Source organism: Lacisediminihabitans changchengi, from assembly GCF_016634425.1.
Classification (GTDB): Bacteria; Actinomycetota; Actinomycetes; order Actinomycetales; family Microbacteriaceae; genus Lacisediminihabitans; species Lacisediminihabitans changchengi.
Map to the genome: position 1 here is coordinate 151,398 of NZ_JAEPES010000006.1, position 57,671 is coordinate 209,068.

52 protein-coding genes and 1 tRNA gene (1 of these 53 only partly in view) are annotated in these 57,671 nt (G+C 66.9%); 36 read left to right on the forward strand and 17 right to left on the reverse strand.

Features of this window, described 5'->3' with window-relative positions; genetic code table 11:
• Positions 1-145: 145 nt before the first annotated feature.
• The 3 genes from IV501_RS15730 to IV501_RS15740 form a co-directional block, all read right to left on the reverse strand.
• Positions 146-550: a putative endonuclease domain-containing protein gene (locus IV501_RS15730; protein WP_200557270.1), complete on the reverse strand. Its 405-nt coding sequence runs from the start codon at positions 548-550 to the stop codon at positions 146-148.
• 674 nt (positions 551-1,224) lie between these two features.
• A complete protein-coding gene (locus IV501_RS15735) occupies positions 1,225-1,509 on the reverse strand; it encodes a hypothetical protein (RefSeq protein ID WP_200557271.1) in 285 nt (94 codons plus the stop codon).
• The gene (locus IV501_RS15740) at positions 1,509-3,020 is read right to left on the reverse strand and encodes a PspC domain-containing protein (protein WP_200557272.1); all 1,512 of its coding nucleotides are present in this window, start codon (positions 3,018-3,020) and stop codon (positions 1,509-1,511) included. The genes IV501_RS15735 and IV501_RS15740 overlap by 1 nt, the downstream gene beginning before the upstream one ends.
• A gap of 114 nt (positions 3,021-3,134) precedes the next feature.
• On the opposite strand from IV501_RS15740, the gene IV501_RS15745 reads away from it, so the two are divergent.
• The 3 genes from IV501_RS15745 to IV501_RS16640 all read left to right on the forward strand — a co-directional run bounded on the left by IV501_RS15745 (position 3,135) and on the right by IV501_RS16640 (position 6,239).
• Entirely contained in the window at positions 3,135-4,286 is a 1,152-nt protein-coding gene (locus IV501_RS15745) for an ATP-binding protein (protein WP_200557273.1), read from the forward strand.
• Positions 4,283-4,930, forward strand: coding sequence for a LuxR C-terminal-related transcriptional regulator (locus IV501_RS15750; RefSeq protein ID WP_200557274.1), 648 nt, complete (start codon positions 4,283-4,285; stop codon positions 4,928-4,930). The genes IV501_RS15745 and IV501_RS15750 overlap by 4 nt, the downstream gene beginning before the upstream one ends.
• 79 nt (positions 4,931-5,009) lie before the next feature.
• A complete protein-coding gene (locus IV501_RS16640) occupies positions 5,010-6,239 on the forward strand; it encodes an MFS transporter (RefSeq protein ID WP_200557275.1) in 1,230 nt (409 codons plus the stop codon).
• Between the two features lie 110 nt (positions 6,240-6,349).
• Here the strand turns inward: IV501_RS16640 and IV501_RS15760 are convergent, their stop codons facing one another.
• On the reverse strand, positions 6,350-8,380 hold the full coding sequence (locus tag IV501_RS15760) for a choice-of-anchor G family protein (RefSeq protein ID WP_200557276.1): 2,031 nt from the start codon (positions 8,378-8,380) through the stop codon (positions 6,350-6,352).
• Between the two features lie 420 nt (positions 8,381-8,800).
• On the opposite strand from IV501_RS15760, the gene IV501_RS15765 reads away from it, so the two are divergent.
• The 6 genes from IV501_RS15765 (at position 8,801) to IV501_RS15790 (ending at position 12,730) form a co-directional block, all read left to right on the forward strand.
• Positions 8,801-8,873: transfer RNA gene (locus IV501_RS15765), tRNA-Trp, on the forward strand.
• A 93-nt stretch (positions 8,874-8,966) separates the two neighbouring features.
• Positions 8,967-9,239 (forward strand): preprotein translocase subunit SecE, encoded by a 273-nt coding sequence (gene secE, locus IV501_RS15770; RefSeq protein ID WP_200557277.1) that lies wholly within the window; start codon positions 8,967-8,969, stop codon positions 9,237-9,239.
• A gap of 108 nt (positions 9,240-9,347) precedes the next feature.
• Complete coding sequence (nusG, locus tag IV501_RS15775) at positions 9,348-10,403, forward strand: transcription termination/antitermination protein NusG (protein WP_200557278.1); 1,056 nt, start codon at positions 9,348-9,350, stop codon at positions 10,401-10,403.
• 564 nt (positions 10,404-10,967) lie between these two features.
• On the forward strand, positions 10,968-11,399 hold the full coding sequence (gene rplK, locus IV501_RS15780; RefSeq protein WP_200557279.1) for a 50S ribosomal protein L11: 432 nt from the start codon (positions 10,968-10,970) through the stop codon (positions 11,397-11,399).
• On the forward strand, positions 11,399-12,085 hold the full coding sequence (rplA, locus tag IV501_RS15785) for a 50S ribosomal protein L1 (RefSeq protein WP_200557280.1): 687 nt from the start codon (positions 11,399-11,401) through the stop codon (positions 12,083-12,085). Before rplK ends, rplA begins: the two co-directional genes overlap by 1 nt.
• Before the next feature lie 69 nt (positions 12,086-12,154).
• Entirely contained in the window at positions 12,155-12,730 is a 576-nt protein-coding gene (locus IV501_RS15790; RefSeq protein ID WP_200557281.1) for a GNAT family N-acetyltransferase, read from the forward strand.
• A 5-nt stretch (positions 12,731-12,735) separates the two neighbouring features.
• Here the strand turns inward: IV501_RS15790 and IV501_RS15795 are convergent, their stop codons facing one another.
• On the reverse strand, positions 12,736-13,701 hold the full coding sequence (locus tag IV501_RS15795) for an NADP-dependent oxidoreductase (protein ID WP_372430767.1): 966 nt from the start codon (positions 13,699-13,701) through the stop codon (positions 12,736-12,738).
• A 113-nt stretch (positions 13,702-13,814) separates the two neighbouring features.
• Between IV501_RS15795 and IV501_RS15800 the strand changes: the two genes are divergently transcribed.
• Positions 13,815-14,549, forward strand: coding sequence for a DUF998 domain-containing protein (locus IV501_RS15800; RefSeq protein ID WP_200557282.1), 735 nt, complete (start codon positions 13,815-13,817; stop codon positions 14,547-14,549).
• Here the strand turns inward: IV501_RS15800 and IV501_RS15805 are convergent.
• Entirely contained in the window at positions 14,473-15,753 is a 1,281-nt protein-coding gene (locus IV501_RS15805; RefSeq protein WP_234698681.1) for an ROK family transcriptional regulator, read from the reverse strand. The two genes, IV501_RS15800 and IV501_RS15805, sit on opposite strands and share 77 nt — an antisense overlap.
• Before the next feature lie 117 nt (positions 15,754-15,870).
• Between IV501_RS15805 and IV501_RS15810 the strand changes: the two genes are divergently transcribed.
• From IV501_RS15810 to IV501_RS15825, 4 genes are read left to right on the forward strand one after another with little or no spacing between them, the layout of a single operon-like run.
• Positions 15,871-16,638, forward strand: a complete 768-nt coding sequence (locus tag IV501_RS15810) for a sugar phosphate isomerase/epimerase family protein (protein ID WP_200557283.1) — start codon at positions 15,871-15,873, stop codon at positions 16,636-16,638.
• Complete coding sequence (locus IV501_RS15815; protein WP_200557284.1) at positions 16,635-17,741, forward strand: Gfo/Idh/MocA family protein; 1,107 nt, start codon at positions 16,635-16,637, stop codon at positions 17,739-17,741. The genes IV501_RS15810 and IV501_RS15815 overlap by 4 nt, the downstream gene beginning before the upstream one ends.
• 8 nt (positions 17,742-17,749) lie before the next feature.
• Positions 17,750-18,910 (forward strand): Gfo/Idh/MocA family protein, encoded by a 1,161-nt coding sequence (locus IV501_RS15820; protein WP_200557285.1) that lies wholly within the window; start codon positions 17,750-17,752, stop codon positions 18,908-18,910.
• On the forward strand, positions 18,907-19,926 hold the full coding sequence (locus tag IV501_RS15825; protein WP_200557286.1) for a sugar phosphate isomerase/epimerase family protein: 1,020 nt from the start codon (positions 18,907-18,909) through the stop codon (positions 19,924-19,926). The genes IV501_RS15820 and IV501_RS15825 overlap by 4 nt, the downstream gene beginning before the upstream one ends.
• 9 nt (positions 19,927-19,935) lie before the next feature.
• Here the strand turns inward: IV501_RS15825 and IV501_RS15830 are convergent, their stop codons facing one another.
• The 7 genes from IV501_RS15830 to IV501_RS16460 form a co-directional block, all read right to left on the reverse strand.
• Complete coding sequence (locus tag IV501_RS15830; protein ID WP_200557287.1) at positions 19,936-20,559, reverse strand: YqaJ viral recombinase family protein; 624 nt, start codon at positions 20,557-20,559, stop codon at positions 19,936-19,938.
• A 109-nt stretch (positions 20,560-20,668) separates the two neighbouring features.
• A complete protein-coding gene (locus IV501_RS15835) occupies positions 20,669-21,262 on the reverse strand; it encodes a DUF5666 domain-containing protein (protein WP_200557288.1) in 594 nt (197 codons plus the stop codon).
• A 78-nt stretch (positions 21,263-21,340) separates the two neighbouring features.
• Positions 21,341-22,828, reverse strand: a complete 1,488-nt coding sequence (locus tag IV501_RS15840; RefSeq protein ID WP_200557289.1) for an efflux RND transporter periplasmic adaptor subunit — start codon at positions 22,826-22,828, stop codon at positions 21,341-21,343.
• Positions 22,829-22,910: 82 nt separating this feature from the next.
• Entirely contained in the window at positions 22,911-23,426 is a 516-nt protein-coding gene (locus IV501_RS15845) for a DUF5666 domain-containing protein (RefSeq protein ID WP_200557290.1), read from the reverse strand.
• Positions 23,427-23,455: 29 nt separating this feature from the next.
• Positions 23,456-24,691 (reverse strand): ABC transporter permease, encoded by a 1,236-nt coding sequence (locus IV501_RS15850; protein WP_200557291.1) that lies wholly within the window; start codon positions 24,689-24,691, stop codon positions 23,456-23,458.
• Positions 24,688-25,407 (reverse strand): ABC transporter ATP-binding protein, encoded by a 720-nt coding sequence (locus IV501_RS15855; protein WP_200557292.1) that lies wholly within the window; start codon positions 25,405-25,407, stop codon positions 24,688-24,690. Before IV501_RS15855 ends, IV501_RS15850 begins: the two co-directional genes overlap by 4 nt.
• On the reverse strand, positions 25,407-26,717 hold the full coding sequence (locus IV501_RS16460; RefSeq protein WP_200557293.1) for an efflux RND transporter periplasmic adaptor subunit: 1,311 nt from the start codon (positions 26,715-26,717) through the stop codon (positions 25,407-25,409). The genes IV501_RS15855 and IV501_RS16460 overlap by 1 nt, the downstream gene beginning before the upstream one ends.
• A 155-nt stretch (positions 26,718-26,872) precedes the next feature.
• Between IV501_RS16460 and IV501_RS15865 the strand changes: the two genes are divergently transcribed.
• The 8 genes from IV501_RS15865 to IV501_RS15900 all read left to right on the forward strand — a co-directional run bounded on the left by IV501_RS15865 (position 26,873) and on the right by IV501_RS15900 (position 34,989).
• A complete protein-coding gene (locus IV501_RS15865) occupies positions 26,873-27,619 on the forward strand; it encodes a response regulator transcription factor (protein ID WP_307812357.1) in 747 nt (248 codons plus the stop codon).
• Positions 27,616-29,091 (forward strand): sensor histidine kinase, encoded by a 1,476-nt coding sequence (locus tag IV501_RS15870; protein ID WP_200557294.1) that lies wholly within the window; start codon positions 27,616-27,618, stop codon positions 29,089-29,091. The genes IV501_RS15865 and IV501_RS15870 overlap by 4 nt, the downstream gene beginning before the upstream one ends.
• 82 nt (positions 29,092-29,173) lie before the next feature.
• Complete coding sequence (locus tag IV501_RS15875; protein ID WP_200557295.1) at positions 29,174-30,019, forward strand: NAD-dependent epimerase/dehydratase family protein; 846 nt, start codon at positions 29,174-29,176, stop codon at positions 30,017-30,019.
• Complete coding sequence (locus tag IV501_RS15880; protein ID WP_200557296.1) at positions 30,012-30,884, forward strand: hypothetical protein; 873 nt, start codon at positions 30,012-30,014, stop codon at positions 30,882-30,884. Before IV501_RS15875 ends, IV501_RS15880 begins: the two co-directional genes overlap by 8 nt.
• Positions 30,885-31,144: 260 nt before the next feature.
• Positions 31,145-31,660 (forward strand): 50S ribosomal protein L10, encoded by a 516-nt coding sequence (rplJ, locus tag IV501_RS15885; RefSeq protein ID WP_200557297.1) that lies wholly within the window; start codon positions 31,145-31,147, stop codon positions 31,658-31,660.
• Positions 31,661-31,710: 50 nt separating this feature from the next.
• Entirely contained in the window at positions 31,711-32,094 is a 384-nt protein-coding gene (gene rplL, locus IV501_RS15890; protein ID WP_200557298.1) for a 50S ribosomal protein L7/L12, read from the forward strand.
• A 122-nt stretch (positions 32,095-32,216) separates the two neighbouring features.
• Complete coding sequence (locus IV501_RS15895) at positions 32,217-33,059, forward strand: HpcH/HpaI aldolase/citrate lyase family protein (protein ID WP_200557299.1); 843 nt, start codon at positions 32,217-32,219, stop codon at positions 33,057-33,059.
• Positions 33,060-33,129: 70 nt separating this feature from the next.
• Positions 33,130-34,989, forward strand: a complete 1,860-nt coding sequence (locus IV501_RS15900) for an ABC transporter ATP-binding protein (RefSeq protein ID WP_307812358.1) — start codon at positions 33,130-33,132, stop codon at positions 34,987-34,989.
• An 83-nt stretch (positions 34,990-35,072) separates the two neighbouring features.
• Here IV501_RS15900 and IV501_RS15905 read toward each other — a convergent pair whose 3' ends face one another.
• Complete coding sequence (locus tag IV501_RS15905) at positions 35,073-35,909, reverse strand: alpha/beta fold hydrolase (protein ID WP_200557301.1); 837 nt, start codon at positions 35,907-35,909, stop codon at positions 35,073-35,075.
• A 227-nt stretch (positions 35,910-36,136) separates the two neighbouring features.
• On the opposite strand from IV501_RS15905, the gene IV501_RS15910 reads away from it, so the two are divergent.
• The 3 genes from IV501_RS15910 to IV501_RS16645 all read left to right on the forward strand — a co-directional run bounded on the left by IV501_RS15910 (position 36,137) and on the right by IV501_RS16645 (position 39,809).
• Complete coding sequence (locus tag IV501_RS15910; protein WP_200557302.1) at positions 36,137-37,501, forward strand: cystathionine beta-synthase; 1,365 nt, start codon at positions 36,137-36,139, stop codon at positions 37,499-37,501.
• 75 nt (positions 37,502-37,576) lie between these two features.
• A complete protein-coding gene (locus IV501_RS15915; protein WP_200557303.1) occupies positions 37,577-38,728 on the forward strand; it encodes a cystathionine gamma-synthase in 1,152 nt (383 codons plus the stop codon).
• Between the two features lie 541 nt (positions 38,729-39,269).
• Positions 39,270-39,809: a DUF559 domain-containing protein gene (locus IV501_RS16645; RefSeq protein WP_200557304.1), complete on the forward strand. Its 540-nt coding sequence runs from the start codon at positions 39,270-39,272 to the stop codon at positions 39,807-39,809.
• Positions 39,810-39,904: 95 nt separating this feature from the next.
• On the opposite strand, the gene IV501_RS15925 is transcribed toward IV501_RS16645, so the two are convergent.
• Genes IV501_RS15925 through IV501_RS15930 form a run of 3 tightly spaced genes read right to left on the reverse strand, consistent with a single transcriptional unit; the run spans position 39,905 to position 42,718 of the window.
• Positions 39,905-40,723: an ABC transporter permease gene (locus tag IV501_RS15925; RefSeq protein ID WP_234698682.1), complete on the reverse strand. Its 819-nt coding sequence runs from the start codon at positions 40,721-40,723 to the stop codon at positions 39,905-39,907.
• Complete coding sequence (locus IV501_RS16305; protein ID WP_307812359.1) at positions 40,713-41,663, reverse strand: ABC transporter ATP-binding protein; 951 nt, start codon at positions 41,661-41,663, stop codon at positions 40,713-40,715. Before IV501_RS16305 ends, IV501_RS15925 begins: the two co-directional genes overlap by 11 nt.
• Positions 41,660-42,718, reverse strand: coding sequence for a LolA family protein (locus IV501_RS15930; RefSeq protein ID WP_200557306.1), 1,059 nt, complete (start codon positions 42,716-42,718; stop codon positions 41,660-41,662). The genes IV501_RS16305 and IV501_RS15930 overlap by 4 nt, the downstream gene beginning before the upstream one ends.
• Positions 42,719-42,972: 254 nt before the next feature.
• Here IV501_RS15930 and IV501_RS15935 point away from each other — a divergent pair, with 254 nt between their 5' ends.
• The 11 genes from IV501_RS15935 to chvE all read left to right on the forward strand — a co-directional run.
• Positions 42,973-44,193: a bifunctional glycosyltransferase family 2/GtrA family protein gene (locus IV501_RS15935; protein ID WP_200557307.1), complete on the forward strand. Its 1,221-nt coding sequence runs from the start codon at positions 42,973-42,975 to the stop codon at positions 44,191-44,193.
• Positions 44,190-46,175 carry a glycosyltransferase family 39 protein gene (locus IV501_RS15940; protein WP_200557308.1) on the forward strand — a complete coding sequence of 662 codons (1,986 nt, stop codon included), beginning with the start codon at positions 44,190-44,192 and terminating at the stop codon, positions 46,173-46,175. Before IV501_RS15935 ends, IV501_RS15940 begins: the two co-directional genes overlap by 4 nt.
• Before the next feature lie 89 nt (positions 46,176-46,264).
• Positions 46,265-47,278: a LacI family DNA-binding transcriptional regulator gene (locus tag IV501_RS15945; RefSeq protein WP_200557309.1), complete on the forward strand. Its 1,014-nt coding sequence runs from the start codon at positions 46,265-46,267 to the stop codon at positions 47,276-47,278.
• Positions 47,279-47,369: 91 nt separating this feature from the next.
• Positions 47,370-48,554: an ROK family transcriptional regulator gene (locus IV501_RS15950; protein ID WP_200557310.1), complete on the forward strand. Its 1,185-nt coding sequence runs from the start codon at positions 47,370-47,372 to the stop codon at positions 48,552-48,554.
• A gap of 335 nt (positions 48,555-48,889) precedes the next feature.
• A complete protein-coding gene (gene mmsA, locus IV501_RS15955) occupies positions 48,890-50,476 on the forward strand; it encodes a multiple monosaccharide ABC transporter ATP-binding protein (protein WP_200557311.1) in 1,587 nt (528 codons plus the stop codon).
• Positions 50,473-51,852 (forward strand): multiple monosaccharide ABC transporter permease, encoded by a 1,380-nt coding sequence (mmsB, locus tag IV501_RS15960; protein WP_200557312.1) that lies wholly within the window; start codon positions 50,473-50,475, stop codon positions 51,850-51,852. Before mmsA ends, mmsB begins: the two co-directional genes overlap by 4 nt.
• Positions 51,853-51,934: 82 nt before the next feature.
• The gene (locus tag IV501_RS15965) at positions 51,935-53,044 is read left to right on the forward strand and encodes a substrate-binding domain-containing protein (protein WP_200557313.1); all 1,110 of its coding nucleotides are present in this window, start codon (positions 51,935-51,937) and stop codon (positions 53,042-53,044) included.
• Positions 53,045-53,359: 315 nt separating this feature from the next.
• Positions 53,360-55,105 (forward strand): ribulokinase, encoded by a 1,746-nt coding sequence (araB, locus tag IV501_RS15970; RefSeq protein ID WP_200557314.1) that lies wholly within the window; start codon positions 53,360-53,362, stop codon positions 55,103-55,105.
• On the forward strand, positions 55,102-55,803 hold the full coding sequence (locus tag IV501_RS15975) for an L-ribulose-5-phosphate 4-epimerase (RefSeq protein ID WP_200557315.1): 702 nt from the start codon (positions 55,102-55,104) through the stop codon (positions 55,801-55,803). The genes araB and IV501_RS15975 overlap by 4 nt, the downstream gene beginning before the upstream one ends.
• A complete protein-coding gene (gene araA, locus IV501_RS15980; RefSeq protein WP_200557316.1) occupies positions 55,800-57,323 on the forward strand; it encodes an L-arabinose isomerase in 1,524 nt (507 codons plus the stop codon). The genes IV501_RS15975 and araA overlap by 4 nt, the downstream gene beginning before the upstream one ends.
• Positions 57,324-57,419: 96 nt before the next feature.
• Positions 57,420-57,671, forward strand: the 5' end (the start) of a protein-coding gene (gene chvE, locus IV501_RS15985; protein WP_307812361.1) for a multiple monosaccharide ABC transporter substrate-binding protein. It continues 870 nt past the right edge of the window; the window shows 252 of its 1,122 coding nt (coding positions 1-252); its start codon is at positions 57,420-57,422; its stop codon lies off the right edge, out of view.

Sequence of the window (57,671 nt, forward strand, 5' to 3'; positions counted from 1 at the left end):
CGCCCCCGGCGCCCCCCCCGCCCCCCCCCCCCCCCCCCCCCCCCCCCCCCCCCCCCCCCCCCCCCCCCCCCCCCCCCCCCCCCCCCCCCCGTGAGTTGCATGTTTTGGCTGTTTTCAGCGCTTGAGAACAGCCAAAACATGCAACTCACGACATTCGGCGGGCCAAGATTCGACGGATGCGGGTGCACAGTTCAGCGGGATCGTTCAGATCATCTGCGGAGACTTCGACCCCGAACCAGTCGTCTGCCTGAAGTCGAGAACTGCGGGTCAGGTCCTGGCGTCGAGTGCCGGAATGAAATTGGTCACTCTGGTACTCGATGAAGACCTTCTGCGCCGGGATGGCAATGTCGACGCGGTAGCGGAAGCCTCCGGAGGTTCTGACGGGCAGGTTGGGAACCATTCCCGCGATTCCTCCGACGGTGAGGATCACGCGCAGCCGAGACTCCTGCGGTGACTCGGCCTGGTCGCTCAGGAGGGGAAGAGCGGCTTCGAGAGACCGTCGTCCACGCCGCCCGGGCCATCCGTCCACCGCATTGCGAAGGTTGGACATCGTCGTGTGGGGCAGCCGATGGTGGATCAGAAAATCCCCGGCCGCGACGAGATCTTCGAGGTTCAGTTCCGCGGCGATTTCGCACCACGCACGTTCCGCCGAGCTGACGCGTAGGCCATGCCAGTCTCGGGTGTCTGCTGGAGTTGGCATGTACGTGTGGCCGCTGATTCCGCGGCCGACCATCGTCCTCGACCCGCGGGGTACTGCTACGTGGATGCTCGGTGAACTCTCGAGCGGAAGGGGTATCGGCACCCCAATGAGCCGCGCGGCTGTGATCCCGCAGAATCGGGCGTTCGCTGGCATCTTCACCTGAAGTGCGGCGCAACGTTGCAGAAGCGTGAGGTCGCTGGTGGCGAAGACATTGACGCCCTGGAACGGATGCACGACGTCAGCGCTCCGAAGCCGAGCACGGGTTGCTCCCAATACAGCTGCTTGCGGCATGGTGACGGCTCGGGTGATGCCCACCGGCGGTGGTCCTGGTTTTCGCATCGAGCGAGTCTGCACGACATCATGCAATCGCCTCGTCACGTATCCACAGGCCGCGTCTTTTCCCCACGTGAGTTGCAAGTATTGGCTGCTTTGAGCGGCTCGGAACAGCCAAAACATGCAACTCACGACCATCGGGGGCGGCCGGGGCGGCCCGGGCGGCCCGGGCGGGCGGGTGTGCGGGGTGCTCAGCGGCGCAGGCGGCGGACGAGGGCGAGCGCGCCCAGCAGCAGCAGGATGGCGCCGGCGACCAGCACCGCGACGAGCCAGCCCTGCCCTGGCGTGAGGTGAAGGAGCCAGTTGAGCACGGTGTCGCGTCGCTCCGGGGAGCCGAGCACGGCGAGCGCGCCCACGCCGATCGCCATCACGATCAGCCCCCAGACGATCTGCCCAATGCGCACCCGTGGTCCGGTGACGGATGCCGCTGGCTCAGGCAGCGGGAGGGTGCCGGTGAGCGAAGCAGGGTCGGTCATCAGTTCGTTCCTTCGGTAGTGGTGGACACGACGTTTTGCAAAATCGAAATAGTTCCGGCCCCCTGCCACACCCTGACCGTGACGTCGGGGCGTCCGGGTCCAAAGGTGTGATCGTAGGTGCTCTCGTCGTCGCTGCGGTCGACTGCGAGATGGGTGGGTGTGGAGTATTGGGTGCCGTCGACCGTGATGTAGTCGAGGGAGTTGTCGTCTCGCTGCGTCGTCGCTACCCGCACGGTCACATCGTCGGGGATGGCAATAGTGACGCTCCCGGCGCCTTGCCAGAGGTCGATGACCGCGGGCGTCGTCGACGCGACCGGGAAGATCTTCACCCGCCCGCCGAGCTGCATCCAGTCGCCTTGGGACACGGATTCACGGACGCCCAGAAATTGTCGATCCCGCGGCACGAACCCCGCGGTCACCGTCGCCACCAGCAGCAGCACCGAGACGAATCGCAGAAACCCGGCCTTGCGCTTGAACGCTCCGGCGAGCACGATTCCGACCCCGACGACGACGGTCGCGGCGGCCAGCCCGGTGGCGACCTCGGCGCCGCGCCAGTTCGCGGATCCGGTCGCGACGACCGCGCCGATTCCCCCCGCGAGCAGCGCGAGCCCGAGCACCATTGTCGTCAGCGCCCCACCCAGCCGCGGATTATTCAGGCGACGGATGTGGCGGCGCTCGGCACTCGCAGCCGCGGCTTGAGCGGCTCGCGTGCGGGTCTCGGCCTGGCGACGGAGTCGCTGCTCTTTCGCGTCAGCCGCCTGAGCCGCCTTCCAGGCGTCGAACTGCACTTTCCATTCGGCCTGACGTTCGCGCCACGACGCGACCTCGTCTTCACCGGCACCCGTGGCGGGAGCGACCGGCTCGGCTGGCGCGGCGGCGGGAGAGGCGACGGTGAGCGGCACGACCCCGAGCGCCGGAATCGTGGCGGGGTGGTCATCCGTCGTCGCGGGCGAAGCCGTGGGGCCCGGGCTGGCAGGGGGAGCGGGGTCGGCAGCGGGCGTGGCTGTCGGCGTAGCGGCCGCAGCCTGCGTCGCCCGGGCGATCCAGATGGTCACGACGATGGCGGCGGCGATGACGATGAGCGTCCAGAACGCGCGCTGTACGGCGCCGAACACCGACCCGTCGCCCCAGTAGCCGGCGCTCAGGGCCCAGAATCCCTGCGTCACCGGCAGCAGTCCGAGCACGAACACGGCGACGATGCCGACCAGCGCCCGATCGAAGATGCCCTGGATCAGACGTTGCAGGTGAATCCGCCCCTCCAGATCGGGCAGCAGCAGCCAACCCGCGGCGTAGAGAAGGAAGACCGGTCCGCCGAGGATGGCGACCACGACGGCGATGCCCCGCACGATCAGCGGGTCGATGCCGAGCCGATATGCCACCCCGGCGCAGACCCCGCCGAGCCAGCCTGGTCTGCGGGGAACATCGAGCAGCCGCACCCACGCGAAGAAACGGTTCTCGGCGGGTGGCGGAGGCGGAGTGGTGGGAGGTGCATCGGATGCTGTGGTTGCCATACATCGATCGTGGCCCGACCGCCCCCGTCCTGCCATCGGGGATGACCCTGACCGCACCCTGACCTTCGTCCCCGAACCCCCACCGCCCTGCCCGACTCTGCTTGGATTCAAGGCATGACGACACGGACCGAGCGACGGATGACGCGCCCGCACCGCGTCGTCCTGAGCGGTGTCAGCGCGGCTCTCGCCGACCACCTCGCCGTGCGCGTGGGCTGGGTGAGGTTTGTCTTCATCGTCCTGACCGTGCTCAGCGGCTCGGGCGCCCTGCTCTACCTCTGGCTCTGGGCCCTCGCTCCCGTGCGCCAAGACGGCACTGATCACATGCAGCGCCGCGTGCCGGTCACCGCCTTTGCGCTGGCGCTGACCGTGGTCTCGGCGCTCTTCACCGCGGGCAATATCGGCCGCGGCCTCAATCCGTTCATCCTCTCGACGCTCGCCTTCGGGGTGTTCACGGTCGTCTGGGCCTTGGTCGTCGACGTGCGAGACGAGCGGCGCTCGCCGCGGCGCGCGGCAGTGCTGGGTTGGATCGCCGAGGGTGTTCTGGTGCTTGCGGGCCTGGCCGTGCTGGTGCGCGCGAACGCCCGCGTGGTGGACAGCATCGGGGCGGTCGTGCTGATCGTGGTCGCGATCGGCACCTTCATCGTGCCGTTCGCGGTGCATGCCTGGACGGAGCGGATGGGTGCCAGGGCCGCCCAGGTGCGGGAGGTGCAGCGGGCGGAGATCGCCGCGCACCTTCACGATTCCGTGCTGCAGACGTTGGCGCTCATCCAGAACCGCGCTGGCGCCTCGAGCGAGGTGGCCCGTCTGGCCCGGGCGCAGGAGCGGGAGCTGCGCGACTGGCTGTTCGCCGGCACGACGCCCGCCGGCAGTGACCTCGCCTCGGAACTGCGCGACATCGCAGCGGCCATCGAGCTCGACTATCCCGCCCGCGTGGAGATCGTCGTCGTCGGTGAACCGCCCGCCGTCGCCAACGCCGCCGTGCTCGCGGCCTCCCGCGAGGCGATGGTCAACGCCGCTCGGCACGTTGGCGGCGAGATCTCGGTCTATCTGGAGGCGTCACCCGCCGCGGTCGACGTCTTCGTGCGCGACCGCGGGCCGGGGGTAGATCTGGCGAGCCTTCCGGATGACCGGCTCGGCATCCGTGAATCGATCATCGGACGGATGACGCGTGCCGGCGGCACCGCGACCGTGCGGCCCGGGGCGGGCGGCATCGGTACCGAGGTGCATCTGCACCTCGAGGCCACTGTTTCTGGAGGAACCACATGACCAGCGTGCTCATCGTCGACGACCACTCGATCTTCCGCTCCGGGCTCAGGGCCGACCTGGACGACACGATCGAGGTGCTCGGCGAGGCGGCGGATGTCGATATAGCAGTCGCTCAGATCGCGGAGTTGCGGCCCGCCGTCGTGCTGCTCGACGTGCACCTGCCGGGAGGCGCGGGTGGAGGCGGGGCCGAGGTCGTGCGCCGCAGCGCCGGATTGCTCGAGACGACGAAGTTTCTCGCGCTGAGCGTGTCGGACTCCGCAGAGGATGTCGTAGGAGTCATCCGTGCCGGAGCTCGCGGCTACCTCACCAAGACCTCGTCTGGCGCGGAGGTGAGCCGCGCGGTGACGGCGGTCGCGGCCGGCGATGCGGTGTTTTCGCCGCGGCTCGCTGGCTTCGTTCTCGATGCCTTCGGGGCGGTGGCGGGGGAGCAGGCGGAGTCGAGCGACGAGCTCGACCGGCTGTCGGCCCGCGAGCGCGAGGTGATGCGGTTGATCGCCCGCGGCTACGCGTACAAGGAGGTCGCGACCGAGCTTTTCATCGCGGTGAAGACGGTGGAGACGCACGTGTCAGCGGTGCTGCGCAAGCTGCAGCTGTCCTCGCGGCACGAGCTCACGGCATGGGCCCTCGAACGCAAACTCCTCTAACTCCCGTACCCTGGGGACGTCACCCGAGCGGCCGACGGGCTTCCCCGTCTTCGGTGAGTGACCGGTAAGGCTCTTCCTCGTGGCGATCCGTGTTCTGGGTTCGTATTCCGACATCCTCTCTCGCCGTGGCAGCGTGCGTTTCGTCGTCGCCGGCTGGTTCGCGCGACTCTCGCGTTCGACGACAGCAATCGGCACCGTGCTATTGGTCTCCGCCGCGAGCGGCAGTTATGCGATCGCCGGGGCGGTATCTGGCGCGATCGTCGTCGGCATCGCGCTCACCGGCTGGCTCTGGGCCCGGGCCATCGACGCTCGCGGGCAGACCATCGTCGCCGCGATCAGTCTTGCCGCATCCCTCGTCGCTGCCGCCGCGCTCGCGCTCACCGTCGTGCTCGGCGCTCCCGTCTGGACCTGGTTCGTCTCCGCATTTCTGGTCGGCGCCACCTCGGTCGACTTCGGCACGCTCACCCGTGCGCGCTGGTCTGCGGTTCTCAGCGACCCGTCGCAGCGGCACACTTCCCTCGCCCTGGAGTCGGTCGCCGACGAGTCGGTCTACGTAATCGGGCCGCCGCTGGTCACGGTGCTGGCGGCACTGGTCAACCCGCTGTTCGGCTTCGCCACCGGGGTGGTCCTCGCGATTCTTGGCGGCGTCGCCCTGGCGATCCAGCGCTCGACGGCCCCACCGATCGTGCGGCACGAGGGCGGCCGCCCGCCACGCTCCGGCATGCTGCCACGCGGCGTGCTCGGGGTGCTGCCGATCTACGCGGGCGTCGGCCTGCTGTTCGCGTCGGTGGATGTCTCGGCCGTCGCCATCTCGCGCGAGCTGGGCATCCCCTTCCTGGCCGGGGTCATCGTCGCCTGCTTCGCGTTCGGAAGCGCGCTGTCTGGCTTCCTGTTCGGTCCGGTGAGCGCGCACTGGCCGACCGGTCGGCGCGTGCTGGTTGCGACGCTCGCCTTCGCTGTGGTGACCCCGACGCTGCTGGTGGTTCACGACGTCGTCATCCTGGCTCTGGTGATTTTCGTGGCTGGGCTGGTGACGTCGCCGGTTCTCATCTCGTCGATCTCGCTGATCGAGATTCGCACGCAGCGGCACCGGCTGACCGAGGCGCTGACCTGGCCGTCGGTCGGTCTCGCGGTCGGGATCACGCTTGGCGCGACCCTCTCCGGCATTGCGATCGATGGCGCGACCGGGTTCGCGGGATATCTGGTGGCTGCGCTCGGGGCCGTGGTCGTCGGCGTGTTCGGCATCCTGGGCGCGCTCGTCGACCGTCGCGCCCCGGCCCGTGAACCGGAACTGCAGTCGCGCGCCTGATCTGAGCTGCCCGCAACTCGCACGGGCTGAACGACGAGCGCGACCGGGATCGCAGCTATCAGGAGGATGCGATCCCGGTCGCGCGTTTCATCGGCGCGACTGACCGAGCTCTACTTCTCAGTCAGGTGATTGCGCCGATATCCCTCGCGCGCCAGGTAGGCACCCGCCGCCAGCAGCGCGAGGAGGATTGCGACGATCGTGGCGATTCCGACCCCGGTGGAGGCGAGGCTGGAGAACCGCGCTGCCGTGGGGGTGCTGTGTCCGCCGGGGTTGTCGCCCGTGGTCGGCGTCCCCGGGTCGCTCGGGTCGTTCGGGTTGTCGGTCGGCGGGGTGGGGCCGGTCGTCGGCCCGCCCGGGTCGACCACGACGGCCACCTGCGGACCAACGCTTGCCTGTGCCAGGTTGAGTGTCGCGAGGCTCGACTGCCCGAGGTCTTTGAGCACCGAGATGCGCAGCGCGGTCTCGGTGAACACCGTTCCGGAAGCCACGGCCATTCCCTGCGTGCCGCCGAGTCTGGTCTCCTTCACGTTGAGCTTCACCGAGAGCAGTCCGGCCAGCGCCTTCTGCACCGAGGTGTTGCCGGGGCCGAGCAACGCGGTGACCGCGGGGTTTACCAGCGTCGAATTGAGGCTGTTCACCACCTGGCTCAGTGCGCCGTCGCCATCGAACAGACGATCGGTGAGTGCGCCGGCCATGCTGCCGAGCACCGCCTTCGAATTGAGGTTCGCATTCACCGTTCCGCCGAGCAGCGAGACGGATGCCGTGGCCTGCGACGCGGTCCCGGCCAGAATCTGATCGACGGTTCCACCCACGTGCACCGCGGCGGTCGAGGCGAGGGTCTTGCCGGCTACCGCCGGAATGCCGGGGATGGCGGGGATTGCGGGGACTGCGGCCCGGCCGGGGATGGCCGGTGTTCCCGCGGTCGGCGTGCAGAGGTGCAGGATGTCGAGCACGTTGCACAGAACTGCCGGCACCGACGGGATCGCGGGTATAGCGGGGAGCCCTGGCACCGCGGGCTTGCCGGGGACCGCCGGGGTCCCGGGTGTCGTCGTGAGCGCATTGACGGTGATATCCAGGTCGACCTTTGCCCCGTGCAGCGAGACGCTCACCCGGTTCTTGATCTGGTCGGCGAGGCTGGCCACCTGCGTGGTGATCGCGTTCAGGATCTCGGTCACCACGGCATCCGACAGCACCTCGGTGCCGGGCGCCTTGCTGTTGAGCGAGCCGCCGAGCAGCTTCTCGAGGTCGACGACCACCGACCCCGTTCTGAGGTCGAGGGTGATGCCTGGCGTCGTGTAGGTACTGGTGAGCAGCGGTTGCACAGCGGTGCGTAGGTCGCTGGTGACGCTGGCCTTCACCGTGGCGCTGCTTCCCACGGCGTTCAGCACCGGATTGATGCCGGTGAGCAGTCCGTTGACGCCGCTCGCGAGAGCGCCGTCAGGTCCGCTCAGACCATCCAGCGAGCCGGTCGCCGAGTCGAGCGACGAACTGACCTTGTCGTTGAGGCTGGCGAGCGCCGGGCTGGTGAAATTGAGCTTCAGGCCGGCGAGGCTGTACTTGCCCGACACCGAGTCGGTACTTCCGCTCGCCTGAGCGGCGACCGCCTGCACCTGCAGCCTGAGGTCGCTGATCACGCTGGCGAAACGGCTGTTCAGCAGGCTGTCGAGGTCGACGGTGAGGTCGCCGCCGGTGCCGTCGCCGGTTGCTCCCACGCCGATCGCGCCGCTGTTGCCCACCGCGCCGCTCGCGCCGAGCGAGCTGCCGTTCCTCTCTGCCCTGGCGTATTGCGAGAGGGCACCCGCGTCGATGATCGACCCGAGCCCGAGCTGCACGCCGTTCGGCGAGTTCAGCACCACCGAGCGCAGCACGCTCGCGGTGAGCGGGTCTTTCACTTCTTTAGTGCCGCTCGAGCCGGCGTTACGCGCCTCGGCGGCGCGCAGGGCGACGATGTCGTCGAGGTTCACGCCGGCGAGACTGCCGGAGAGGAACTTGCCTTGAGCGTACGAGCCCGTCGTGGTGCTGACGGATGACGCCTGGGCAGACAACGGGACGAGCACGGCGCCCGAGCATGCGAGCGCTGCTGCTGTGATGAAACCGCCGACTCTTCGGAGCCGACGGACGGTGCTGTGCGGGTGCGACACGATTGGTACCTTCCTGATCCTGTGGTGCAGGAACGAGGAAGCACGAGAACAACGGTGTTCGGAACAACTCGGGTTATTGCACGAACGATGCTGCCTGATCTCAGCCTCGCTACGTTTCTTGCCTGGTGGTGCATGCGGGTGCGGTAGAGCCCAGGCACGGTCAGGGAGATGTGTGGTCATCTCCGTGGACTTGCCTGTACTGGAAGAGAGCGACGGAGGCTTCGGCTATGACGCGGGATGTCCGAGAAAGTTTGCGGGGCCAGCATCCGTTTCGATTTCACGCGCTTTTGCGGTGCTCGAACCGGTGACCTACACTGGATCCTGGTAGTTGAAATCTGCCATCCTTTTCTATGCCCATTCGAAGCAATTCGGGTGAGCGGAACCCGGGATTCTCGGGGAAAAGATGGTGTTCGACTGCGAAGGGCGGTGGCTCAATTGGTAGAGCAGCGGTCTCCAAAACCGCAGGTTGCAGGTTCAAGTCCTGTCCGCCCTGCAGCTCGGTCGGTACATCCCAGTTCCGATCGGCCGATGGTCTCGTGATCGTCATGAGCACGATTACCAGACCAGATCCCGGAAGGTAGTACCAGTGGCGAGAAAAGTGATCGACGAGCCGAGCGAGGACGTCGTAGAGAATGCCAAGAAGGATCGCGGCAACAGCCGTGGGCCCTTCGGGCGCATCGCACTGTTCATTCGCCAGGTAATCGGGGAGCTGCGCAAGGTCGTCACCCCGACCCGTAAAGAGCTGTTCAGCTATACCGGTGTCGTCCTGATCTTCGTGATCATCATGATGGCGCTGGTCTACGGGCTCGATCTGGTCTTCGCCTTCGCCGTGAACTACGTATTCGGCAACGGCTCGTAGGCATCGTTCGATCGGCTTCGGCCGCACAGGGGGCACGACCCCCTCACAGAGACACCGTGATAGCGCCAGAGAGCGCCGAGCAACACCCAAGAAATGGAATGGATTCAAGTGGCTGGAACAGAGCGCGACGACATCGATCTCTCGACTGCGGCCGAGCAGTCCTCCGAGGAGGACGAGGCGCAGGAAGGCAGCTACCTGGCTGCCGATGAGGCCTCGATCGATTCCGCAGAGACCGAGGCGCTGCATATCGTCGACCAGGACGGCGTCGACGACCTGGATGACGAAGCCGTAGATCTCTCCGCAGCAATGGACGCCATCGAGGCAGCCACCGACCCCGAGGCCGACGCGATCATCGCGGATGCCCTGGACATCGACAGCGCCGACGAGGCCGAGGCATCGGTCGAAGCGGTCGACGGCGAGGCCGAGTCCGACGATGACGGCGAGCCGCCGGTTGTGGTTCCGTTCGACGAGCAGTTCGAGTCCGAGATCGAGTCGGAGCTGGCCGAGCAGGCCTCCATCGACGAATCGGGTATCGACGAAGAGGCCGAGGTCGACCCGTACGAGGAGTTCCGCAAGGAGCTCAAGTACGCGCTCGGCAAGTGGTATGTCATCCACTCCTACGCGGGCTTCGAGAAGCGCGTGAAGCAGAACATCGAGAACCGCAAGGTCTCGATGACCATGGAGGACTACATCTTCCAGGTCGAGGTTCCGATGGAAGACGTCGTCGAGATCAAGAACGGCCAGCGCAAGCTGGTCAACCGCGTGCGCATCCCCGGCTACGTGCTGGTGCGTATGGACCTCAACGAAGACAGCTGGTCGGTCGTTCGCCACACCCCGGGCGTGACCGGATTCGTGGGCAACTCCCACAACCCGACTCCGCTGCGTTTCGAGGAGGCCTTCAACATGTTGAAGAGCCTCGTGCAGATCGTCGAGGCCCCGGCCAAGACCGGCGCCAAGGGTGGCAAGGTCACCCAGCGTTCGATCCCGCAGGAAGTCGACTTCGAGATCGGCGAGACCATCACGATCAAGGAGGGTTCGTTCGCGGGCCTCCCCGGATCGATCAGCGAGATCAAGCCGGAGAGCGGCAAGCTCACGGTTCTCGTGTCGCTCTTCGAGCGCGAGACCCCGGTCGAGCTGTCGTTCGAGCAGGTAACGAAGCTCTAATTTCTCTTTTTCGGATGCCGCCCCGTCGCTGACGGGGCGGCATCCGTCGTTAAGGCGGCGGGTGCGCCGCGCGCCCCCCGTTTCCGTTGGTCGCACGTTTCCGTTGGTCGCACGTATCCGTTGGTCGAGTAGGCCGCGAGCGCCCGCGCGAACAGCCGTATCGAGACCCGTTGGACCCGTGAGGTGCACGTTCTCTCTCGTCGATGAGTTGCATGTTTTGGCTGTTCTCACGCGCTGAAGGCGACCAAAACGTGCAACTCACGAGGGCTGCAGGGGCATGCAACGACGGGTTGGTCGCACAGAGCTTCAGCGGGCGACTGCGGATAGCGCGACATCTGGCCAAAGCTCCGTATCGCTCACCGGGCGCGGCCGCGAACTCGCGAGCGCCAGTTCAGCCGCCAGCCGGAGCTGGCCGCGGCCGCGAGTAACACCAGTCCCGTGAACCGTGTAACCTGTATAGGTTGCCGTGGCACCTCTGTGTGCCCGCAACCACCCACCGCAGCCCATTCGGGGATGGCGGGAGAGCGGCCGGCAACGGTGGCTCGGACAGAAAAGGAAACTTAAATGGCACCGAAAAAGAAGGTCACGGGTCTGATCAAGCTTCAGATCCAGGCCGGCGCCGCCAACCCCGCACCGCCCATCGGGCCCGCGCTGGGTCAGCACGGCGTGAACATCATGGAGTTCTGCAAGGCGTACAACGCGGCGACCGAGTCGCAGCGCGGCAACGTCATCCCGGTCGAGATCACCGTCTACGAGGACCGCTCGTTCACGTTCATCCTGAAGACCCCGCCGGCAGCTGAGCTCATCAAGAAGGCGGCTGGCGTCGCCAAGGGCTCCGGCGTGCCGCACACCACCAAGGTGGGCAAGCTCACCCGCGACCAGCTCCGCACTATCGCCGAGCAGAAGATGGTCGACCTCAACGCGAACGACGTCGAGGCAGCAGAGAAGATCATCGCGGGCACCGCCCGTTCGATGGGGATCACGGTGGACGCATAATGGCCAAGTCGAAGGCATACCGCGCCGCAGCGGAGAAGATCGAAGAGGGAAAGTTCTACTCGACCGACGAGGCCATCCGCCTCGCTCGCGAGACCGGTTCGAAGAACTTCAACTCGACCGTGGAGGTCGCACTGAAGCTCGGCGTCGACCCGCGTAAGGCAGACCAGATGGTTCGTGGAACCGTCATCCTGCCCCACGGCACCGGCAAGACCGCTCGCGTCATCGTCTTCGCAACGGGCCCCGCGGCCGAGGCAGCCATCGCTGCCGGCGCCGACGAGGTCGGTGGCGACGACCTGATCGAGAAGGTGGCCGCTGGCTACACCTCGTTCGACTCCGCCGTCTCCACCCCGGAGCTCATGGGCAAGGTCGGTCGTCTCGGAAAGGTGCTCGGCCCGCGTGGCCTCATGCCCAACCCGAAGACCGGCACCGTGACCCCGGATGTGGCCAAGGCCGTCACCGAGATCAAGGGCGGAAAGATCGAGTTCCGCGTCGACAAGCACTCCAACGTGCACTTCATCGTCGGCAAGGCCGCCTTCAGCGCGCAGGACCTCGAGGAGAACATCAAGGCTGCACTCGACGAGATCATCCGTTCGAAGCCGAGCTCCGCGAAGGGCCGTTACATCCAGAAGGGCACCGTGACCACCACCTTCGGTCCCGGCATCCCGCTGGACACGAACGTCTTCTAAGCAGCACTCACCACGAAAAGGGGTCCGCGTTTCGCGGGCCCCTTTTTCGTCCCCTCAGGAGCGAACGAGATGACAGAGACGACCATCCAGATCCGGCGGGCGACGACGGATGATGCGCTGCCCCTCGCATCCCTCGCTGCGGCCACCTTCCCGCTCGCGTGCCCGCCGAGCACAGCGCGTTCTGCCATCGACGCCTTCATCGCGCAGCATCTCTCGCTCGAGCGTTTCGAGGGGTACCTGGCCGACCCGACGCGGGAGATCTTCGTCGCGGAGGGATCTGTCGGCGACACCATACTCGGCCAGACCATGGTCGGCCACGCGTTGCTGGGCTACACGATGCTGGTGTATGGCGAGCCGTACGACGCGGACGTCGCCGTGGCCATCACCCATCGCCCGACCGTCGAGTTGAGCAAGTGCTACACGGCCGCGGAAGCGCATGGCCGCGGGGTCGCGCCGGCGTTGATCGCGGCATCCGTCGACTCTGCCCGCGAACGGGGTGCGGAAGGCATGTGGCTCGGGGTGAGCCAGCTGAACGCTCGAGCCAACCGGTTCTACGAGAAGAACGGTTTCGAGCGGGTGGGCATCAAGTTGTTCTGGGTCGGCGACGAGCGCAACGAAGACTTCGTGCGCGAGCGCGCGCTGTAGCCCGGTCAGGTCAGGTCGGAGACCGTGAGCACGATCTTGCCGCGGGTGTGGCCGCCCTCGAGCGATTGGTGCGCCGCCGCGGCCTCCGCGAGCGGGAAGACCTCGTCGACGTGTACGTGCACGTCGCCCGTCTCGAGCAGGCGTGCGATCACGGCGAGGGTCGCGCCGTCGTCGGAGACCTTGTAGGTGGTTGCGCGCACCCCGGCGATCTCGGCGTCGTCGAGCAGGGTCGGCCAGCTGCCGCTCGGCACATTGATGATGAGTCCGCCGGGGCGGAGCACGTCGAGGGAACGCGAGCCGGTGTCGTCGTGCACGTTGCCGACCAGGTCGATCACGACATCCAGGTGGTCGAGCACTTCCTCGAATCGTGTGGTCGTGTAGTCGATCACCTCGGCGGCGCCGAGCTCGCGCAGCCAGCTGGCGTTGCGCTGCGACCCGGTCGCGATGACATGGGCACCGAAGTATGCGGCGAATTGCACCGCGAAATGGCCGACTCCGCCGGCGCCGGCGTGGATGAGGATGTTTTGGCCCTCGTGCGCCTTGGCGACGTCGACCACCATGCCCCAGGCGGTGAGAGCCGCAAGCGGAACGCCAGCGGCCTCGGTGTGCGACAGGCGTGGGGGCTTGCGTGCCACGCTCATCACCGGAACGGCGACGTACTCGGCGTAGGTTCCGGCGACCCGCGGTACTCCGATGATGCCGAAGATCTCGTCACCCGGCTTGATGGCGCAGGCCTCGAACGGTGACTCGATGACGATGCCGCTGAAGTCGCGGCCGAGAATCGCGGGATAGGACGGAATCTCGGCCGAGACCCCGCCGCCCGCTCGCGTCTTCGCGTCGATCGGATTGATGCCGGCGGCCACGATCTTCACGAGCAGTTCGGCATTGACCTTCTTGGGCTTCGGCACCTCCGCCATCGTGAGTACTTCAGGGCCCCCCGTGGCCGCGATCACCATCGCTCGCATCGTCATGCTGCCAGTAAAGCGGGGCAATGATTCACCGGTGTTACGACGGTGTCTCCGCGAGGCAAACTATGCGGACCGTAGGAGGACTACTCGCAGCCGCCGCGCCGTACGCTGAGGGGATGTCGCGCCCGAAGTCACGCCGCCGAGCCTCGTACTTCGAGCTCGCCGCGACCGTGCTGGGTATTCTCGCGGTGGTCGCCGCACTGCTCACCATTTGGCGGGCCCGGCTCAGCATCGACCACGACGTCTACGTGAGCGAGCTCGGCGCACCCGACCTGCCGACGGCGGGGGACTTTCGCGTCGCCCTGCTGCTCATCGTGGTCGGCGCGGCCCTGATCGCGTTCGCGGCGCGCTCCCTGCGGTCGCGCGGACGGCTGCTCACGGCATGGATCCCGGCCGTGTCGCTCTGGGCGGCAGCCGGCGGCTTCCTCGTCGCATCGCAGGTGACCTGCACCGCGGGCTGCCCGGTGCCGTACGGTCCCGATTTCACCTGGCAAGACTTCATCCACACCACCGTCGCCGTGCTCGCCTTCGCGGCGGCGTGCTGGGGGATGCTGCAGATCGCGTTCGTGCGCGGTCACCGTGGGCTCGCGATCATGTCGCTCGTGTCTGCGGTGCTGGTCGCGGTCGTGGCGGGGGCCGGCGGCATCCTGTCTCTGCTGAATTTTCAGGTCGGCCTCGGCAGTAGGTTCGAACTGGTCGCGACGTCGATCGGGCTGCTCTGGATCGCGCTGCTGGGCGGCGCGCTCGGGGCGCGAAGAGCCAGAGAGCTCTGGGCTAGGGCGTCACCGGCTCTCGCGTCCGCGGAACCAATAAGTCCTCGATCGCTGCCGCAGAAAGAACATGCTGGGTGACCATCATCGACGCGCCGATCACCCCGGCGTCATCGGATGACGCGTCAGTGGATGACAGGGCTCTGGCGATGGTGAGCTGTGACGTCGCCAGCGGGAGCGACCGGGCATAGACCACCTCGCGAGCACCGGCGAGCACGTGATCGCCGGCCGACGACAGCGCTCCACCGAGCACGATCACCGAGGGGTTGAGCAGACTGACGCAGGTGGCGAGTACCTCGCCGAGGTCGCGGCCGGCCTGTCGAAGCGCCGCGATCGTCGCGACATCACCCGCCTCGGCCAGCTTCACAAGGTCGTCGCTGCCGTGCGCGTTGGTGCCGGTGAGCCCGGCGGCGATCGCCGGGGCCCCGGCCAGAGCTTCGAGACACCCGACGTTGCCGCAGCGGCAGAGGACATCGCCGCCCCGACCGACACGAACGTGGCCCAGGTCGCCGGCGGCGCCGAGCGCTCCCCGCTGAAGCTGGCCATTGCCGATGATGCCCGCGCCGATGCCGGTGGAGACCTTGATGAACAGGAGGTTGTCGTGCGATGGCCAGTGCATCCGTTGTTCGCCGAGGGCCATGATGTTCACGTCGTTGTCGACGAGCACGGTGACGTCGAACGAGCGACGGATGTAAGAGGGCACATCGAAACCGTGCCAGCCGGGCATGATCGGCGGGTTGGCCGGGCGGCCCGAGGTGTGCTCGACCGGTCCGGGTAGTCCGATGCCCACTCCCGCCAGATCACCGGCGGTGAGCTGCAGCACCTCGAGCAACTGGCGTGCCTCGGCGACGACGGTGTCGAGCACCGTCGTCGGTCCTGAGGCGATGGCAAGATCGGTGCGTCGGCGCAGCAGCACCCGTCCGGCGAGGTCGGTGATCGCGACCACCGCGTGCATGGCGCCGAGGTCGACCGCCAGCACCGCTCGAGCGGACGGATCGAAGGCGAAGCGCGAGGGCGGTCGCCCTCCGGACGACGTGGCCTCGCCCACGGCGCTGATCAGGCCGGACTCCATCAGCGCCTCGACTCGTGCTGCGATGGTGGAGCGCGCGAGCCCGGTCAGCTGGGCTAGTTCGGCGCGGGTGCGCGGTGTTCCATCGAGCAAAAGCTGGAACAGATCGCCCGGAGAGGAACCGGGTGCGACGGGACTCGTGACCGACGCCGTCGAAGTCCGATCCGCACTGGTCATCCACCATTGATACCAGTCGGGCTTTGGTCTGTCACGCATCACACTTTTGCTTGACGCTCGACAAAAGTATCAATACGGTAAAGACCGTGTTCATCGCTCTCCCGTTCGGGAGGCGACAGCACTTTTCGTCAGCAACGTCGCTCACAAGGAGATGCAGTGCCCACCACGCCCCCACTCTCACTCCAGCTCTACACGGTGCGCGAAGCACTCGAGCACGACTTCGACGCGACCATCGCGCGCGTCGCCGCCATCGGTTTCCGCCACGTGGAGCCCTTCAACTTCGTTGCAACGGCGCCGAAGCTTGCTGCAGCCCTCGCCGCGAACGGCCTGACGGCTCCGAGCACACACTTCAACTTCCTGGCCGCGGGCACCGATCTCGACGAGGTCTTCGCGGCGGCCGCGGCGATCGGCATTGCGACGGTCATCGAGCCTCACGTGCCGCCGGAGCGATGGGCCAGCGCCGACGACATCCGCGCGATCGCCGCCGAGCTGAATGCCGCCGTCGCGGTCGCGGCCCGGCACGGGGTCCGCATCGGGTACCACAACCACGCCTTCGAGTTCGCGAACGAGTTCGAGGTGCAGCCAGGGATTCGGCAGACCGGCTACGAACTGTTTGCGGCGAACCTCGACCCCGCCGTCATCCTGGAGCTCGACACCTACTGGGCCGCCGCGGGTGGTCAGGACGTTCCGGCGTTGCTGGCCCGCCTCGGCGACCGCGTGCGCTTCATCCACATCAAGGACGGGCCGATCGAGGACGACTCCAGGTCGCAGGTCGCGGTCGGCGCGGGCATGATGCCGATCTGGGACATCATCGAGGCGGCGAAGAGCCTCGAATACGGCGTCGTCGAGCTGGACGACACCGAGGGTGACATGTTTACCGCGGTCGAAGACAGCTACGCCTACCTCACGGGGACCGACAAGTGAGCGGCACGGGCGCGGTCGGCATCGGCATCATCGGTGCCGGCGTCATCAGCCGCCAGTACCTCGAGAACCTGACCAGCTTTCCCGACATCGTCGTGCACGCAATCGGCGACCTGTTCGAACCGGTCGCCGCCGAGCGCGCCGCCGAGTTCGGCATTCCACTGTCTGGGGGGCCGGATGTCGTGCTCGCGCATCCCGACATCGAGATCGTTATCAACCTCACCATCCCCGCTGCGCACGTCGAGATCGGACTCGCCGCGGTCGCGGCGGGCAAGCACGTCTGGGCGGAAAAGCCCTTCTCGCTCGATCGGGAGAGCGGCCTCGGTCTGCTCGCTGCCGCAGCGGAAGCCGGAGTGCGGCTCGGCTCCGCGCCCGACACCTTCCTCGGCGCCGGCCTGCAGACCGCCCGCCGCATGATCGAGCGCGGCGACATCGGTACACCCCTGACCGCCCTCACCCTGATGCAGTCGCCCGGCCCGGAGTCGTGGCACCCGAACCCTGCCTTCCTGTTCCAGGAGGGCGCCGGCCCGCTGTTCGACATCGGCCCGTACTACCTGACCACCCTCACCCAGACGTTCGGCTCGGTCGACCGCGTCGCGGCGCTCGGATCGAAGTCCCGCGAGACCCGCGTGATCGGGTCCGGTCCGAAAGCCGGCGAAGAGTTCGACGTCACCGTACCGTCGCACGTGAGCGCCATCGTCGCGTTCGAGGGCGGTGAGTCGTCGCAGAGCATCTTCAGCTTCGACTCCGCTCTCGATCGCCACGGCTTCGTCGAGGTGAATGGTACGGAGGGCACTATCGCCTTTCCCGACCCGAACAACTTCGACGGCGAGATCAGGCTCCGCCACCGCGGCGACGACGACTGGACCGTCTTCCCGGCCGTCGGCGCCACGACGACGCGCGGATCGGGCGTGCTCGAGATGGCGCGCGCCATCCGTGCCGACCGTCCGCACCGGGCCACCGGTGAACTCGCCTACCACGTGCTCGACACCATGGTCTCGATCAGCGAGTCGATCGACACGAGGTCGTTCGTCACCGTCGAGAGCTCAGTCGCGCCGGTTCCCGCCCTCCCCGAGGACTGGGATCCGACCGCGGCGACGCTGTAGGACGAGCGATGACGCTGCAGCGCCCGCTCGGGGTCGCTCTGATCGGTTATGCCTTCATGGGGCGCGCGCATTCGAACGCCTGGCGGCAGGTCTCCGCCGCGTTCGACGTTCCCGCCTTCGAGCGACGCGTGATCGTCGGCCGCGATCCCGAGCTGGTTGCCGAGGCGGCAGGTCGACTGGGCTGGGCGGAATGGGCGACAGATTGGCGCACGGTGCTCGAGCGCGACGACATCGACATCGTCGACATCTGCACGCCCGGCAACCTGCACGCCGAGATCGCCATCGCAGCGCTCGCCGCGGGCAAGCACGTGCTGGTCGAGAAACCGCTGGCCAACACCCTGGCCGAGGCCGAGGAAATGGCGGATGCCGCTGCCGTCGCCGAGCGCGACGGCATCCGGAGCATGGTCGGGTTCAACTACCGTCGGGTGCCAGCTCTGGCGCTCGCCCGCCGGTTGGTGGCCGAGGGTCGTGTGGGCGACATCCGTCAGGTGCGGGTGTCGTACCTGCAGGACTGGCTGACGGATGCCGACGCCCCCATGAGCTGGCGCCTGCGTCGAGAGACGGCCGGCTCCGGTGCCCTCGGCGACCTGGCGTCGCACGCTGTCGACCAGCTGCAGTTTCTGCTCGGCGAGCCGGTCACCCGGGTCTCGGCGACGACGAACACCTTCGTCCCGACCCGCCCGGGGCCGCACGGGATCGAGGCGGTCACCGTCGACGATGCGGTGTGGGCGACGCTGAGCTTCGGGTCCGGAGCGATGGGCAGCCTCGAGGTCTCGCGTGTGGCGACCGGGCAGAAGAACGCGCTGTCGGTGGAGCTCTACGGCTCAGCCGGAGCGCTGCGCTTCGATCTGGAGCAGATCAACGAGCTGTGGTTTCTCGACGCGACCGAGCCGATCGAGACGCAGGGTTTTCGCCGCATCCTGGTGACCGAGCCCGAACATCCCTACGTCGACGCCTGGTGGCCGCAGGGGCACGTGCTCGGCTGGGAGCACTCCTTCGTGCACGAGCTGCGTGACCTGCTCGTCGGTATCGCCGACGGCACCCCGGTCAGGCCCTCATTTGCGGAGGGTCTCTCGGTGCAGCGGGTGCTCGCCGCGATCGTCGCCAGCGCAGACGATGCAGGGCGTACCGTCGACATCGCTTCCATCAATTCCGAGGAGTCCCCGTGAGTCAGCACGACACCCATCCCGTCACCCTGTTCACCGGGCAGTGGGCAGACCTCACCCTCGAGCAGGTTGCCGAGCTCGCCAGTGGCTGGGGCTACGACGGGCTGGAGATCGCGGCATCCGGTGAGCATCTGGATGTCTGGCGCGCGGCCGAAGACGATGCGTACCTGCAGGAGCGGCTCGACATCCTCGACCGGCACGGTCTGAAGGTCTATGCGATCTCCAACCACCTGAAGGGCCAGGCGGTCTGCGACGATCCGATCGACTTCCGGCACCAGGCGATCGTCGGCTCGCGGGTCTGGGGCGACGGTGACGCCGAGGGCGTTCGGCAGCGCGCGGCCGAAGAACTGAAGCTCACCGCGAAGGTGGCCCGTCGTCTGGGTGTGGACACCGTCGTCGGCTTCACCGGGTCGAAGATCTGGCAGTACGTCGCCATGTTCCCGCCGGTGCCCGCCTCGGTGATCGACGGCGGTTACGAGGACTTCGCCGCCCGCTGGAACCCGATCCTCGACGTCTTCGACGGCGAGGGTGTTCGGTTCGCCCACGAGGTGCACCCGAGCGAAATCGCCTACGACTACTGGTCGACCGTGCGTGCGCTCGAGGCCATCGATCACCGCGCGGCCTTCGGACTCAACTGGGATCCCAGCCACATGATGTGGCAGAACATCGACCCGGTGTCGTTCATCACCGACTTCGCCGACCGGATCTACCACGTCGATTGCAAAGACACCCGGCTGCGCCCGAACAACGGACGCTACGGCGTGCTCGGTTCGCACCTGCCGTGGGGCGACCCGCGCCGCGGGTGGGACTTCGTCTCGACCGGGCACGGCGATGTCCCGTGGGAGGACTCGTTCCGGGCGCTCCGGTCGATCGGCTACGACGGACCGATCTCGGTCGAGTGGGAGGACGCCGGCATGGACCGGCTGCACGGCGCGGCCGAGGCCGTCGGTTTCGTGCGGTCGCTGCTCTGGAAGACGCCAACGGCATCCTTCGACGCCGCGTTCAGCAATCAGGACTAGCGGCTGCGACTATCGGCTACGGGCATCCCGCATCAGGTGCAACACCTGGTCGGCGAGGCGCACCAGCTGGTAGATCTCGTTCTCGTCGCGGTCGATCCAGCGGCACTCCGGCTCGCTCGAGATCGGCACGAAGTCGTCGTGCTGCTCCCAGACCAGCAGCGTGCGCTCGGCCCCGAGCACATACTGCTGCCACCAGATCTGGCGCAGATACGAGCGCGGGATCGACTTCCAACGCGAGCTCGTCGTCTTGATCTCGGCGAGCTCCAGGTGACCGGATGTCCGCAGCGCGAGCCCATCGGGGGTGGCGAGATGCTCGGTCTCGCCGGCCGCGTGGAACAGCGCGTCACTGGAGACGATGCCGTGATTGCGCTCCACCCAGCGGGCGATCTCCGGCTCGCGAGCCCGCCCGTGGTCGGTGTAGGCGTTGCCGCCGAATCCGTAGCCGAAGAGTTTGTCGTTGGCCACGGATCGAACGGATGCCGGCCCCGACAGGCGGGCGACATCCGTTGCGGTGACGCCGCGGCTGCGCGCCTTCAGCCAGGCCACCCGGTCGGCGGAGCGGGCGACGATGCGGTCACGGTGATCCGGCGCAGGCTCGTCCCAGAGGTCGAGGGTGGGCTGGATCACGGTCACCCGTCCATTGTCTCCCGCACTCCCGGCATCCGCCGACGCCCCGCGGCCTGCTGGGTTTCGATAGGCGCCCTCGGGTTGACGCTCGGGCGCCACTCACCCGGCGGAATCGCTACTTGCTCGCGGCGGGGCCGCGGCCGAACCCAGTCTGGCCCTCGGCGACCGAGGTGGCCTTCACGTCTCCGCTGCTGTCCTTCTCACCGCGCACGATGATCGTGTCGCCCGATTTGAGGTCGCTCACCGACGACTTCTCGGTGGTCGTCACCGTGGTGTCGCCCGAGGTGGTGACCTTGACGGTGCTTCCGTCCTGGGCCTTGATGGTGATGGTGTCGCCGTCGACCGAGGTGATGGTTCCGGCCGTGAAGCCGCCAGCGCCGCCAGGACGTTGACCGCCCGGGCCTCCGCCGTTCTGCCCGCCCTGGGTGCCGGGTCCGCCCGGCCGACCGTTCTGGCCGCCGAAGCCGCCGTAACCGCCCTGCCCGGTTCCGTTTCCCGGGCGGGTGAACCCGGCCTGCTGGCCGCCGTGGTTTCCGCTGTTCTGACCGATGAGGATGCCGCCGAACAGCCCGATCACGAGCGCGGCGACGACGGCGAGCACGGGGGTGATGAAGCGGGTCCAGCGCTGGGCCACCGGGGCCGCGGCAGCCGGCGGTGTCACCGGCGTAGTGGGCTCACCCGCGGGCGGGGTGTTGTCGGGAATCGTCATGATGGGTCTCCGTTGGCGTTCGTAGTGATTGGGTCAGAAAATTGAGGTGCGGGCCAGAAAATCCGCGGGTTGGCCAGGTCAGTTGTTGCCGCCGGGTGGCCGAGCGCCGGTCCCCCCGCCAGCGCTCCCGCCAGTGCCACCGCCAGCGCCACCGAACCGACCGCCAGCGCCCCCGCCGAAGCCGCCGCCGCCGAACCCGCCTGTGCCGCCGAAGCCGCCACCGAACCGGGTGCGTCCCGTCCCGATGCCACCGTTCGTGGTGCTCGGCGCGGTCGAGACGCTGCCGATGACGACCTTCTCGCCCGCGCTGAGTCCCGAGGTAATGACGGTTCCGACGTCGCCGGCGATCCCGAGCGCGACCGTCTTCTCGGTGGTGGTGCCATCGCTGCCGACGACCTTCACGGTCGAGACTCCGTTCGCCGTGGTGATTGCGGCGTTCGGCACGTACAGGACGGCAGATGTGGAGGTCTGGGTAGTGATCGACACCCGTGCGGTTTCGCCGAGCCGCAGTCCAGTCGGCACCGATGTCAGGGCGACGGTGGTCGCATAGGTCACCACGGAGTTGCTCGTCGTCGCGATCGGCGCGATCGCGGTGACCTTCGCTGGCGCGGTCTCGGTGCCGAGCGCCGGGAACAGCACCGTCGCATCCTGCCCCACGGTCACCTTGGCGATGTCGGCCTCGGCGATGTTCGCCGTCATCGTGAGGGTCGAGGTGTCGGCGACGGTGACGAAGCCGGATGTCGCACCACTCGATGCCGTCCCACTCGGGGTCACCGCTTCGGCTCGGCTGCCAGCCTGGGTGGTCGCGCCGACCGACCCATTCACTGCCACGACCACTCCCGCGATCGGGGCGGTGAGGGTGGCGGAGGAGAGGGCTGCGGTCGCGGCGTCGTAGGCGGACTGGGCGGTGACGACCTGCGCCTGCGCGGCGCCGAGTTGGCTCGAAGCGCTGGCAACGGCGCTCGCTTTGGCCGCAGCGGCCTGCGCGGGAGTAGATGACGAGGCCAGCGATGACGAGGCCGGTGATGACGAGGCCGGTGATGACGAGACCGGTGCTGACGAAGCTGGTGCAGACGAAGCTGGTGCAGAGGAGGAGGGTGCGGCCGAGGCTGGCGCTGACCCCGTTGCCGGTGCCGTTGCCGTGGTCGCGGTGACCTTCGAGGCAGCGGTGACGGCGGCCCGGGCATCCGTCACCTGCTGTTCGGCACCAGCGAGTCGGATGGCCGCCGCGGTCTGTGCATTCTGCAGCGGTGTGGCGTCGATGGTTGCCAGCGTCTGGCCGACGGAGACGGTGCTACCGACCGAGACGGCGACGCTGGTGAGCGTTCCCGAAACAGCAAAAGACGACGTCACCTCGTTGCCGGGGGAGAGGGATCCGATGGCGGTGATCGTGCTGCTGACGACACCTTTCTGCACCGTGCTGGTCAGCTGCACGGTGTTCGCATCGGGGCCGGATGACGCAGTCGCGCTGCCGAACGGATGCAGAACGATGACGCCGGCGACGAGCGCTGCGACGACGACGGTGCCGAGCGCGATATTGATCGCGAGCGGACGGGAGATCCTCATGTTGTGAGGGTGACAAGAGAAGCTATGTAATTCATAAGGACGGGCTTCGTGTTGGCCGATGCGAAACCGCCCGCGACGACCTTTATTTCGAGGCCGGCGCGGCTCCGGCGCCGAACCCGATGTCGCCCTCGCGCACGGTGGTGGCCGTGACGTTGCCGTCGCTGTCCTTCGTGCCGGAAACGGTGATGGTGTCGCCCTTCGCCAGGTCGCTGACCGAGGAGGTCTTCGAGGTCGTGACCGTGGTGTCGGAGCTGGAGGTGACCTTCACGGTCGAGCCGTCGGTCAGCTTCAGGGTGATGGTGTCCCCGTCGATGCCGGTGATGGTGCCGGCGGTGAAGTTGCCGCCCGCGCCGCCGGGCCGGCCGGCGCCTCCCTCCGCGCCGCCGACCCCGCCGGCGAAGTTCCCACCCTGCGCCTGGCTGGTGCTGCTCGAGGTGCCGTGGCTAATCAGGATGCCGCCGAACAGTCCGATGGCGAGGGCGGCGACGGCGGCGAGGGCCGGGGTGATGATGCGGCGGAAGGTGCTCTTCTGCGCGGGGACCGCCGGGGTGACCGGAGTGGGGGTGCCGGACTCGGCCGGGGGAGTGGTGTTCGTCATGATCTGCTTCTTTCTGATTGGTCGGGAGGTCAGATGGCTCGAAGAGCCTGGATGGGCCGCATGCGGGCGGCGCGGGCTGCGGGATAGACGCCGAAGAACACGCCGATCGCTACCGAGACGCCGAGGGCGAGCGGGATCGAGTAGCCGAGGATCACCGGTTGGGTGCCGTTAATCTGCCAGTGCGTTCCGATCACCGCGCCGATCACACCGAGTACCCCGCCGAGCAGGGTGAGCGTGGCGGCCTCGGTGAGAAACTGGCCAAGGATGGCGCCCTGCGTCGCGCCCAGCGCCTTGCGGATGCCGATCTCCCGCGTGCGCTCGGTAACGGTGACGAGCATCACGTTGGTGACGCCGATTCCGCCGACGAGCAGGCTGATCGCGGCGACCGCCCCGAGCAGCACGGTGAAGCTGGTGGCGCTCGCCGCGGCCGTCTCGAGCAGCGAGCTCTGGTTGGTGACCGTGAACGGCTCGTTGCTGGTGTCCGTCACGCCGAGAAGCTGGTTGAGCATCACGGTGACCTCGCCCTCCGCTGCCGTCACGTCATCCGAACTGGTCGCCAGCACTGTCAGGGTGCTGACCGCGCCATAGCCGGTGTACGACTTCCGGATGCGCGTGATCGGGGCGACGACTACCGTGTTCGGGTCGGTGAATCCCGAGCTCGACTGGGTGGCCAGGATGCCGACCACGGTGAAGGAGGAACCGTCCACGGAAATCGTCTTGCCGAGCGCCGAGCCGGTGGGATAGAGGGTGGTCGCGAGCTCGGAACCGATCACCGCAACCTTGGCGGAGGTGGTGACATCCGCCGCGGTGAAGGCCGCGCCCGAGGCGACCTTGGCGGTCGACACGTCGAAGTATTGTGCGGTCGAGCCGATCACCGAGACGTCGGTGGACGAGGTGGTGGTGGATGACACGGTGAGGCTGGTGCTCACCTGCGGCACGACCTCCTTCACCTGCCCGAGTCCGGCGCTGGCGAGCTGATCGGCCACCGTCGTGGTGATCGTCTTCACGCTCGACCCCGCGGTCGACGCGGTCGTGGTGCCGCCCCCGCCACCCCCGCCGCCGGTCTGGCTGGGGCGCACCGTGAGCGTATTCGTGCCGAGGCCCGCGATCGCGTTCTGCACGGTCTGTGCCGAGCCATTGCCGACCGCGAGCAGCAGGATGACCGAGCCGACGCCGATCGTGACGCCGAGCAGCGTGAGCACCGAGCGCAGTTTGTTGGCCGTGACGCCGCGCATCGCGGAGCGGAGGATCTCGAAGAAGCTCACTGGAGGACTCCTGCAGTGCTCGTGTCGCGGACGATCAGTCCGTCGCTGATGGTGATGATGCGATGGGCGCGCTCGGCCACGTTCTCTTCGTGCGTGATGATCACGATCGTGCGCCCGGCATCCGCCAGCGAGTCGAGGATGTCGAGGATCTCCTCGGTCGACGCGCTGTCGAGGTTGCCGGTGGGTTCGTCCGCGAGCACCAGCGTGGGGGAGGTGACGAGCGCGCGGGCGATGGCGACGCGCTGCTGCTGTCCACCGGAGAGCTGCTGCGGCTGGTGGTCGGCGCGATCGGCCAGCCCGACCAGCGCGAGCGCCTCGAGGGCCAACCGGCGGCGCTCGGCGCGGCGCACCCCGCCGTAGATCAGCGGGAGCTCGACGTTCGCGAGCGCGGTCATCCGTGGCACCAGGTTGAAGCTCTGGAAGACGAAGCCGATCTCCTCGTTGCGCACCTTGGCGAGCTCGCGCTCGGTGAGGCTGCGCACGTCGTGGCCGGCCAGCTCGTAGACGCCATGCGAGGCGATGTCGAGGCAGCCGAGCAGGTTCATCAGCGTGGACTTGCCGGAGCCGGACGGGCCCATGATGGCGACGTAGTCACCCTGCGCCACGTCCAGGTCGATGCCGCGGAGCGCGTGAACGGATGCCTCACCGGCGCCGTATACCTGGTGGATGTCGTGAAGCCGCAGAACGGGCGGCCGATCGATCTCGAGGTTCGTCATCAGTTGTTCCCTCCGCCGAAGCCGCCGGTCGGGGCTCCGCCGGCACCGCCGCCTGTGCCGCCAAAGGTTCCCCGGGTGCCCGCGCCCGTGCCGGTTCCTGTCCTGCTCGTCCCGGTAGTACCCGTCGTCCCCGTGGTTCCGGTCGACGCCGCGACAGTTCCGATGACCACGGTCTGGCCGACCTTCAGCCCGGACTTGATCTCCGTGCCGGTGTCTCCCACGACGCCGAGGGTGACCGTCTTGGTGGTGGTGGTACCGCCGGACGACACGACCTTCACGGTGGATGTTCCGTTCGCGGAGGTGATCGCGGCGGTCGGCACGTAGAGCGAGGTGGCCGCGGAACTCGCGGTGGTGATGGTGGCGTTCGCGGTCTGCCCGAGTCGCAAGCCGGTCGGGATCGCGTCGAGCGTGATCGTGGTGGCGTAGGTGACGACCGAGTTGCTGGTGGTCGCCGTGGGCGAGATGGCGGTGACCTTCGCCGTGGCGGTCACGCCCGTGCCGTCCACAGCGGGGAGGGCCGGGAAGGTGACGGATGCCGCCTGGCCGACGGTCACAGACGCGATGTCCGCCTCGGCGATGGCCGCGGTCATCGTCAGCGAACTGACGTCGGCGATCGTGACGAAACCACTGCTCGTCGTTGTCGCCGTGGTGCCGCTTCCGGCGCTCGCCGCGCCGGAGGAAATGCTGCTCGAGGAACTACTCGAGGAGCTGCTCGAGGCGGCGCCGTTGGCGCTGCCGCCGACGGTGCCGTTCACGGCGGTGACGAGGCCCGTGATGGGGGCCGTCAACGTCGCGGAGGCGAGGTTTTCTTTGGCGGTGGCCAGGGCATCCGTCGCCTCGGAGACGCTGGACTGTGCCGAGGTCACCTGTCCCTGCGCTGAGCTGGTCTGGTCTGTGCCCCCGGCTGCAGCGCTCGCCGTCGCGGCGGCCAGACTGCTCTTCGCGCTGCTTAGCTGCGAGTTCGCGGCGGCCAGGGTGTTGGTGGCCGTGGTCACGGCCGCGGCGAGGTCGGTGGTGTCGAGAGTTCCGATCACCTGGCCGGCGGTGACGGTGGCCCCGAGCGTGGTGTCGACGGTGGCGATGGTGCCGGAGACCGCGAAGGATGCTGCGACCTCGCGCACCGGAGCGATCGAGCCGCTCGCCGTGATGCTGCTCGACACCGCTCCCTCTTTCACCGTGGAGGTGAGCTGCGTCGCAGAGGCGGAACTCGTGGCGAAGGGGTTGGCGACGAGAAAGTAGCCCCCGACGAGGGCTCCAAGCGCGACGACGGCCAACGAGGCGTTGACGGCTATGCGGCGGGATCTGTTCATAGTGGCCACCGTGCAGAGCGAACCTATGTAAACCGTATGGACGCGCTAAAGGCCACCCATGAGTTGTGATCGGCTCTTCGAGCGACCAGACGGGTCTCAGAGAAGGTTTGGGCGAAACATAGGCGGTTCATAGAAAACTCGCGATAGTAGGAGAGGTGACCGACAACACTGCACCCGCCACCGCGCTTCCCAAACTCCGCCGTGCCGACGGCTCACCCGTGCGGGTGGTGGTCGTCGACGACGAGGCCACGCTCAGCGATCTGCTCAGCATGGCGCTGCGCTACGAAGGCTGGGAGGTGCGCACAGCGGCCGAGGGCCGCGGCGCCATCCAGCTCATTCGCGAGTTCCAACCGGATGTCGTCGTGCTCGACGTCATGTTGCCCGATATCGACGGCCTGGCCGTGCTCAAGCGGCTCCGCGACGACGGACACGACACCCCCATCCTCTTCCTCACCGCTAAGGACGCTCTGGACGATCGCATCGCCGGGCTCACCGCCGGCGGCGACGACTACGTCACCAAGCCGTTCAGCCTCGAGGAACTCGTGGCGCGACTGCGCGGGCTCATCCGTCGGTCCACCATCGTGGTGGCGGACTCCTCCGACCCGCAGCTGCGCGTCGGCGACCTCGTGCTCGACGAGGAGAGCTACGAGGTGCGCCGCGAGGGGCGGCTCATCGAGCTGACCGCCACCGAATTCGAGCTGCTGCGCTTTCTCATGCGCAACCCGCGCCGCGTGATGAGCAAGGCCCAGATTCTCGACCGGGTCTGGTCGTACGATTTCGGCGGGCGCTCAAGCATCGTCGAGATCTACATCTCCTACCTGCGTAAGAAGATCGACGCCGGTGCCGAGCCGATGATCCACACCGTGCGTGGGGTCGGCTACATGATCAAAGCAGCAGGATGACCTCGCTCGCGAACCGCGTGCGCGCACCGTGGACCCTCCGCCGCCGCCTGGTATTCAGCTTCATCGCCCTCCTCGCCGTCGGCTCGATCGTGATCGGACTGGTCAGCGCCCTCACGCTGCAGGGTGTGCTGATGAGCAAGCTCGACGCGCAGCTCGAAGGATCTTCCCGCCGCGCGCAGGATTTCCAGCAGAATCAGGGGCAGGGCCCGTCCGCCCCGCCGGCTAATTCCCCGGGGGGTCCGGGTCAGAATGTGGAGACGATCTTCGTAGTCGTCCGTGACGGTGTGCTGGAGCGGGCGGGTTATCTCGACCAGATCGGGACCAACCGCACACTCACGGCATCCCAGGTGAAGACGGTGCTCTCCGTGACGGCCGACACTGACGCGCAGACCGTCAACCTCGGCGGCAGCCTCGGCCAGTACCGGGTTCTCGTGACCACGCTTCCCGACGGCGACATCGTCGCCAGCGGCCTGCCGCTCGCCTCGACGCAGTCCACCGTCTATCTTCTGCTCGCCGTAATCGCCGGAATCGTGATCGTGGTTCTCGTCGTCGCCTTCTTCGTCGGACGGTTGCTGGTGCAGATCGCCCTTCGCCCCCTCGAGCGCGTCGTCTCCACCGCTACCCACGTCTCCAAACTCCCGCTCGACCGCGGCGAGGTCGCCCTCGAGGCGCGCGTCCCCGCCTCCGACGCCGACCCGCGCACGGAGGTCGGGCAGGTCGGTGCCGCTATCAACTCGATGCTCGGGCACGTGGCATCCGCCCTCACCGCACGCCAGGCCAGCGAGAACAAAGTGCGCAAGTTCGTCGCCGACGCCAGCCACGAGCTGCGCACCCCGCTCGCCTCGATCCGCGGCTACGCCGAGCTCACCCGACGCGGCAACCACGAGCTTCCGGATGACGTGGTGCATTCGATCGGACGCGTGGAGTCCGAGGCCACCCGCATGACCTCGCTCGTCGAAGACCTGCTGCTGCTCGCCCGCCTCGATGAGGGTCGCGACCTGGAGCGGAACCAACTCGACCTCTCGCGCCTGCTCATCGACGCGGTGAGCGACGCGCACGCGGCCGGCCCCGATCACTCCTGGTCGATCGATCTGCCCGAAGAGCCCGTGGTCATGATGGGCGACCAGCAGCGGCTCCATCAGGTGCTGGCCAATCTGCTCGCCAACGCCCGCGTGCACACGCCCGCCGGCACCGCGGTGACCGTGGCGCTGTCGATGGATGCGGAAAATGCGCTCGTGAGCGTCGTCGATGACGGCCCGGGCATCCCCGACGGCCTGCAGCTGGTGCTGTTCGAGCGCTTCGCCCGCGGCGACAGCTCGCGCTCGCGGGCCGCCGGATCCACGGGGCTAGGTTCGACCGGGCTGGGGCTTGCCATCGTCAGCGCGGTCATCGAGGGGCACGGTGGCACGGTGACGGTCGCAAGTGTGCCGGGGCGCACCGAGTTTCGGGTGACACTGCCGCTCGGCTCCTGATTTCGGGGCGCGAGAGGGGAGCGCGCGCGATGGAGGGCGCGCGGTGAGAAACTGGGAAGCCCGCTATAGGTAAGGAAGCCCCATGCGCATCGCCGTCACCGGCGCGAACGGAAAACTCGGCCGTACGGTCGTCATCCGTCTTCGCGAATCAGGCCACCAGGTCGTCGCCCTCGACACGGTCGGTGAGCGTGCGCCCGGCTTCGTCCGCATCGATCTGACCGACTACGGCCAGGTGGCGGATGCCCTGGCCGGCATCGACGGAGTGCACGACGGACTCGACGCGGTCGTGCACCTCGGGGCCGTGCCGGCGCCGGGACTCGTGCCCGACGCCCAGGCCTTCCACAACAACATGAATGCGACCTTCAACGTGCTGCAGGGCGCGCGTCGCGCCGGCATCCGCACCATCGTCACGGCGTCGAGCGAGACCGTTCTCGGGCTGCCATTCGATGTTCCACCGCCCTATTTGCCGGTCGACGAGGACTACGAGACCCGGCCGGAGTCGATGTACTCGCTCACCAAGCACCTCGAGGAGCAGTTGGCGCTGAAGCTCACCCGCTGGGACCCGGAGCTGAGCGTCACAGCGCTCCGCTTCTCCAATGTGATGGATCCGGCCGACTACGCGGAGTTCCCCTCCTTCGACGCCGACCCGCTCCTGCGCAAGTGGAATGCGTGGGGTTACATCGACGGCCGCGATGGCGCCCAGGCGATCGAGCGAGCCCTGCTCGCGAGCAACCCGGGCTTCGACGTCTTCATCATCGCCGCGGCCGACACGGTGATGAGCCGGTCGAGCGCCGCGCTCGCGGCGGAGGTGTTTCCGTCGGTCACCGTCACCAAGGAGCTCGGCGAGCACGAGACCCTGCTGTCGATTGACAAGGCGCGGCGCGTTCTCGGGTACGAGCCGGAGCACTCCTGGCGCGACGGTGCGTAGGCGACTCTTCGCAGTTCTGGCGATAGCCGTTTGCCTGACGATCGGTGCTGGCCAGGCGGCATTCGCGCTCCCCGAGCCGACCGTGCCAGAACCGGTGGCGCAGTACTTCGCGACGGGGCTCGTCCCGCGGGTCGAGACGCTCTACGGCCCGGGGGCCAAGAAGGGCTCTGGCATCGCGTTCGACGACACGACCACGGTCGGCGGCATCCATCGCGTCTTCTCCTGGACGTCGTCGTTCCTGTCCGGCGAGAAGACCGATGCACCGACCGAGCTGACCAACACGTGGGTCGCGCCGATCACCGTGAAGGATCAGCCGGTCGGACTCGCCACGGTCTGGATCAACCCCGACAGCGATTCTGACAACGACGCCCCCGAGCTCGCAGACTTCGATCTCGGCCCGGCCCTGGTGAGCGCGCTCGCGAAAGCCCCGACCGGTACCGTGCTGATTCGGGATGACAGCCACTCGGCCTGGTTCGCCAGTGATGGCACCACGATCACTCCGCTGGTCACCGGAACCTCTGGCGTCGCGGTGGCCACGGCAATCACGGCCTATCAGAAGACTGTGCCCGCCGCGCCGACACCGACGACGGATGCCGGCGGCCCGAACGGTCTGCTTGTGGCCGGGGGAGTGCTCGGCGGCGTCGTGATCCTGCTCGTCATCTTCGTGCTGCTGCAGGTGCGGCGCCGACCGCCCGGCCGCACGGTCCCTGAGCCTGTCGAAGGGGCCGAGCCCGTCGAAGGGGCCGAGCCTGCCGAAGGGGTCGAGCCCGTCGAAGGGGCCGAGCCTGTCGAAGGGGCCGAGCCACGACCTCTCCCGCCAACCACGCCGGTCTTCATCGAGCCGGCGTTGCCCGATCGCGACTGACTTGCGCCGCGGGCATCCGTCACTTAGTCTTTACGAAGCCAAAGACCGCCGGTTATTGCCGTGCCGAGAAGTTCTGGAACCAGATCACCTGGAAACAGACCATCTCGATACAGCAGTCGAAGGTTCGCTCAAGCGAAGACCTGCGCAGGTGTATTGAGAGTCCCGTTCTGTTTGATCCGGGTTTCGCTCCGTGCGCTTGCGCCGGAGCTTTTTTCGTTAAGTGCGTAGGTCTTGGCACGAACCACTAACGAAGGAGCCACATGGCGAACAAGGAAGCTTCGGTTGCCGAGCTGACGGACAAGTTCCGCGACTCGACCGCCGTTCTGCTCACCGAGTACCGCGGGCTCACTGTCGCTCAGCTCAAGACGCTGCGCAAGTCCCTCAGTGAGCACGCAACCTACGCCGTGGTGAAGAACACGCTGACCAAGATCGCGGCCAACGCGGCTGGCATCTCGTCTTTCGACGAGGAGCTTGTCGGGCCGTCCGCAATCGCATTCGTTCACGGTGACCCGGTCACCGTCGCGAAGGGTCTGCGCGATTTCGCCAAGGCCAACCCTCTTCTCGTGATCAAGGGTGGTTACTTCGACGGTAACCCCCTGACCGCCGAAGAGGTCAACAAGCTCGCTGACCTCGAGTCTCGGGAGGTGCTGCTGGCCAAGCTGGCCGGTGCCTTCAAGGCCTCGCTGTTCGGCGCCGCCTATCTGTTCAACGCTCCGCTGTCGAAGGCCGTTCGCACGGTCGACGCGCTGCGTGAGAAGCAGGATTCCGCTTCCTAGGCCCTGCCTAGAACTGCGGTAAGTCAACACAAGAAATTAGGAGAAACATCATGGCAAAGCTGACTAGCGACGAACTGATCGAGGGCTTCAAGGAGCTGACCCTGATCGAGCTCAGCGAGTTCGTCAAGAAGTTCGAAGAGGTCTTCGAGGTCACCGCGGCCGCCCCCGTTGCAGTTGCTGCAGCCGGTGGCCCCGCGGCTCCCGTCGAAGAGGTCGAGGAGAAGGACTCGTTCGACGTCGTTCTCGAGGCCGCTGGCGACAAGAAGATCCAGGTCATCAAGGAGGTCCGCGCGCTCACGAGCCTCGGCCTCGGCGAGGCCAAGGCTGTCGTTGATGGTGCCCCGAGCACCGTCCTCGAGGGCGCAAACAAGGAGACCGCCGAGAAGGCGAAGGCTCAGCTCGAAGAGGCCGGCGCAACCGTCACCCTCAAGTAGTCGACGCCCGCAAGGGCATCAACTGCGAGCATGAAAGGTGCCGTCCCCCCGGGGGCGGCGCCTTTTTGCATGCGCACGTCAGCGTGACCGAGCGCTCCTCGCAACCGGATACGGTGGAAGCCATGAGCAATGACGTTCGCCGCAGACCCTCCGCCGAGATCTCCCGCTCCTGGTTGCTGGTGCCGGCGACGGCGTCCGACCGCTTCGGGCCGAGTGTCGAGTCGCGCGCAGACCAGGTCATCCTCGACCTCGAAGACGCCGTCGATCCCAAGCTGAAGGACGATGCCCGCGCGGTCGTCGCCGAATGGCTGGCGACATCCGGCTCCTCCGCCTGGGTGCGCATCAACAGTGTCGACACCGAGTTCTGGGGTGGGGATGTCGACGGGCTGCGCGGCCTGCCGGGTCTGCGTGGTGTGATGCTCGCCAAAACCGAGTCCGCCGAGCAGGTGTCGGAGACCTATCACCGGCTCGGCAGCGCGACCCCGGTTCTCGCGCTGGTCGAATCCGCGCTCGGAATCGAGGATGCGGCCGACATCGCCCGGGCGAAGGGGGCGTTCCGGCTCGCCTTCGGCAGCGGCGACTACCGCCGAGACACCGGTGCGAGCGCCGACGACCTGGCCATGGCCTACCCGCGCTCCCGCCTGGTCGTGGCCAGTCGAGTGGGCAATCTGCCCGGTCCGATCGACGGGCCGACGGTCGGCAGCAGTCATCCGGTGCTCCGGGAGCAGTCAGAGATGACGGTCGCGCTCGGCATGACCGGCAAGCTCTGCCTCGATACCTCGCAGTTGCCCGTCATCAACGAGGTCATCAGCCCCACCGGATCGGATGTCGCCTGGGCGCAGTCGTTCCTGGCCGACTTCGAGGCACGAGGGCGCACCATCCGCGATGGTAGCGACCTTCCCCGGCTCGGTCGCGCAGAGAAGATCGAGCGACTGGCCCGCGAGTTCGGCGTCGAGGCGCGCTGATTGTTGCTGGACTGCGGCTCGGGGGATATCGCGTTCGCGCGAGCTCAGCGGCCCTGCGTACAGTGATCTAGTGAGTACAGTGCGTGGCGGGCATCCAGGTCCGCGGGGCCGCATCAGCGGCGGAGACGCGGATGCGCAGCGCGCCGCGAACGCACAGGCCCCGAAGATCCCGAACCTGTTGCCCCGCATCGCGGCTCTGTTCGCTCCGCATAAGACGGCGCTCATCACGACCGCCGTTCTCGTGATCATCGGCGCCGGTCTCACGGTGTTACCGCCGCTGCTCACCGCCCGCGCATTCGATATGGGGCTGTTCCCGAAGAGCGGCCACCCGAACTTCCCGGTGCTGCTCGAGATCGTTGGTCTGATGGTCTTGATCTTTGTCGCCTCGGCGGCGCTCGGCGTCTGGCAGACGTACCTCACCGCCACCGTCGGAAACAGGGTGATGGGCGCGATGCGGGTGCGCCTGTTCAGCCACCTCCAGCGGATGGAACTCGCGTTCTTCACCAGAACCAAGACCGGAATCATCCAGTCGCGGTTGCAGAACGACGTCGGCGGTGTGGCCAACGTGCTCACCAACACCGTCTCCAGCGTGCTCGGCAATACGGTCACCGTGATCGCGGCATTCGTGTCGATGCTCGTGCTCTCCTGGCAACTCACGGTGGTTGCGATCATCCTGATGCCGATCCTGGTCATCGCCCAGCGCCGCGTCGGCCGGGTGCGTGCCAAGATCGCCACCAAGACGCAGGAGTCGCTCAGCGACATGACGGCAATCACGCAAGAGACGCTGTCGGTCTCCGGCATTCTGCTGGCCAAGAGCTTCAATCAGCAGAACACCGAGGTCGACCGGTACGCGAAGGAGAACGAGACCCAGATCGGGCTGCAGGTGCGTGAGCAGATGAGCGGCCAGTGGTTCTTCGCGATGGTGCAGATCTTTCTCGCGATCATCCCCGCGGTGATCTACCTCTGCGCGGCATGGCTGATCCTGCGGGATGTCCCGGTCACCGCCGGCACGATCGTCGCCTTCACCACGGTGCAGGCCCGTCTGATGTTCCCGCTGCTCGGGCTCATGCGGGTCGCCCTCGACCTGCAGACCTCGCAGGCACTGTTCGCGCGCATCTTCGAGTACTTCGATCTGAAGCCCGCGATCGTCGACCGCCCGGCCGCACGCCCGGTGCAGCAGTCACGGGTGGGGCACGTCGCGTTCGATGACGTTGTCTTCCGGTATCCGGATGCCGGCGACGAGACACCGCCGACCCTCAAGGGGCTCTCGTTCGAGATCCAGCCCGGGCAGTACGCAGCCTTCGTCGGACCCTCGGGCGCAGGCAAGACGACCGTGTCATATCTCGTCCCGCGGCTGTACGAGGCATCGGGGGGTACCGTGCGGTTCGCCGACACCGATGTGCGCGACCTCGAGCAGGAATCGCTGATCTCCAATATCGGGATCGTCAGCCAGGAGACCTACCTGTTTCACGCGACGATCGCCGAGAACCTGCGCTACGCGAAGCCCGATTCGAGCGATGCCGAGCTCGAGGCTGCTGCCCGCGCCGCGAACATCCACGACACCATCGCGTCGTTCCCCGACCGGTACGAGACGGTGGTGGGGGAACGCGGCTACCGCCTCTCCGGAGGCGAGAAGCAGCGGATCGCGATCGCCAGGGTGCTGCTGAAAGACCCGGGCGTGCTCATTCTCGACGAGGCGACGAGCGCGTTGGACTCCATCTCGGAACGGGTCGTGCAGCAGGCGCTCGACACGGCATCCCGAGGTCGTACGACCATTGCGATCGCTCATCGGCTGTCGACGGTGGTCGGGGCAGACGTCATCTTCGTCGTCGACGGCGGCCGCATCGTTGAGCGCGGTACCCACTCGGAATTGATCAGCGCCGGGGGAGTTTACGCGCGGTTGCACGCGGAGCAGATAGCGCTGCGCTGACCCCTCCGCGCCGACCTGACAGCGCTGACGCAACGACGGCGCATCCGAGGTTTCCCTCGGATGCGCCGTTGGAGAGAGCGGAGTTACTGCTTGATGAAGGCGAGGAGGTCGGGGTTGAGCACGTCCGCGTGGGTCGTGAGCATGCCGTGGGGGAACCCCTCGTAGATCTTGAGGGTGGAGTTCTGAAGCAGTTCGTGCTGCTTCAAGGAGGCGTCCTTGTATGGAACGATCTGATCGTCGTCGCCCTGAGCGACGAGAACCGGAACGGTGATCGCCTTGAGGTCATCGGTCTGGTCGGTCTCGGAGAACGCCTTGATGCCCTCATAGCCCGCCAGCGCGCTGCCCATCATGCCCTGACGCCACCAATTGTCGATCACGGGCTGGGAGACCGTGGCACCGGGGCGGTTGAAGCCGTAGAACGGCCCCGAAGCGACTGCCTGGTAGAACTCTGCACGGTTGGCCGCCAGCGCTTCGCGGTATCCGTCGAAGACCGAGAGGGGAGTCCCGTCGGGGTTCGCGTCGGTCTGCACCATCAGCGGGGGGATGGCGCAGACCAGGATGAGTTTCGCCACCCGGCCCTGCGGTTCGCCATACTTGGCGACGTATCGTGTGGCCTGGCCTCCCCCGGTGGAATGGCCGATGTGGATGGCGTTGTGCAGGTCGAGGTGCTCGACCACGGCGTTCACGTCGCTCGCATAGTGGTCCATGTCGTTGCCGGTGCTGACCTGGGTCGACCGCCCATGGCCTCGACGATCGGACGCAATTACCCGGTACCCATTGGCGTGGAAGAACAGCATCTGCCCGTCCCAGTCGTCAGCAGACAGCGGCCAACCGTGATGGAAGACGATGGGCTGGGCGTCGGGGCTGCCCCAGTCCTTGTAGTAAATCTCTACGCCATCGTCTGTGGTCACAAACGGCATGATCAACCTCCGGGTTCACGTCGAACCAAGCAGCGCTCGGCACAACTGATGGGTGCTGGTGCCCCCATGTGAGGGCACGATCGGGACCACCTCGTTTGCGGGCCCACATCGAGAGTGCTCCGGTTGCCCAGTCATTGCATCAGTCATTTGTACGCCTTTCGACATTTGCGCCACTGGTTAACCACCCTGCGTAATCTCCACCGTGCCGCCGGTAGATTGGCAGCACCATGAAGTACGCCAACAGTGTCATCGACCTCGTCGGAAACACCCCCCTCGTCAAGTTGAACAGCGTCACCGAGGGGATCGTGGCGACCGTGCTGGTCAAGGTCGAGTACCTCAACCCCGGCGGCTCATCGAAGGATCGGATCGCTACCCGCATCATCGATGCTGCCGAGCGGGACGGCTTGCTAAAGCCCGGCGGCACCATCGTCGAACCGACCTCCGGCAACACCGGCATCGGCCTGGCACTCGTCGCCCAGCAGCGCGGTTACCGATGTGTCTTCGTGCTCCCCGACAAGGTCGGCGAGGAGAAGCGCAACGTGCTCCGCGCGTACGGCGCCGAGATCGTGGTAACCCCCACCGCCGTGGAGCCGAGCAGTCCCGAGTCGTACTATTCGGTTTCCGATCGACTCGCCCGCGAGATCCCGGGCGCGTTCAAACCGAACCAATACTCGAACCCGAACGGGCCACTGAGCCACTATGAGACCACCGGCCCCGAGATCTGGCGCGACACCGAAGGTCTGGTGACGCACTTCGTCGCCGGCGTCGGTACCGGCGGCACGATCAGCGGCGTCGGAAAGTACCTCAAGGAGGTGTCGCATGGCGCGGTGCGCATCATCGGCGCGGATCCCGAGGGCTCGGTCTACTCGGGCGGCACCGGGCGGCCATACCTGGTCGAGGGAGTCGGGGAAGACTTCTGGCCCGAGGCCTATGACGGATCCGTCGTCGACGAGATCATCGCATCGTCCGACGCCGAGTCGTTCGACTTCACCCGGCGGCTCGCCCGGGAAGAGGGGCTGCTGGTCGGCGGCTCCAGCGGATTGGCCGTCGCCTCCGCACTGAAGGCCGCGCGCGATCTGCCCGCCGACGCCGTGATGGTCGTGCTGCTGCCCGATGGCGGCCGCGGCTACCTGGGCAAGGTCTTCAATGACAAGTGGATGCAGTCGTACGGCTTCACGCAGGTCTCCGACGAGAAGACGGTGGCCGACATCGTGCAGGAGAAGGCCGGGGCGATCCCGGATCTCGTGCACGTGCATCCCTCGGACACCGTGCGTGACGCCATCGAGATCATGTCCAAGTACGGCGTCTCGCAATTGCCGGTGCTCACCGCGGAGCCGCCGGTCGTGATCGGCGAAGTGGTCGGTGCGCTCGACGAGCGAGCCCTGCTCGAAGCCGTCTTCGGTGGTGACGCCCAGATGACCGACCCAGTAGGGAAATTTATCGGGCAACCGCTCGGTTTGATCGGGGTACATGAGGCGATCAGTGTCGCCCGAGCGTCACTGAGCAAGGCGGATGCCCTGCTCGTCACCCAGGACGGCAAGCCAGTAGCCGTCATCACCCGTCAAGACCTGCTCACCTTCCTCTCCGACTGATCGCTCCCTATTTCTTCCCAGCTCGACCTTTTTCACCACGCCCCTTTTCCCGACCTCGACGAAATCGGTACCCCTGTGTCTGACAGCCATGACTTCTCCACCCGCGCAATCCACGTCGGGCAGGAGTTCGATCCATCAACCGGATCGGTGATCCCCCCGATTTATCAGACCTCCACCTTTGTTCAAGACGGCATCGGTGGGTTCCGCGGTGGGTACGAGTACGCCCGCAGCGCTAACCCCACGCGTTCATCCCTCGAGACGCTCCTGGCCGATCTCGAGGGTGGGGCGCACGGTTTCAGCTTCGCCTCGGGGCTCGCGGCAGAAGACACGCTGCTGCGAGCGGTGCTGAAGCCCGGCGATCACATCGTCATGGGCAACGACGTGTATGGCGGAACCCACCGCCTCATCGACCGCACGTTCACCTCGTGGGGCATCGAGCTCGACACCGTAGAGATGATGAACCTCGACGCCGTGCGCGCCGCGGTCACTCCGAAGACCCGTGTGCTGTGGGTAGAGACCCCCAGTAACCCGCTGATGAAGATCAGCGACATCGCCGCTCTGGTCGAGATCGGTCACGCTGCGGGAGCGATCGTCGTCGTCGACAACACCTTCGCCTCGCCGTATCTGCAGAACCCGCTCGCCTTCGGTGCTGACGCCGTCTCTCACTCCACCACCAAGTACCTGGGCGGTCACTCCGACGTGCTCGGCGGCGGCCTGGTCATCGCCGATGACGAACTCGCCGAGAAGGTGCGCTTCCTGCAGTTCGCGGTCGGTGCCGTCTCCGGGCCGATGGATGCCTGGCTCACCGTCCGCGGAATCAAGACCCTGGCCTTGCGCATGGAGAAGCACTCCTCGAACGCGCAGGCCATCGCCGAGACGCTGGTGGCGCATCCGGCCGTCGAGCGGGTCTACTACCCGGGCCTCGCCGACCACCCCGGCCACGACCTCGCCGCACGCCAGATGCGCGGTTTCGGGGGGATGCTGTCTCTGCAGCTCGCCGGCGGCCCGGCCGCGGCACGCACGTTCGCCGAGTCGACGAGCCTGTTCCAGCTGGCCGAGTCGCTCGGCGGGGTCGAGTCGCTGATCGGCTACCCGACCGAGATGACCCACGCGTCCGTGCGCGGCACCGCGCTCGCCGTACCGGAGAACCTCGTGCGGCTCTCGGTCGGCATCGAGGGTGTCGACGACCTCACCGCCGATCTGCTCGAGGGTCTCGCCCGACTGTAGCTCCCGCTACTTTCCCCTCGAGTTGTCACAGATCGATCCTTCGCCCCGGGCGTGAGGTCGATCTGTGACAACTCGATGCGCAGTGCAGTTCGGCCGCCGCTCGCGCTGTGGATAACGAATGCTGTGCACTCCCGTTGTGGTCCACGCTGTCGTCATGCGCAGCCGAACCTCGCTCCCCGCTCCTCTGCACTCCCGCGCGTTCTCGACGGCCGAGGGCCGTTCAGCCGGCGTCGGCGAGGGGCGGATGCGCGGCCCTGACCTCGCTCGGCCCTTCGCGGGGGTACGTGTGCCTCGACACCTCCCCGAGCTCGGGATCGTGACTCGGTGCCGCGGGTACGAAACGCTCCTTCGGCCGGATCAGTTCTTCAGTCACACCACTGCGGCACGGTTGTGGGGATGCCCCGTTCGCGGACCAAAGAACGAGGCGTCGCACGTGTCGGTGCCGCACCCCGCGCGCGCTCCCCGCTCGGCTGGCGTCGTCGGGCATCAGACGCGAGAGGCCAGCATAGTCACGCGTCAGGGGTTTCCGTGCTCCGATTCGGTGAGTACCTGGCTCGCCCTAGCCTCCGTCGTCGACGAGAACGAGCTCATCGTCGCGGGCGACCATCTCCTGCTGGACCCGTATGTGCTCGACCCGTACGACATCCGCCCATACGCGACACTCGCGCAGGTGACGAAGGCGGTGGAGGACTTCCACGGTCGAGGGGCACGAGCCGCGGCATCCGCTCTCCCCCTGCTGAGCCGTCGCGCGGAGTCGCGCACTGAGACTTTGCTGCGGCTGCTTCTCTTGCGATCTGGGTTGCCCATGCCGGACGTGAATCGTGAAGTTTTCGACGGGGCAGGACGCTTTATCGCCCGCGTCGACCTGCTGTTTCGTCAATGGCGGGTGATCGTCGAGTACGACGGCGAGCAGCATCGAGTCGACGACCAGCAGTATGAGATCGACCTGCATCGCCTCGACCGGTTGAGGTCCGCGGGCTGGACCGTGGTGCAAGTGCGTAAGCGCGGGCTCTTCGTGACGCAGGCTGACACTATCGCCAGGGTCGCGCGGGCGCTTCGCGCACACGGATGGCCGGGCTGAGTCGATCCGCCCCTCGACTTGTCACAGATCGACCCTCAGCCCTGGGCGTGAGGTCGATCTGTGACAGCTCGAGGAAGAAATCACGCGGGCGACCGCTACGAGAGGATGTCTTTCCGGGAAAAGCGGACATAGGCCAGCCCGCCGAACACCACGATGTAGCCCGCCTGCAGCACCGCGTTCGATGCGAACGAGTCCCACGCGATCGGCTGCCGCAGCAGGTCGCCGAAGCTCAGCCAGTAGTGCGAGAACAGAAACGGATGCAGCCAGTCCAGCTGCGGCAAGGAGTCCGCGATCTGCACCGCGACATCCAGCACAACGGTCGCGGCCATCGCGCCGACCGGCACGTCGGTCAGCGTCGAGATGAACAGCCCGACGGCGGCGAACCCGAGCAGACTCACCGTCACGTAGAGGGCGATGAGCAGGGCCCGACCCAGCGCCTCGCTCACGCCGACCGTGTCTCCGGAGAGCAGCGTGGTCGGTCCGATCGGAAACAGCGCCGCACCGATCAGCGCGCCGGCGACCGCGACGGTGAGGGTCGCGGCGAGACAGAACAGCGCGATCCCGATGTACTTGACGATCAGCAGACGGATGCGTCCGGCCGGGGCCACCAGCAGATACCGCAGTGTTCCCGTGCTCGCCTCGCCGGCGATCGCATCGCCGGAGACGACCCCCACCGTCAGCGGCAGAAACAGCGGAACCGCGAGCAGCAGGCCGGCGAACGTGACGAACAGCCCGTTCTCGCTGATGTCGCTGATGAACGCCGGCCCGCGCCCCGACCCGGTGATCTTGACCGCCACGGCGACCAAGACCGGCACCGCAGCCAGCGCGAGCAGCATGGCCCAGGTTCGTTTGCGCCGGAACAGCACTGTGATCTCCGACGCGAGCAGTGCCAGCCCTACCCGACTACTGGGCAACGTCGAAACCCTCACCGGTGAGTGCGACGAACCGGTCCTCGAGACTCGGACGTTCCACGGCGAAGGCCCGAACGCGCACTCCCGCAGCCACCAGCGCGGGCACGATGGCGTCGGGATCCACCGCGGCTCCAAGGGGTGAGACCACCGTCGATTCCGCGGAGCCATGCTCGATCGTGGCGAGCAGCCCGAGCCCGGCCAGCGCGCTGACGGCGGCCGCGGCATCCGGAGTGATCAAACGGATGCCCGGCTCGCCGACCCGGCGCAACTCCTCGAGCGTGCCCTGGGCCACCAACCGTCCCGCGCTCATGATCGCGGCGTGCGTGCACATCTGCTCGATCTCCGCGAGCAGGTGGCTGGAGACGAACACCGTTGTTCCCTCGGCGGCGAGCGAACTGACGAGCGAGCGCACCTCACGGGTGCCCTGCGGATCGAGGCCGTTGGTCGGCTCGTCGAGCACCAGCAGGTCGCGCGGCATCAGCAGGGCATTCGCGAGCCCGAGGCGCTGCTTCATGCCGAGCGAGTACGCCTTCACCTTCTTGCGGCCGACGCCGGAGAGTCCGACCCGGTCGAGTGCGCTCTCGACCCGGGCCGTGCGGGTGGCTGACGGTGCGCGTCGGTCGGCGGAGTCGAGGCGGCGGAGGTTGGCGGTGCCGGAGAGAAAAGGGTAGAAGCCGGGGCCCTCGACGAGCGCGCCGACCTTCGGCAATACCGACCGCAGGCCCATCGGCATGCTTTCGCCGAGCACAGTCGCGCTTCCACTGGAGGCAGAGATCAGGCCGAGGAGCATTCTAATCGTGGTGGTCTTGCCTGACCCATTCGGGCCGAGGAAGCCGAAAACCGAGCCGCGCGGCACGCTCAGGTCGACCTCCTGAACGGCGGCATGGCCGCCGAAGCGTTTGGTCAGGCCACCCGTCTCGATCGCGAGCGAGCCGTCGCTCACGTCGTGGGCGACGGGGCGGCGGCCACGGCCAGCAGGCGCGAGATCGGCACCGAGCCGGCGAGCACCCGTCCGTCGTCGGTGACGAGCACGTTCAGCAGGCTGGTGTGGAACACCCGTCCGCCGTCGACCGCCGTGGTGAGCTGCGAGAACTGCTTCACCGAGCCGAGGCTCGAGAGCGGTGACTCTTTCGGGCTGACGATCACCGCGCTCCAGCCGCTACCGACGACGGTGGGCTTCACACCAGCAGGCGTCTTTGTGCCGCCGTGATTCTTCGAGTCGGGACGGGCCGAATGAGTGGGCGCCTTCTTCTCGGTCACCTTCGCGCTCTTCGGCGGGGTGAACTCGAAGGTGCGCTCGGCGGGCTTTCCGATCACCAGGTTGCTGAAACCGATCGAGAACGCGGCATCCTTCTGTCCTCGCGCCTTCGCCGACACCTCGAGCGGCAGCCCCGTCTTCGCATCCACCGCGATGGTCACCGACGAGACGAGCGTGCCGGAAGCCTTGGGCTTCAGCACGAGCGTGTATGCGGAACGGTTGGCGACCGACGAGTCGGTTCCCACGCTCAGCTTTGTGCTGCTGTCGAGCCTGGCGACGATCGCGCGGGCCACCTCAGCGGGGGTGCTGGCGGTGGGAGTGGGAGCGGGAGTGGCACTGCGGCGCGAGGGAAGGGTGGTGTGTACGGCCGTGCTCTTCTTGGAGTCGTAGACCCAGACATCCTTTCCGTTGCGGATGACGTCTTGCTCAGCCATCTGCTTGATGACCTGCAGGCGCACCTTCGTCGGCCCGTCGACGTAGACCCGAGCGGTCTGCGCGCTCGAGAGCAGCGTGAGCACTGACGAGATGTCGGAATCCGTGCCGCTCGATCCGCCGGAGACCGCGGGCAGCGACGGAAGGCCGAGGTCTGAGGTGGTCTTCACGGTGCCGGAGAAGGCGTCGGTGGTGCTATCGCCGATCATGGCGAGCACCTGTTCCGGGGTCTTCGAGCTGAGGGAGACTGCGGCATTGGCCGACACCGGAACGGCGACGGCGCCGAGCGTGACGACAGCCGCTGCCACAGCAGCGGGGATCCACCGAGCGCGGCGTGACGGGAACAGGCGGGGCATGGGGCGACCTCTCGTAGAGATAGCGCACAACATACGCCGCGAACCTGCCCGTTGTCTCTATATCCAGCTTGTCTCTACATCTTGCTCATTCCCTCCGCCGCGATCGACGGAGACCAACCATGATCGAAACCGGCAGGGCGAACATGCATAGCGTGCCCATAGCAACGCCATAGTCTCCGCAGAGGCCCACCGCCGAGAGTTGCGGCATGGCCCACTCACTCGATTCCTTCGCCCTCGACGTGGCCCTGCCCGTGTACAACGAGCAGGCCGCGATCGAGCAGTCGGTGCGCACGCTGCACGACTACCTCAGCGCCGAATTCGACGCGACCTGGCGCATCACCATCGCCGACAATGCCTCGACGGATGACACGGCCGCCATCGCCGACCGCCTCGCCTCCGAGCTGCCGGGCGTCGTCGTCGTCCACCTGCCCGAGAAGGGTCGGGGCCGGGCGCTGCGCACGGTATGGCTCGACTCACCGGCGGAGGTGGTCGCCTATCTCGACATCGACCTCTCCACCGGGCTGAGCGCTCTGCCGCCGCTGGTGGCGCCCCTGCTCTCCGGTCACTCGGATGTCGCGATCGGTACCCGCCTCGCTCGCAGCTCCCGGGTGACTCGCAGTGCAAAGCGGGAGTTCATCTCGCGCAGCTACAACCTGTTGCTGCACGGGGCCATGGCGGTGAAATTCAGCGACGCCCAGTGCGGCTTCAAAGCGGTGCGACGGGATGTCGCGCTCCAGCTGGTTCCGCTGGTCGAAGACGACGGCTGGTTCTTCGACACGGAGCTCCTGATCATCGCCGAGCGCAGCGGCCTCCGCATCCACGAGGTTCCGGTGGACTGGGTGGACGACCCGGCGAGCTCCGTCGACGTCGTGTCCACCGCCCGCGACGACCTTAAGGGGATGCTGCGGGTCGGTCGATCGATCGTCACCGGCCGCGTTCCGATCCAGGCGATCTATGCCGAGCTGGGGCGGCGGCCATTCGATCCACCGCGGCGACCGAGTTTCTTCGGACAGGTGCTGCGCTTCGGTGTGGTCGGCGTGCTCTCGACCGTCGCCTATGCCCTGCTCTACCTCTGGCTGCAGCAGCTCGTGCCCGGACAGGTGGCCAACTTCTTGGCGTTGCTCATCACCGCCGTCGCCAACACCGCGGCCAACCGGCGTTTCACCTTCGGCGTGAGCGGCAGGGGCGGAGCGGTCGCACATCAGTTTCAGGGACTCGTGGTGTTCGGCATCGCTTGGCTGATCACGAGCGGGTCGCTCGTCGGGCTGCACGCGCTGCGGCCTGACGCCTCGGCTCACGCCGAGCTCGTGGTGCTCACGGCGGCCAACCTGTTCGCCACTCTGCTGCGGTTCGTGTTGTTGCGGCTGTGGGTGTTCCGACAGCATCGCGTTGGCGCCGCCACGCTAGGGCAGCTGGTGACCCGATGAGCACCCAATCTCGATGGTCGATTAGCGCGCGAGCCTCGGTCATCCGCACCCTCACCCGCGCCATCATGTACGGCCGAACCACCGCCGCGACCTGGGAGCGCCCCGCTTTGCTCGGCCTTCTCGTGGCGACAGCGGTGCTCTACCTCTGGAATCTCACCGCCAGCGGCTACGCCAACTCGTTCTACTCCGCCGCGGTGCAGGCCGGTTCGGTCAACTGGGAGGCGTTCTTCTACGGCTCTTCCGACGCGGCAAACTCGATCACGGTCGACAAGCCGCCCGCGAGCCTGTGGTTCATGGCGCTCTCGGTGCGCGTGTTCGGACTCAGCTCGTTCAGCATTCTGCTGCCAGAAGTGCTGATGGGCATCGCCACCGTGGCGCTGGTCTACGCGATCGTCCGACGGCACTTCTCGGCGCGGGCCGCGCTGCTGGCCGGGGGAGTGCTCGCGCTCACGCCGGTGGCCGCGCTGATGTTCCGGTTCAACAACCCGGATGCCCTTCTCGTGCTGCTGATGACCCTCGCGGTGTTCTTCACCCTGCGGGGGATCGAGAGCGGAAAGGTGCGCTGGATCCTGTGGGCAGGCGCGGTGGTCGGCTTCGGCTTCCTCACCAAGCAGTTGCAGGCGTTCCTCATCGTGCCGGTGCTGGTCGCCGCCTATCTGTGGATGTCGCAACGACGCCTCGGCACCCGCATCCTTCACCTGCTGGGCGCGCTCGGCACCCTCGTACTCTCGGCCGGCTGGTGGGTCGCGATCGTCGAGCTGGTGCCCGCGAGCATGCGCCCGTTCATCGGCGGATCGCAGAGCAACAGCTTTCTCGAGCTGACCTTCGGGTACAACGGCCTTGGCCGCATCACGGGAGACGAGACCGGAAGTGTGGGCGGCGGTGGCGGTACCGGCGGCAACTGGGGCTCGACCGGCATCCTTCGCCTGTTCGAGGGGGAGATCGGAGGTCAGATCACCTGGCTGTTGCCCGCCGCGCTCATCGTCATGGTCGCCGGGTTCGCCCTGCTCTGGAAGACGCCGCGAACGGATGGCAAGCGGGCGGTGCTGTTCCTGTTCTCGGGCTGGTTGCTGGTCACCGCCGTCGCGTTCAGCTTCATGGCCGGAATCTTCCACGCGTACTACACCGTGGCTCTCGCGCCGCCGTTGGCCGGGGTGGTCGCCGTCGGGGCTAGCCTCCTGTGGTCGCGCCGTGCCGAGTTCTGGGCGCGCATCATCGCCTCGGCCACGGTGCTGCTCACCGCGCTCTGGTCGTTCGCGCTCCTGAGCGAGGCGAGCACCTGGCTGCCGTGGCTGAAGTGGCTGGTGCTCGCGGTCTGCGTGATCGCGGCCGCGCTACTGCTGTTGCCGAATCGCGGACGGATGCTGACTGCCGCCACCATCGCGGCAACCCTCGTCGGCGCCCTCATGGCCCCCACCGCCTACACCCTGCAGACCGTGTCGACCGCGCACACGGGGTCGATCGTCACCGCGGGGCCGACCGTGTCTGGGGCCATGGGTGGCGGACGGCGTGGCGGGTTCGGGGGCCCGGGTGCCCCTGGCGGCACTCCTCCTGGCGGCACTCCTCCGGGCGGTAACGCGGGCTCGCAGGCACTGCCGACGGGCGGAATGGGCGGCGGAATGGGCGGCCTCCTCGGCGGCGGATCCGCGAGTAGTGCCGTCACGGCTCTGCTCAGTACGGATGCCGCGGACTACACCTGGGTGGCCGCAGCGGTCGGATCCAACAACGCCGCCGGTTACCAACTGGCCAGCGGCGACCCGGTGATGGCACTCGGTGGGTTCAACGGCAGCGACCCGTCGCCCACACTGGCCGAGTTCACGACGCTCGTGGCGGCGGGAAAAATCCACTATTTCGTGGGCTCCGGCTCGTTCGGGCAGTCCCGCGGGGGCTCATCGGAAGCGTCCGATATCGCGGCCTGGGTGGCAGCGCACTTCGCCGCGCAGACGGTCGATGGCGTCACCGTCTACGACCTGAGCGCGTGATCCCTCCCCACGACGGGGGTGATAATGGTTCCCGCAGTGCGGCATCGGGTCCGCGCGCACACCGCGAACGAAGCCGGGTACCGCCACTCATGGAGCCACAGAAGGTTCGAGCCCCCAACATCCGTGATGTCGCACGACTGGCCGGGGTCTCGTACCAGACCGTGTCGCGCGTGCTCAACAACTCGGAGGCACTGCGGCCGAGCACGAAGGAGCGAGTGCTCGAGGTCATCGATCAGATCGGCTACCGCCCGAACCAGGCGGCGCGTGCGCTGGTCACCAGCCGGTCGCGCACCATCGGAGTGCTCACCTCGCAGACGGCGAACTACGGTCCGGCCACCATCTTCACCGCGATCGAGGAGGCGGCTCGCGACGCGGGCTACGTGATCACCACGACCAGCCTCGCCACCAGCGACTACGACGCCATCCGCGAACGACTCGAGTACCTGGTCAATCAGTCGATCGAGGCCCTGATCGTGATCGCCCCGCAAGTGCGAGTCTTCCAGGCCATCACCGAGCTCGAGATGCGCATCCCGATGGTGACGCTCGACTCCACCCGCCGCAATTCGCACAGCCTCTCCGTCGACCAGGTCTCTGGCGCGCGCCGCGCGGTGCGCCACCTCATCGAGCAGGGGCACCGCCGCATCCTGCACCTCGCCGGACCGCAGGACTGGATCGAGGCCGAAGCCAGGATGCGCGGCTACGTCGACGAGATGGTGGATGCAGACCTCGTGGCCTATCCGCCCATCCTCGGTGACTGGACAGCCGAGCACGGGCACTACGTCGGTCGCGAGTTGATGCGCAACCGCGACTTCAGCGCGGTTTTCGCCGCCAACGACCAGATGGCGCTGGGCCTCGCCCACGCCTTCCACGAGGGTGGCCTCAGCGTGCCGGGAGACGTGAGTCTGGTCGGCTTCGATGACATCCCCGAGGCCGCGCACTATTGGCCGCCGCTCACGACGGTGCGGCAGGACTTCGACGAGATCGGCCGTCGAGCGCTGTCGCTTCTGCTCGGGCAGCTGGGCGGAGTGCGAGAGCTCGACTACTCGCCGATCGCGCCTGAGCTCGTGGTGCGAGCGTCGACAGCGCCTCCGCTCGCCCCGTGAGAATCACTCGTTGTGTTCAATTAGGTCACGATCTCGCATAATCTGCGTTAACTTCTTGACGCCAACGCTTCGTTGCTGCACTGTCGTTTTTATGCCAGCGTCGTCGCGTCCACACCGTCATAGCGCGCGCAATCCGGGCTCTCAGACCGCCCTGCGCGAACTGAACCAACAGCGCATCGCCGACACGCTTCTGGCCAGTGGCCCGTCCACCCAGGCCGAACTGGCCCGCCAGACCGGGCTCTCGACCGCCACGATCTCGAACATCGTTCGGATCATGTCGGATGCGGGCATCGTCGAGACCGAGCCGACCACCAGTTCGGGCCGCCGCGCTCTGCTCGTGCGGCTCTGCAACCGCAGCGCCGTCGCGGTGGGGATCGACTTCGGACGACGTCACCTGCGCATCGCCATCGCCACCCTCGGCTACGACGTCGTCGCGGAGGAGAACATCGAACTTCCCGTCGGGCATCGGGCCGAGGAGGGCATCGAGACCGCATCGAACCTTCTGACGAAGATGCTCGCCGACAACGCCATCGCGCACAGCTCGGTCCTCGGGGTGGGCGTCGGCATTCCGGGCCCCATCGATCGCCGCGCCGGGCGCGTGGTTCAGGGGGCGATCCTGCCCGAGTGGGTGGGGATCGACCTCGTCGAGCTCGAAGACGGTCTGCGCTTTCCCGTCGTGTTCGACAACGACGCCAACCTCGGCGCGCTGGCAGAGGTCACCTGGGGTCCGCACAGCGAGATCGACAACCTGGTCTTCGTCAAGGTGGGGTCTGGGATCGGTGCCGGACTCATCCTGAATGGCCGACCGTTCTATGGCGGGCTGGGCATCACCGGCGAGATCGGGCACGACACCATTACCGACAACGGTGTGGTGTGCCACTGCGGCAATCGCGGCTGCCTAGAGACGGTCGCGTCGACCTCGGTGATGCTCGACCTGTTGTCGCGCTCGGGGGTGTCTCGGGTGGGGCAGATCGTCAGTCGAGCACAGGCGGGCGACTCCGCCACGCTCCGGGTGCTGGATGACGCGGGTCTGGCCATCGGGCGGGCGCTGGCCAGCGTGGCCAATCTCATCAACCCCGAGGTCGTCGTCGTCGGTGGCCCGCTTGCAGAACTCGGTGATCTCTTCCTCTCGTCCATCGAGCGCGGCCTGATGCGGCATGCGGTGCCGAGCGTGGGAGAGAGCACGCGCCTCGTCATGTCGTCGTTGGGCGAGCGGGCCGAGGCGTTGGGGGCCGCGGCCCTCGTGCTGCAGCACCAGGCGGTGCGGCATTTCTAGGCGCGGAGTTCTCGGCCAGAATCTGGTGACCACGCAGAGTGGCCCTAATACGCACACTCTTGCTCTAGGTGAGAAGTACAGCGCTATCGGCACGGTTGTCGGCACGTACAGCCGTTCACATCGGCGCGGAATGTGCGCCGAACACAATATTTCGGGCCCGTTACAGAGTTGTTGTGTTCACAGCTTGACGACAAGCCCTCCAACAAGGTTTAGTCTGTTAGCGGGCATTTTTCCGCGCCCCCTTACGAGACAAGGTAGTCCGGCGTTGATTACAACCGCGCGAGACGCACGTGTGAACGTACACATTCAGCACAAGCTGCCCTTGGGGGCGCACAATGGCAACTGAGGCACCCGAAGCCGCGGTGAAGGATTTCGCCACGGGACCGACCATCCTCGAGATGCGGTCGATCACCAAGGAGTTCCCCGGCGTCAAGGCGCTCGATCGGGTGTCACTCAGGGTGCGCGCGGGCGAGATCCACTCGATCTGCGGCGAGAACGGCGCCGGAAAATCGACGCTCATGAAGGTGCTGTCCGGCGTCTACCCCTACGGTACGTACACCGGAGACATCGTCTTCCAGGGCGAGGAATCGCGATTCCGTGACATCGGCTCCTCCGAGGCTGCCGGCATCGTCATCATCCACCAGGAGCTGGCCCTTATCCCGGAGCTCTCGATCACCGAGAACATCTTCCTGGGCAACGAGCCGCGTCGCTTCGGCGTCATCGACTGGGTCGCGGCAAAGAGCCGGGCGATCGACCTGCTCGCCCGCGTCGGGCTGGACGACGACCCCGACACCCAGATCAAGAACCTCGGCGTCGGCAAGCAGCAGTTGGTCGAGATCGCCAAGGCGCTCAACAAGTCGGTCAAGCTGCTCATCCTCGACGAGCCGACGGCGGCGCTCAACGAAAGCGACTCGCAGCACCTTCTCGACCTCATCCTCGGCCTGAAGGGCCGCGGCATCGCGTCGATCATGATCTCGCACAAGCTGAACGAGATCGAGCGCATCTCCGACTCGATCACGATCATCCGCGACGGCAAGTCGATCGAGACGATCGACGTGGTCGCCGACGGTGTGAGCGAAGACCGCATCATCCGCGGCATGGTCGGTCGCGTGCTCGAGAACCGCTTCCCCGATCGCTCGCCCAACATCGGTGAGACCTTCTTCGAGGTGAAGAACTGGACGGTGCAGCATCCGCTCACCTCCGAGCGCATGGTCGTCAAGAACTCGAGCTTCACCGTGCGCCGTGGCGAGGTCGTCGGCTTCGCCGGCCTCATGGGCGCCGGCCGCACCGAGCTCGCCATGAGCATCTTCGGTCGCTCATACGGCAATTTCATCTCCGGCCAGATCTTCAAAGACGGCAAGGAGATCCAGGTGCGCAACGTGAGCGAGGCGATCGCCAATGGTCTTGCCTACGTGAGCGAAGACCGCAAGGCGCTCGGACTGAACCTGCTCGACGACATCAAAGACTCGGTCGTCGCCGCGAAGCTCTCGAAGATCTCTCCCGGCGGAGTGATCAACCACGTGTCCGAGCACAACATCGCGGATGCCTACCGCAAGAGCCTGCGGATCAAGACCCCGACCGTCGACGAGGGAGTGAACAAGCTTTCCGGCGGAAACCAGCAGAAGGTCGTACTGGCCAAGTGGCTATTCACCGACCCCGACCTGCTCATCCTCGACGAGCCCACCCGTGGCATCGACGTCGGTGCGAAGACCGAGATCTACGGAATCATCCGCGACATCGCCGCTCAGGGCAAGGGAGTCATCCTGATCTCCTCCGAACTGCCCGAGTTGCTCGGTGTGTCTGACCGCATCTACACGATCTTCGAGGGTGCGATCACCGCGAACATCCCGGCCGATCAGGCCGACCCCGAAACCCTCCTGAAGAGTATGACTTCGGCGAAGAAGAAAGTTAACGACAAATGAGCGCTAATCGCGACGCCCCCACCAAGACGGGATTCCACTTCCGCGACCTCGGCAAGATGTTCGGCGGTGGACAGTCCAGCGGACGCCAGGTCGGCATCCTCGGCGCCCTCGTCGTCATCATCATCCTGTTCGAGATCCTCACCGGCGGCTTGACGCTTGATCCGACCAACCTGATCAACCTGGTCAACCAGAACGCCTACGTGCTGATCCTGGCCATCGGTATGGTCATGGTCATCATCGCCGGCCACATTGACCTCTCGGTCGGATCGGTCGCAGCGTTCGTGGGAATCGTCGTCGCGACGGCGATGGTCAGCTGGCACTTCCCCGTTCCGGTCGCCATCCTGCTCGGGCTCGTCCTCGGTGCGGTGATCGGTGCCTGGCAGGGCTGGTGGGTGGCCTACGTCGGGGTTCCGGCGTTCATCGTCACCCTCGCGGGCATGCTCATCTTCCGCGGCGCCAACCAGTACTTCGGTAACTCGAACACCGTCACGGTCCCCGACTCGTTCACGTTCATCGGTAACGGATCGATCCCCGACTTCGGCCCGAACATCGGCTACAGCAACGGCACCCTGATCTTGGGAATCCTGGCGATCGCCGCCCTGGTCTGGCAGGAATTCCGCCAGCGCCGCACGCAGACTCTCATGGGCGCCGAGAAGGCACCGGTATGGGTGAGCGTCGTCAAGCTGGTCGTCCTGGTGTTCGTTGCCGGCGGGGCGACGATGTTGTTCGCTTCCGGTCGGGTCGGCACGAGCTTCCCGATCTCGGGCATCATCCTCGGCGTGCTCGTGCTGATCTACTCCTTCGTCACCCGCAACACCACGGTCGGCCGCCACATCTACGCTGTTGGTGGCAACTGGCACGCGGCGGAACTCTCCGGCGTCAAGATCAAGCGGATCAACTTCTTCGTCATGCTCAACATGTCGGTGCTCGCCTCGGTCGCCGGCATGATCGGTGTGGCTCGCGCCGGTGCATCGGGCCCCGGTGACGGCACCGGCTGGGAGCTCGACGCCATCGCCGCCGTCTTTATCGGTGGCGCGGCAGTCGCCGGTGGTATCGGAACGATCGTCGGATCGATCATCGGTGGTCTGGTCATCGCGATCCTCAACAACGGCCTGCAGCTGCTCGGCGTCTCGAACGACCGGGTTCAGATCATCAAGGGTCTGGTGTTGCTGTTCGCCGTCGGTATCGACGTCTACAGCAAGCGGCAGGGTCGTCCGTCGATCATCGGCATCCTCACCCGTCGTCGCCGCTCGACGAACGTCGGTGACGACGCGAGTGTCGCCGGCGTCGCTCCGCTCGACCGCCCGTCGGTGGAGCCCGGCGAAGAAAGCGCGGAGGCCTCTTCGCGCCCAGAATCCACTACCCCGAACGCATAGCAGCGCTCGGAGTAGCCCCGGGGAGTGATCCCTCCCCAACCTTGCAACTCACCAGCAGATCACATAACAGAAAGTGAACACAATGCGCAAAATCGCAATCACGACCGTGGCAATCGCCGGGGTCGCGCTGATGGCTCTGTCGGGCTGTTCCGCGCGGAGCAGCAGCTCGGGCAGTGACGCCTCGGGCTTCAAGTCCGGCTCCCTCATCGGTGTCGCACTGCCCGACAAGACGTCGGAGAACTGGGTCCTCGCGGGCAAGCTCTTCACCGACGGTCTGACCAAGGCCGGCTTCAAGCCGGACGTGCAGTACGCGCCCTCGAACAACACCGCTTCGGAGCAGGCAAGCCAGATCTCGACGATGAACACCAAGGGCGCCAAGGTCCTGATCATCGGTGCGTTCGACGGCAAGCAGCTCGGCTCGCAGGTGAAGGCCGCGGCCGCCAATGGCGCCAAGGTCATTGCTTACGACCGCATCATCCAGGACTCGAAGGACGTCAACTACTACGTCGCCTACGACAACTTCAAGGTCGGAGAACTGCAGGGCCAGGCTCTGCTCGACGGCATGAAGGAGCGTTTCCCGGACGCCAAGACCTACAACATCGAGCTGTTCTCGGGTGCACAGACCGACCCGAACGCGAAGGTCTTCTTCGACGGCGCGCTGAAGGTGCTGCAGCCGAAGATCGACGATGGAACGCTGAAGGTCGTCTCGGGTCAGACCGCGATCGCCCAGACGCAGACCACCGGATGGCTCGCCGCCAACGCGCAGACCCGTATGGACACCCTGCTCGCCGGCAGCTACTCGAGCACGGAGTTGAACGGTGTGCTTTCGCCGAACGACACCCTGGCTCGCGCCATCATCCAGTCGATCAAGTCGGCCGGTAAGAACACGCCTGTCATGCCCGTCGTCACCGGTCAGGACTCCGAGGCCGCGTCGATCCCGCTCATCATGAGCGGCGAGCAGTACTCCACGATCAACAAGGACACCACTGCACTCGTGCAGCAGGCGATCGACATGGTCAAGGAGCTCGCGTCGGGCAAGAAGGCGTCGACCAACTCCCCGGCCACGAACAACGGCTCGGTTGATGTTCCGACCTACTACCTGGCTCCGGTGCTCGTGACCAAGACGAACGCTGCCGAGGCGTACAAGAACAACTCGAGCCTCGAGGCTCTCGTCAAGGCCAACACCAAGTAGTCGCAACACCGCACCGACAGTTCGGCCCTCGCGGAAACGCGGGGGCCGAACTGCGTTCACGGCGGCGCGGCATTCCGGATCGATAACGGTCGTGCATCAGCCGCGCATCCACTTTGACAGTGGCACCGAGGAGAGTAATGTGATCGCTAACATGTGTAGAGTGGTTGCGCGGATGTGATCGCTCACATGTGATCGCTTCCTGATGCTCCATTCGCGCATCTCTGCACCACAAGAACGAGCACCACAAGCACGAGCACCACAAGCACAAGCACGAGCACCACAAGCACCAGTACCACTGACGAAGGAGTCACACCGATGTGTGCAACGACGCCCACTGCACTGCGCGAGTCGACCGAACCCTCGGACGAGCGCTACGTGATCGGCATCGACTTCGGCACCCTCTCCGGCCGGGCTCTGGTGGTGCGCGTCTCCGACGGCGCCGAGCTCGGGATGGCGACCTACGCGTATCCGCACGCCGTCATGGACACGACGCTGGCCGCGACAGGGGAACGCCTCCGTCCCGACTGGGCCCTGCAGGATGCAGCCGACTACGTCGAGGTGCTGCAGAAGGCCGTTCCCGCCGCCATTGCCGACGCGGGCATCGACCCGGCCCTCGTCATCGGCATCGGCACCGACTTCACGGCAAGCACTCCGCTGCCGGTACTTGCCGACGGCACCCCGCTCAGCCAGGTGCCCGGTCTCGAGGGGCGCCCGCACGCCTACGTGAAGCTCTGGCGTCACCACGCGGCGCAGGGCCAGGCCGATCGGATTAACGCCATCGCCGCCGCCCGTGGCGAGGCGTGGCTTCCCCGCTACGGCGGCCTGATCTCGAGCGAATGGGAGTTCGCCAAGGGACTTCAACTTCTCGAAGAAGACCCCGAACTTTACAAGCGCATGGACCACTGGGTCGAAGCGGCCGACTGGATCGTCTGGCAGCTCACCGACCGCTACGTGCGCAACGCCTGCACCGCCGGGTACAAAGGCATCCTGCAGAACGGCGAATATCCGAGCCGCGACTTCCTCGGCGCCCTGAACCCCGACTTCGCCGACTTCGCCTTCGACAAGGTTGCCCACGAGATCGGTCAGCTCGGCGACGCTGCCGGCACCCTTTCGGCCCGAGCCGCCGCGTGGACCGGCCTGCCCGAGGGCATCGCCGTCGCCGTCGGCAACGTCGATGCCCACGTCACCGCCCCGGCCGCGCAGGCAACCGAGCCAGGCCAGATGGTCGCCATCATGGGCACCTCGACCTGTCACGTGATGAACTCCGATGTCCTAGCCGAGGTGCCCGGCATGTGCGGCGTCGTCGACGGCGGCATCGTCTCCGGACTCTATGGGTACGAGGCCGGCCAGTCCGGCGTCGGCGACATCTTCGCCTGGTTCGTGGGCAACCAGGTGCCGGGAGGCATGTTCGAGGCGGCGGATGCTGCGGGCCTCAGCATCCACGAATACCTCACCGACCTCGGCCGCGAGCAGCCGGTCGGCGGCCACGGTCTCGTCGCGCTCGACTGGCACAGCGGCAACCGCTCCGTGCTGGTCGATCACGAACTCAGTGGCCTGGTACTCGGCACCACGTTGACCACCCGTCCGGAGGAGGTCTACCGGGCGCTGCTGGAGTCCACCGCCTTCGGAACCCGCGTGATTGTGGAGACCTTCGCCGCGAGCGGCGTGCCGGTGACCGAGTTCATCGCCGCGGGCGGTCTCATCCGCAACCCGACGCTGATGCAGATCTACAGCGACGTGTTGCGCATGCCCATCTCGACCATTGCCAGCGAGCAGGGCCCGGCGCTCGGCTCGGCCATCCACGCCGCGGTCGCGGCCGGTGCCTACGCCGACGTGCTCGAGGCCGGTCGCGCCATGGGCAAGGTGAACCGCGCCCAGTACGTGCCCGACGCGTCGCGGGCGGATGCTTACGACCTCCTGTTCTCGGAATACCTGACCCTGCACGACTACTTCGGTCGCGGCGGCAACGACGTGATGCACCGGTTGGCGGCTATGCGCCGCGAGGGATTCGCCGCGCAGCTCGCGGCCACCGAGCCCGAGACCGCGGCGGTCTCCGTATGACCGTCGACCAGACGGCGGTCGATGCCGTACGCGAGGACGTCGCCCGCCTTCACGATCACCTGGTGCGCTACAACCTGGTGATCTGGACCGGCGGCAACATCTCCGGTCGCGTGCCAGGCCACGACCTGTTCGTCATCAAGCCGAGTGGCGTCGACTACGACGAGCTCACCCCGCAGAACATGATCTTGTGCGACCTCGACGGCGTCGTGATCGAGGGGGAGCATTCGCCCTCGAGCGACACCGCCGCGCACGCCTACGTCTACCGCAACATGCCCGAGGTCGGTGGTGTCGTGCACACGCACTCCACCTACGCCACCGCCTGGGCGGCACGCGGCGAGGCGATCCCCTGCGTGATCACCGGTCAGGCCGACGAGTTCGGCGGCGAGATCCCGGTGGGTCCGTTCGCCATCATCGGTGACGACACGATCGGTCGGGGCATCGTCGCAACGCTCACCGGTCACCGTTCGCGGGCGGTGCTGATGCAGAACCACGGCGTCTTCACGATCGGAAAGAACGCCCGCGATGCCGTCAAGGCCGCCGTGATGGCCGAGGACGTCGCGCGCACCGTGCACATCTCGCGTCAGCTCGGCGAACCCATCCCGATCGCCCCGGCGGCGATCGACTCCCTCTTCAACCGGTATCAGAACGTCTACGGCCAACACGAATCGACTGAGCACCCCACAGGAGCATTGGCATGACCAGCAGAAGCATCATCCCCGACCTCGCCCGTTACGAGGTCTGGTTCGTGACCGGCAGCCAGGGTCTCTATGGCGAGGACACCCTGCGCCAGGTGGCCGAGCAGTCGCAGGAGATCGCGACCCGCCTTGGCGCGGCCTCGGACATCCCGGTCACCGTCGTCTGGAAGCCGGTGCTCACCGACGCCGAGGCGATCCGTCGCCTCGCGCTCGACGCCAACTCGGCAGACAACGTGATCGGCGTGATCGCCTGGATGCACACCTTCAGCCCCGCGAAGATGTGGATCACCGGGCTCGATCTTCTGCGGAAGCCCCTGCTGCACCTTCACACGCAGGCGAATGTCGAGCTGCCGTGGGATTCCATCGACATGGACTTCATGAACCTCAACCAGGCCGCCCACGGCGACCGGGAGTTCGGCTACATCCAGACCCGCCTCGGTGTCGCGCGCAAGACCGTCGTCGGGCACGTCTCGAACCCGATCGTCATCGCACAGGTCAGCGCCTGGAGCCGCGCCTCGGCCGGCTGGGCGGCTACCCACCAGCTGAAGCTCGCGCGCTTCGGCGACAACATGCGCTTCGTCGCCGTAACCGAGGGCGACAAAACCGAGGCCGAACTGCAGTTCGGCGTGCAGGTCAACACCTGGGGCGTGAACGAGCTGGTCGAGGCGGTCGAGGCCGTCGCCGACGCCGAGGTCGATGCCCTGGTCGCCGAATACGAGGACACCTACGAGGTCGTCCCCGAGCTCCGCCGCGGCGGCGACCGCCACGAGTCGCTGCGCTACGGCGCGAAGATCGAACTCGGGATGCGCGGCTTCCTCGAGGCGGGCGGCTTCACCGCCTTCACCACCAGCTTCGAAGATCTCGGTGGACTGCGCCAGCTGCCCGGCCTCGCCGTGCAGCGACTGATGGCCGATGGCTACGGCTTCGGCGCCGAAGGCGACTGGAAGACCGCCGTGCTGGTGCGCGCCGCCAAGGTGATGGGGGCCGGCCTCCCCGGCGGCGCCTCGTTGATGGAGGACTACACCTACGACATGGTGCCGGGGGAGGAGCTCATCCTCGGAGCACACATGCTCGAAGTCTGCCCGTCGCTCACCACCTCCACGCCGAAGCTGGAGATCCATCCGCTCGGCATCGGTGGTCGCGAAGACCCGGTGCGCCTGGTCTTCGACACGGATGCCGGCCCCGGCATCGTGGTCGCGCTCAGCGACATGCGTGACCGCTTCCGGCTCGTCGCCAACGTCGTCGAGGTGGTGGCCCTTCCGCATCCGCTCCCGAAGCTGCCGGTCGCACGCGCGGTCTGGAAGCCGCAGCCCGACTTCGCCACCAGCGCGGCAGCCTGGCTGACCGCCGGAGCCGCACACCACACCGTCATGTCGACCCAGGTCGGCCTGGAGGTGTTCGAAGACTTCGCGGAGATCGCGAAGAACGAACTCGTCGTGATCGACGAGCACACGAGCCTCCGACAGTTCTCCCGGGAACTGCGCTGGAACCAGGCGTACTACCGCCTGGCTCAGGGGTTCTAGCCCACGAACTTGCCGGGCGACCGGCGGGAGGCGACCGTACGCGGGAGCCGAAATCGCACCACAGAGAACAACGACGTACATCTGAAGGGAAACACAGTGAAGACACGCAAGATTCTGGTCGGCATCGCAGCCGCAGGACTGGCACTCTCGCTCGCCGCCTGCAGCGGCGGCCGCGGAGGCGCCTCGAGCGACACCTCGTCCGGTGACAACAAGGGCGCCCTGGTCGGCGTCGCCATGCCGACCAAGACGTCCGAGCGGTGGATCAAGGACGGCAACGCGGTCAAGTCCGACCTCGAGGCGAAGGGATACAAGGTCGACCTCGAATACGGCGACGACAAGATCCCCCAG

Excerpts from the sequence above, each read along its gene's own strand:
- IV501_RS15730 (WP_200557270.1), bottom strand. The coding sequence starts at position 550 with ATGTCCAACCTTCGCAATGCGGTGGACGGATGGCCCGGGCGGCGTGGA.
- IV501_RS15735 (WP_200557271.1), bottom strand. The coding sequence starts at position 1,509 with ATGACCGACCCTGCTTCGCTCACCGGCACCCTCCCGCTGCCTGAGCCA.
- IV501_RS15740 (WP_200557272.1), bottom strand. The coding sequence starts at position 3,020 with ATGGCAACCACAGCATCCGATGCACCTCCCACCACTCCGCCTCCGCCA.
- IV501_RS15745 (WP_200557273.1), top strand. The coding sequence starts at position 3,135 with ATGACGACACGGACCGAGCGACGGATGACGCGCCCGCACCGCGTCGTC.
- IV501_RS15750 (WP_200557274.1), top strand. The coding sequence starts at position 4,283 with ATGACCAGCGTGCTCATCGTCGACGACCACTCGATCTTCCGCTCCGGG.
- rplK (WP_200557279.1), top strand. The coding sequence starts at position 10,968 with ATGGCACCGAAAAAGAAGGTCACGGGTCTGATCAAGCTTCAGATCCAG.
- rplA (WP_200557280.1), top strand. The coding sequence starts at position 11,399 with ATGGCCAAGTCGAAGGCATACCGCGCCGCAGCGGAGAAGATCGAAGAG.
- IV501_RS15790 (WP_200557281.1), top strand. The coding sequence starts at position 12,155 with ATGACAGAGACGACCATCCAGATCCGGCGGGCGACGACGGATGATGCG.
- IV501_RS15795 (WP_372430767.1), bottom strand. The coding sequence starts at position 13,701 with ATGACGATGCGAGCGATGGTGATCGCGGCCACGGGGGGCCCTGAAGTA.
- IV501_RS15800 (WP_200557282.1), top strand. The coding sequence starts at position 13,815 with ATGTCGCGCCCGAAGTCACGCCGCCGAGCCTCGTACTTCGAGCTCGCC.
- IV501_RS15805 (WP_234698681.1), bottom strand. The coding sequence starts at position 15,753 with ATGCGTGACAGACCAAAGCCCGACTGGTATCAATGGTGGATGACCAGT.
- IV501_RS15820 (WP_200557285.1), top strand. The coding sequence starts at position 17,750 with ATGACGCTGCAGCGCCCGCTCGGGGTCGCTCTGATCGGTTATGCCTTC.
- IV501_RS15835 (WP_200557288.1), bottom strand. The coding sequence starts at position 21,262 with ATGACGATTCCCGACAACACCCCGCCCGCGGGTGAGCCCACTACGCCG.
- IV501_RS15840 (WP_200557289.1), bottom strand. The coding sequence starts at position 22,828 with ATGAGGATCTCCCGTCCGCTCGCGATCAATATCGCGCTCGGCACCGTC.
- IV501_RS15845 (WP_200557290.1), bottom strand. The coding sequence starts at position 23,426 with ATGACGAACACCACTCCCCCGGCCGAGTCCGGCACCCCCACTCCGGTC.
- IV501_RS15855 (WP_200557292.1), bottom strand. The coding sequence starts at position 25,407 with ATGACGAACCTCGAGATCGATCGGCCGCCCGTTCTGCGGCTTCACGAC.
- IV501_RS16460 (WP_200557293.1), bottom strand. The coding sequence starts at position 26,717 with ATGAACAGATCCCGCCGCATAGCCGTCAACGCCTCGTTGGCCGTCGTC.
- IV501_RS15870 (WP_200557294.1), top strand. The coding sequence starts at position 27,616 with ATGACCTCGCTCGCGAACCGCGTGCGCGCACCGTGGACCCTCCGCCGC.
- IV501_RS15875 (WP_200557295.1), top strand. The coding sequence starts at position 29,174 with ATGCGCATCGCCGTCACCGGCGCGAACGGAAAACTCGGCCGTACGGTC.
- rplJ (WP_200557297.1), top strand. The coding sequence starts at position 31,145 with ATGGCGAACAAGGAAGCTTCGGTTGCCGAGCTGACGGACAAGTTCCGC.
- rplL (WP_200557298.1), top strand. The coding sequence starts at position 31,711 with ATGGCAAAGCTGACTAGCGACGAACTGATCGAGGGCTTCAAGGAGCTG.
- IV501_RS15895 (WP_200557299.1), top strand. The coding sequence starts at position 32,217 with ATGAGCAATGACGTTCGCCGCAGACCCTCCGCCGAGATCTCCCGCTCC.
- IV501_RS15905 (WP_200557301.1), bottom strand. The coding sequence starts at position 35,909 with ATGCCGTTTGTGACCACAGACGATGGCGTAGAGATTTACTACAAGGAC.
- IV501_RS15910 (WP_200557302.1), top strand. The coding sequence starts at position 36,137 with ATGAAGTACGCCAACAGTGTCATCGACCTCGTCGGAAACACCCCCCTC.
- IV501_RS15935 (WP_200557307.1), top strand. The coding sequence starts at position 42,973 with ATGGCCCACTCACTCGATTCCTTCGCCCTCGACGTGGCCCTGCCCGTG.
- IV501_RS15940 (WP_200557308.1), top strand. The coding sequence starts at position 44,190 with ATGAGCACCCAATCTCGATGGTCGATTAGCGCGCGAGCCTCGGTCATC.
- IV501_RS15945 (WP_200557309.1), top strand. The coding sequence starts at position 46,265 with ATGGAGCCACAGAAGGTTCGAGCCCCCAACATCCGTGATGTCGCACGA.
- IV501_RS15950 (WP_200557310.1), top strand. The coding sequence starts at position 47,370 with ATGCCAGCGTCGTCGCGTCCACACCGTCATAGCGCGCGCAATCCGGGC.
- mmsA (WP_200557311.1), top strand. The coding sequence starts at position 48,890 with ATGGCAACTGAGGCACCCGAAGCCGCGGTGAAGGATTTCGCCACGGGA.
- mmsB (WP_200557312.1), top strand. The coding sequence starts at position 50,473 with ATGAGCGCTAATCGCGACGCCCCCACCAAGACGGGATTCCACTTCCGC.
- IV501_RS15965 (WP_200557313.1), top strand. The coding sequence starts at position 51,935 with ATGCGCAAAATCGCAATCACGACCGTGGCAATCGCCGGGGTCGCGCTG.
- araB (WP_200557314.1), top strand. The coding sequence starts at position 53,360 with ATGTGTGCAACGACGCCCACTGCACTGCGCGAGTCGACCGAACCCTCG.
- IV501_RS15975 (WP_200557315.1), top strand. The coding sequence starts at position 55,102 with ATGACCGTCGACCAGACGGCGGTCGATGCCGTACGCGAGGACGTCGCC.
- araA (WP_200557316.1), top strand. The coding sequence starts at position 55,800 with ATGACCAGCAGAAGCATCATCCCCGACCTCGCCCGTTACGAGGTCTGG.